Raw genomic sequence first — 57,080 nt, 5'->3', positions numbered from 1 at the left:
GTAGCGGCGGCGTACAGTTCTGGCATGGAAAAGATCAGCATTCGGCCCGCGAGGACCTCTGACGTCCAGGGAATCAAGGCTCTGGTGTCGCCCATGGCGCAGGAGAACATCCTGATCACCAAGGACACGGTGACCTATTACGAGAACATCCAGGAGTTCGTGGTTGCCCAGACCGAGAGCGGCGAGCTGGTGGGCTGCGGCGCGTTACACGTGATGTGGGAGGACCTCGCCGAGGTCCGCACGCTGGCCACCTCCGCCAAGGCGCGTGGGCAGGGTGTCGGACGGCGCATGCTCGAGGTCCTGATCGAGCGTGCCGCTGAACTCGGGGTGAGCCGGGTGTTCTGTCTGACGTTCGAGGTCGAGTTCTTCTCCGCCCACGGTTTCGAGGTCATGGAGAATCAGGAAAGCATCGACCCGGATGTCTTTGCCGAGCTCCTGCGATCCCACGACGAAGGCGTGGCCGAGTTCTTGGACCTGGCCCGCGTGAAACCCAACACACTGGGCAATACCCGGATGATTCGGCAACTGCACGCGGCACACTGACCCCGGCCGAAGCCGTCGGCTTGGCCCGGCACATTGACATGGCCGTCCCACTGCCTCGGGCACCCGGCCAGTTGAAGTTCGCCCGCCTCAGCCGGGCAGGCTCGCTTCGTCTCCCTGACGACTCGCAAGACCATCCCTCACCAGCCCCTGAAAGGCTCGCTCGCGCTGTTCCGGCGGGGCAGGGAGGGACCACAGCTTCTCGAGCATGTCGGTCGTCTCTTGCTCGGGACGCTCCATCCGGGCCGCCAGCTGCTCCGCACCCGCGCGATCCGTGAGCAACAGATCCACCGGAATCGGCGCGGGGCTGTGCCGCAGCACCGCCATCATGGCGCCGCGCACCTGCCGGTCGGTGCCGTGCCAGGACTGGCCTTTGGGAACGTAGTCCGGCTCCGGCCGCCCAGCGGCTATCCACGCACACTGGTCGAACACCGGGCAATCGTCGCATTTGGGAGCGCGCGCCGTGCACACCAGGGCACCGAGTTCCATGACGGACTGGTTCCACTTCACCGAGTCTTCACGGCCCTCGGGCATGAGCTGGTCCGCAAGCCGGGTCTCTGCGGCGGTGAGGGACTTGGACGGCAAGGCCTTACCGCTGAACAGTCGAGCGTGCACGCGGCGGATATTGGTGTCCACCACCGTGTAGTGCTGGCCGAACGCGAATACTGCCACGGCCGCCGCCGTGTAGGAACCAATGCCGGGCAGATCCAACAGTTCCGCGTGGTCCTCCGGGACCCGATTGCCGTGGTTCTCGGCGATCTCCGTGGCCGCCGCGTGCAGCCGGAGCGCCCGGCGTGGATACCCGAGCCTGCCCCAGGCTCGCACCACCTCCGCGGGGCTCGCAGCCGCGAGATCCGCCGGTGTGGGCCAGCGATCGAGCCATTCGCGCCAGATGGGCAGGACCCGTACCACGGGCGTCTGTTGGAGCATGATTTCGCTCACCAGTACGCCCCAGGGGGAACAATCGGGGTGCCGCCATGGGAGGTCCCTGCCGGCGCGTGAGAACCACTGGATCACGGCTTGGTGAATGCCGTGAAGTTGATCCGGTGCGCAGGGTGTGGGGCTCAAGTTCATAAGTCCCCACGGTAGCCTGGAGGTCATGGCAACCAACGGTTCTGAGCAGCGTGATTCCAGCGACCCCCGCGTGTCCCACGGGGATTCCGATGACCGGTTGCCGCCCTCGGTCTACCGCCGACGTCGCTTGATTGCGCTTGCCGTGCTTCTCGTGTTGGTTGTGGCGCTGATTTGGGGCATTTCCTCCGTGGTCTCGGCGCTGACCGGATCCTCGGAGGAGCCCGAGCAACCACAGCCGCAAACCGAAGTCACGGCCGAGGCCACTCCGGAAGCAACCGTGGATCCGAACAACAAGTTCGCGGACTTCACCCCCCGACCGACTCCCAGCGGTGAAGAGGACAGTGAGGACCCGTCGGCCAGTCCTGTGGCCGTTGAGGAATGCGGTGCAAATCTGAGCCTCACGGCGTCCACGGACAAACAGACGTACCCGGCCGATCAAGAACCCGTGCTGGTCATGACCATGGAGAACACCGGTGACACCCCGTGCCGGGTCAACGCTGGGACGAACGCCATGAACTACGTGGTCACGTCCGGTTCGGACGTCATTTTCGACTCGCGGCACTGCGCGGCGGACGGCGAGGATCGGAACGTCACACTGGAGCCGGGCAAGAAGGAAGACGCCCGTCTGACGTGGAACCGCACCCGTACCGCAGAAGGTTGCCCCGCAGATCAGCCGAAGGCCATGGCTGGCTACTACAACCTGACCGTTGGTCTGGGGGGGCAGAACAGCTCGAACGCAACGTTCGTGCTGGAATAAGCCGCTGACTACATGAAGCGTTCGAGCAGGCTCGTCTCTGCCATGCGGGACAGCGACTCGCGTACGTTGCGGGCACGCTGCTCGCCAATGCCCTCCACGGACATAAGGTCCTCCAGGTTCGCGGCCATGAGGGCCTGCAGCCCGTCGAACTGACCCACCAAGCGTTTGGCCACCACGCGGGGCATGGACTTGATGCCGTCGAGCAGTCGGTAACCGTGCGGGTGCAAGTCCGCTTCCAAGTTGCCCTGGGGCGTGATCAAGGCTGCGGCCACGGCGACTTTCTGAAGGTCGATCAGATCTGCGGGAGACAACTCGGCCAGTTGTTCCGTGGCGTCCTTCAACACCTCAGGCGGAGTGTCCTCGGGGAGGTAATCACGCAGGACCACATCCGGTCCGGGGCTGTTACCCGCGGTGAGTTCTTCCAACTGAAGCGAAATCAAGCGACCGTCCTCGCCGAGTTCCAGCACGTACCAGCTGATCTCCTCGGAGATCCTGCGCACCATTTCCATCCGCTGCAAGGTCAATGCAACATCCCGCGCCGTCACGGCGGCCTCGATCTCTAGTGCGGAGAGGCTGCCCAGCACCTGCTCGAGTCGGTTGCTGTAATGCTCCAGGGTCTGTAGTGCCTGATTGGCGCGGGCCATGATGGCCTGCGAGCCTTCAATGGCGTAGCGGTGATCGCCCACGTAAATGGTGATCACGCTCATCGATTGACTCACGGACACCACGGGAACGTTGGTCTGCTTGGCGGTGCGTTCGGCGGAGCGGTGGCGAGTACCGGATTCCTGGGTCTCGATGTGAGCTTCCGGCATGAGCTGCACTCCGGCTTTGAGGATGCGGGTGGCATCGCGGTCGCACACGATGGCGCCGTCCATCTTGGCCAACTCGCGCAGTTTGGTGGGGGTGAACTCGGTATCGATGTCGAAGCCACCGGAGCACACCGCTTCCACGGATTTGTCGAAGCCCAGCACAATCAACCCGCCGGTCCGGCCCCGCAGGATGCGTTCGAGTCCGGTGCGCAACTGGGTTCCGGGCGCCAAGCGGGCCAGGGTTTTACGTAGGGCCGACTCCTGAGCTTTCACCACATCATCATCCTACGTGCTATTTGCATACACTCTGCGCCCAGGTTCGCGTGCCCACCGGGCGCCAGCAGCACCCGGCCGCTACTCGCTCAGTGGCCGCGGGGCGGGAACAACAACTCGATGGCTTCGCTCACCGTGGTGACCTCTCGGACAGAAAATCCCTGGGGTATCTTTCCCGGCCCACTGGGGGAGGCGGGCACCACGGCGTGGGTGAAACCGAGGCGGGCGACTTCTTGGATGCGGCGATTGATGTCCGGTACGGGACGGACCTCACCCGCCAGACCGATCTCCCCGAAACAGACCAGGCGCTGTGGAAGCGGGCGATCCTGAGCTGCAGAGGCCAGCGCCATGCAGACTGCCAGGTCGGTGGCCGGTTCAGTGAGACGGACACCGCCCACCGTGGAGACATAGCAGTCCAAACTGGCCAATCCCACGCCCGCGCGGCGCTGCAGCACCGCCAGCAACATGGCCACGCGAGACCCATCCAGTCCGGAAGTGGCCCGGCGCGGCTGGGCCGTGCTCGATTTGTCCAGAAGAGCCTGTACTTCTGCGAGCAGGGGTCTACGTCCCTCGACAGTGACGCTCAAGCACGTGCCCGCCACCGGCAGGGGAGTCCGGGAGACGAACAGGCCGGACGGATCAGCCACGGATTCAATGCCGGCCTCGCCGAGGTCGAAACAACCGACCTCATCCGTGGGGCCGAAACGATTCTTGATGGCGCGCAACAACCGGATCCTGGAGTGCTTGTCGCCCTCGAACTGGCAGACCACGTCCACCAGGTGTTCCAGCAGTCGCGGGCCGGCAATGGAGCCTTCCTTGGTGACATGCCCGACCAGCAGTGTGGTGATGTTCTTGGTCTTGGCTGTGTGGATCAGGCTGGCCGCCACTTCACGTACCTGACTGACGCCACCCGCGGAGCCATCGACCTCGGAACTCGCCAGGGTTTGAACCGAATCCACGATGAGCAATTGGGGTTTTACGGACTCTACGTGAGCCAACGCGGTGGACAGATCTGTTTCCGCGGTGAGATAGAGCTGGTCCGCGACAGCTCCGATACGTTCCGCGCGGAGCTTGACTTGGGCTGCGGACTCCTCACCGGTCACGTACAGAACGTTGCGGGGAGTTGTGCCCCCGGCGACCTTGGCGGCCGCGTCCAGCAAGAGAGTGGACTTGCCGACACCGGGTTCGCCGGCGAGCAGGATCACGGCACCGGGCACCAACCCGCCGCCCAGTACACGATCCAATTCGGTGACGTGGGTGGGCGTGAACTGGGCGATGGACGAGTCCACCTGACCAATGGGTTTGGCCGGCTGCGCCACGGAACGAGCGGCCTGAGTGCGGCCGTGGTCCTGGGCGCCGCCGACTTCTTCCACGGTGCCCCAGGACTGGCATTCCCCGCACCGACCCACCCATTTGGCCGTGGTCCAACCGCATTCGGTGCAACGGTACGACACTGAGGATTTACGGGTCTTGGTGCTCATGCGTTCACAGTATCCAGCGCGTCAGACACGCATACGCTGCCCGGAATCAATCCGCTTGGAGCGGGGGCAAGTGATCGATGGCCACCTGATGACTGATGCCAGTGGCCTCGATCAGGTCCACCACCATGGGACGGATCATCAGCACGAGCGCCTCACCCTCCATGGTGCGCACCCCCATGCTGTGGGGCTCCAGGCGTTCCGCGACCGAGAATAATTCATTGCGGGCCTGGCGCAGATAGCTCTCACGCGATTGCGGGTGGCTCACGGCCAGTGCGTTACCCAAGCTCAACACGGCGTCGGAAAGATCGGCGAGCACCTCGGTCAGGGAAGTGACGGCGTCGTCGGCGAGCGAAACGTGGTCCAATACGGACGCGAGTCTGCGCGTGAGAACGCGTGAGTTCCTGACGGCCAGGTCCAAATAGTGGATGCAATGATCCAGGCTGTCGATTTCCTGCCGGTGTCTTCGGTGCAGGGGAGACGCGTACGAGATCTCTTTGGACGCTTTCAACCCCGTGCGGACCGAATCGACCAGGGGCTGAGTCTGGCGGCCACGGACCAGCGCATGCCACGCCAGCCTGGAGTCGTAGTCGGAGACGGCGCGGGAGGACTCGGCCAGTAACTCGGAGTATTCGGTGATGAGCTTGCGGACGTCGCCGCGGGGCTCACGGCGGGGGTCTTCCGGGATGAAGTAGGCCAGTGCGAGAGCGCACAGACAGCCGACCACGGCGTCGAGGGAGCGGGCGAACACGCCGTCCTGCGAAGGGGGCAACAGCACGACCAGCACGGACTGCAAACCCATCTGGGTGGTGAAGATCGCCCCGTTGTCCAAGAACCTGGCGAGCAGGAGCGAAATCAACAGGACCACGGCCGCTTGCCATTCCCCGTGGCCCAGAGCGTGAATCAGAACATCGCCCACCACAATGCCCAGGGTGCATCCGATGGACACTTCGAGTACGCGCCGGTAACGTAACCCACCCTTGGCATAACCCAGGGACACGAGGGCAGCGGTTGCGGCGAAAATCGGCCCGTGGTGGCCGAGCAGGCGTTCCGCGATCATGTACGCGCCCACCGCAGCCACGGTCATCTGAACGGCTTGAAACAGCCCTCTGAGCATGCGGTTCCAGCCGGTCTTGGAACGGCGGCTCACCGCAGAGGGAACATGAGCAAGCCGGGATCTGTGGTGGTTCGCCTCGCTCGATGCCATGCCACCATCTTAGGCAGTGCCCGCGGAAATCCGGTTCTGGCCGATGTACCCCGATCATGTCCGGTATCCGGTGTGTGCAATAAATCACAGTGAATGGCGAACGCGCACGTCGCGCCCCGGACGTCTGCACTGACGCGTCATCTGTTAACCCGTAGTTCACCCGCTCGGATAACTCTGTCCATATCCACTGCCTACCGTCACGGGTGTACAACCACGGATGTGAGTTATCCGTAAACGAGTACTCGGCCGATGACGGCCACTTTGCGATCCACCGGCACCGCCGGTTCATTCCATGAAGGGGTAACACAGTGAAGGCTTCCTACTTCGGCCGTTCAGCCGCAGTTCTCGCCATTGGCGCTCTCGCACTCACCGCGTGCAGTTCGGACAACCCGACCGGCAACGAAGGTGGAGACTCCAACGGCGGCGGCGAGTCCAGCGTTTCGGGCACCCTGACCGGTATCGGCGCATCGTCGCAGCAGGCCGCCATGACCGCCTGGCAGAACGGCTTCCAGTCCGCCAACAGCGGCGCGACCGTTCAGTACTCCCCGGACGGCTCGGGCGCAGGCCGCACCGCGTTCCTGGCCGGCGGCGCACAGTTCGCGGGTTCGGACGCCTACATGAGCGACGAAGAGAACGAGGAAGCCAAGGAGCAGTGCGGCCCCGACGGCGCCCTGAACCTCCCCGTCTACATCTCCCCGATCGCCGTGGCCTTCAACCTGCCCGGCGTGGACAGCCTCAAGCTGGACGCTCCCACCATTGCCCAGATCTTCAAGGGCGAGATCAAAACTTGGAACGCTCCCGAGATCGCTGAGCAGAACCCGGACGCCGATCTGCCGGACACCCGCATCACCGTGGTGCACCGCAACGACGACTCCGGCACCACCGAGAACTTCACCGAGTACCTCAACTCGGCCGCTCCCGAGGACTGGACCAACGAGCCGGATCAGGCATGGCCTTCCGAGTACTCCGCCGAGAACGACAAGGGCACCTCCGGTGTTGTGAACACCACCCAGGGCACCGAGGGAACCATTACCTACGCGGATGCTTCCGCAGTGGGCGACCTGGGCACCGTTGAGATCAAGGTCGGCGAAGAGTACGTCCCCCACTCCCCGGAAGCAGCAGCCAAGGCGGTTGAGGTCTCCAAGCAGGTTGAGGGCCGTGGCGAGCACGACATGGCCATCGAGCTCGAGCGTGACACCACCGAAGCTGGTGCCTACCCGCTCGTGCTGATCTCCTACCACGTGGTCTGCGCGCAGTACGACTCGCAGGAAACCGCTGATCTCGTCAAGGCTTTTGAGTCCTACGTGATCTCCGAGGACGGCCAGAAGACCGCCGCCGACTCCGCCGGTTCCGCTCCGTTGTCTGACACCCTGCGCGAGCAGGCTACGGCAGCAGTGGATTCCATCAAGGTTCAGGGCTGACCTGACAACCTAGCGCGCACAAGCGGCGTCGGCGCGGACATCGCGTCGACGCCGTCTGTGCGCCGACCGCCCGGGCTCGTCCATCCCGACCAGGATGGTAGGTTGCCCTGGCACGAGAAATGACCATGATCTGAAGGGACTTTGTACATGTCCACCACAGCGAGCGCACAGAAGCCGGGGACCAAGAACTCCTCGGCAGGTCGCGCCGGCGACTCAATTTTCTCCGGGTTGAGTCTCGCAGCGGGCATCTTGATCTTCGCGGTGCTCGCGGCCGTGGCACTGTTCCTGCTGTTGCAGGCACTGCCCACTTTCGCGGCCCCGGCTGACGAGATCACCGGCGGAGAAGGTTTCTTCTCGTACATCTGGCCCCTCGTGCTGGGCACGCTGATCGCGGCCATCATTGCGCTGTTGATCGCCACGCCCATCGGCATTCTGGTGGCCCTCTACATCTCGCACTACGCGCCGGCCCGGATTTCCAAGTCCGTCGGTTATGTGATCGACCTGTTGGCCGCCATCCCCTCCGTGATCTACGGTGCATGGGGCGCCACGGTGTTGGCCCCGGCGCTGGTGCCCTTCTACAACTGGTTGGCGAACAACCTGGGGTTCATCCCGATCTTCGAGGGACCCGCATCCCAGACCGGTAAGACCATGCTGACCGCGGGCGTGGTGCTGGCCATCATGATCCTGCCCATCATCACCTCCATGTCGCGCGAGATCTTCACCCAGACCCCCAAGCTGCATGAGGAAGCAGCCCTGGCGCTGGGCGCGACCCGCTGGGAGATGATCCGGATGTCCGTGCTGCCCTTCGCACGACCGGGCATCATCTCCTCCGTGATGCTGGCCCTGGGCCGTGCCCTGGGTGAAACCATGGCCGTGGCACTGGTGCTGTCCTCGGGCCCCATGATCGCTTCGCTGATCAAGTCCGGTAACCAGACGATCGCTGCAGAAATCGCCTTGAACTTCCCCGAGGCCTACGGCCTGCGGTTGTCCGAGCTGATCGCTGCCGGTCTGGTGCTGTTCCTGATCACCCTGGTGGTGAACATGATCGCTCGCGCCATCATTGCCCGCTACAAGGAATTCTCGGGAGCTAACTGATGTCAACGACTACGACTAAGCCCGGTACTTCTCCCGTGCGCGAGTCGCGATTGACTCGCGGCCAGCGCCCCAAGTGGCTCATCCCCGTGATCGGGGTGGGTGCGATCGTGGTCGGTGCTGCGATTTCCGCGCTCATCGGCTTCAACATCGCCACCTGGGCGATCTTCGCGGCACTCGTGTTCCTGATCGTGGGCCCGCTGTTGATCGGCGCGATCGAGGGATCACGCGCCGGTTCCGATTCGCTCATGACCTTCCTGGTCTACACCGCGTTCATCCTGGCCGTGATTCCGCTGATCTCGGTGATCTGGACCGTGCTGGCAAACGGTATTCCTGGCCTGACCTCCAACCTGCTGCTCACGTCCATGAATGGTGTCACGGGTGCACAGGACAACTTCGCCGAAGGACCCGGAGATGTCGTGGGCGGCGCCTACCACGCGATCGTGGGTACGGTCTCCATCACCTTCTGGGCCACGTTGATGTCCGTGCCCATCGGGCTGCTGACGGCGATCTACCTGGTCGAGTACTCCAACAACGGTTGGCTGGGTAAGGCCATCACGTTCTTCGTGGACGTCATGACCGGTATCCCCTCCATCGTGGCCGGTCTGTTCGCGGCGGCGCTGTTCGGCATGATCTTCGGCCCGTCCACCCGTACGGGCTTCGTGGCCGCGGTCGCCTTGACCGTGCTCATGATCCCCACGGTCGTGAAGAACACGGAGGAAATGCTGCGCATCGTGCCCAATGAGCTGCGCGAGGCTTCCTACGCCCTGGGGGTGCGCAAGTGGCGGACCATTCTGAAGGTGGTCATTCCCACCGCGATCTCCGGTATCGCCTCCGGCGTTACGCTGGCTATTGCCCGCGTGATCGGTGAGACCGCTCCGCTGCTGGTAACCGCGGGCTTCGCAACGGCCATCAACTGGAACTCGTTCTCCGGCTGGATGACCACGCTGCCCACGTACATCTACTACCAGATCATGACACCCACTTCGCCCACCAACCCCGACCCCTCGCTGCAGCGGGCCTGGGCCGCCGCACTGATCCTGATCGCGATCGTGATGCTGCTCAACCTCCTTGCCCGGCTGATCGCCAAGGCGTTCGCTCCCAAGACGTCCGGCCGCTAAGCATCCATCGAGTCTCGAGTTCTAAGGAATCCACACCATGTCGAAACGAATCGACGTTGAAGACCTGAACGTTTACTACGGCGACTTCCTGGCCGTCGAGGACGTCAACATCAACATTGAAGCGCGGTCCGTGACCGCTTTCATCGGCCCTTCCGGTTGCGGTAAGTCCACCTTCCTGCGCACGCTCAACCGCATGCACGAGGTCATCCCCGGTGCTTATGCCAAGGGCAAGGTGCTCCTGGACGGCGACGACCTCTACGGCAAGGGCGTTGACCCTGTCACGGTGCGCTCCATGATCGGTATGGTCTTCCAGCGACCCAACCCGTTCCCCACCATGTCCATCCGCGACAACGTGCTGGCGGGCGTGAAGCTCAACAACAAGCGCATTTCGTCGAAGGACGCGGATGAGCTGGTGGAGTCCTCACTGCGCGGCGCCAACCTCTGGAACGAGGTCAAGGATCGTCTGAACAAGCCCGGTTCGGGTCTGTCCGGTGGCCAGCAGCAGCGTCTGTGCATCGCGCGTGCCATCGCGGTGAAGCCTGACGTGATTCTCATGGATGAGCCCTGCTCCGCGCTGGACCCCATCTCCACGCTGGCGATCGAGGATCTGATCAACGAGCTCAAGACGGATTACACCGTGGTGATCGTGACCCACAACATGCAGCAGGCATCGCGTGTGTCCGACCGGACCGCGTTCTTCAATATCGAGGGCACCGGCAAGCCGGGCAAGCTTATCGAGTACGCGCCCACCACCGAGATCTTCAACAACCCGCAGATGAAGGAGACGGAGGATTACGTGTCCGGCCGCTTCGGCTGATCGGCCACGTCTCTGACGTTTCTCGGATTCCGACGACGCCGCGCGCCCACCAGGGCGTGCGGCGTCGTCGTTGTTTCAGGAGCCGATCTGCAGCAGGGGAGAGGACGCCAGGAAAAGCGTTCCGGCGATCAGAGCGCACACCGGAACCGTGACGGCCCACGTGACGAGCACTTGCACCAGGGTGCGGTGGTACACGGTGCGGAACCGTTGCAGCGTGCCCGCGCCCAGGATGGCCGCAGTGCTGGTTTGCGAGGTGGACATCGGGAAGGGAACCAGGAAACCACCGATGAAGAGCAAGGATCCGGCCACGGTCTGGGCCACGGCCCCGCGCAGTGGATCGAGGTTCACCACGCGGGCGGACAGAGTATAGGCGATCCGCCAGCCGCCCAGAAGCGTGCCAGCACCCAGGCAGAGTCCCACGAGCAAGGGGATCCACAAGGGGACGTGAGAAATCGGGATGACCATCCCGTAGCACATGAGAAGAACCACGAACACCCAGATGGCGCGCCGGCCGTGCTGGATTCCGTGCCCGAAGTGGATGGCGGCGGCACCCGTGGCCTGAACCAGGGCGGAGCGGCGTTTCACTACCCCGGGAGCTTCATGCCTGAACAGGTATACAGCCAGGAAAACCAGCAGTCGGGCCAGGATGAACGCAATGGCGGGCGCCACGATGATGGGTAGCGCCAGCCGCCAGACCGTATCCCCGTGCACAACCAGATCCGGGGCGAGCCCCACCGCGTAGGCACCCACGAGAGAACCGATGATGCCGCCGCTCATGGCCGCGGTGGACGAGGATGGCATGGCCCACCACCACGTGAGCAGATCCCACGCGATGGCCGTGATCAGCGTGCAAATGATGACCACGGTGCCCACGGTGCTGATGGGTACGGGGATGTCGAACGGAATCAATTGCGTCAGGACCAACCCCACGGTGAGCGCACCGAGAAGGTTGAACACCGCACCCATTCCCACGGCCACGCGCGGGGTGAGGGCATTGAACCTCACGGGCAGGGCGTTTGCATTGGACGCGTCATGGAAACCGTTGACCACGGTGAATGCCACGGCCAGCACAAATCCGGCGACCAGAAGGAGCTCAGCCATGGGGTCAGGATTCCGAGACGAGTACTCGGCCGACTTCTGCGGAGACGTGCGCCAGTGCACGGGAAGCGTCCAGTAGCCTGCCCGCAGCATCCATGCGCCGCAAGGCCTGCAGGGCCTTGTGCTTGTCCAACAGTGACGCTCGATAGGTGCGGTGGGTTCGTTCCGATTGCCGCGAGAGCCGGATCATCTCGAACCAGTAATCGTCCAACTCGTCCAGCGTGGCCAGCCGGCCCATGGCCTTGGTGGTCATCTCGGACATCAGTCGAATGATGTTCAGTTGCTCGGTCGCATGAGAGGTGGGGCGGTCGATCTTGTATAACTGTTGGGTCTCAGCGCAGGCGACGAGAGCTTCGAGAGCTTTTTGGATCCACTGCCCCAGGATGTAAAGGTCCTGGCGGGGAATGGGAACCACGTAGGAAGAACGAGTGGTGGTCATGAGGGAGAAGTACAAGCTGCTGCACTCGTCCTCGGTGTCCAGTAGGGACTGCATGGTTTCGGCCACGCGTTCGTCGGTGGCGCTGAGGTGCTCGGCCAACAGGTCCACGGAGGTTGTGACGCACTGAGACATCTGAACCAGAAGTTCGATGACCCGTTCGTCCTCCGGGAAGATCCGAAAGGCCATACCCCGCCCATCCTTAGGTGTAATACACGTGAATTTTCGACCTCACTGTACCTGCAGAAAGTTAACAGCACGGTCGCCGGGGAAATTTGGTCAGACCACTCCGGAAGCAAGTGGGACTCGGGCGGAGAACGCCGGAAAAGTAGGGGGTGCCGGACCGGGAGCGCCTCTCGGCGGAAGGCCGCTCGTAGCGGCTAAATGATGGAGCCCGGGGCTGCCGCGGCCCGACACCTGATGTCCATGCTAAACCCTGCCCGGGGGGCTAATCCAATGTCCCGTTGCGCCAGGCCTTTGCCGCAGCATCGAGTTCATTGGCGGTACGCGACAACCGGGGGATCCGTCGATCCGCGTGCTGCACGGCCAGGCTGGGGATGTCCTGCGTGCGTTCCTGGCCCAGGGCGATCACGCGACAGAAGGCAGCGAAACGCTCCAGAGCGACGTCGAACTCGCCGTTGAACGCGCCGGACAGGATCGTGTCCGCGACCTGGCAGATCTCCTCAGCGCCGGGGAGACCAGCCACCCCGGCCACCACGTCCGAAACCTGTGCCGTGCCCTTGCCTGCGGCGAACCAACGGCCCATTCGGTGCGGGTCCGTGCGAGCGGCCGCACGCAGGGCATACAGCCGCCACAACGCGCCGGGCAGCGATACCGCGGGGGCCTGGGCCCAGAGTTCGGCAATGCCCTCCAGGCCTTGTTCGTCCGTGAGTTGTACCAGGCGTTGGTGCACCTCGGGATCATCCGCCTCGCGGCCTCGTGAAACGAGCGCGTGGGCGGCCAGGTGCGCGGCCTCCGAGACTCGTGCGGGATCCGTTCCGCCCTCGTGCGCGTCGAACTTCTCGGGCGAGAACTTCACGGGTGAATGGTGCTGGCGCGGTTCATTCATGCGCCCAGCCTACGCCCGCGATCAGTCCGTCGTGTGGGTTTCCCCGGCCTGTTGGCGCCAGCGTTCCTCGATGCGCCGCATGGCGTGTGTGGAGACGGCGCGCCACCAGCGCAGCGCGAGTTCGGGGTGGGTCTTTTCGATCTCGTCCACGGCTTCCGGGGGGAGTTTCCGGGCGACAACGTCCGTGATGGTCGTGAAGCTGACCATGTGACGGGAGTCCGTGCCCAGGGCCACCTCACCGAAGCTCTTACCCGGCCCGAGGACCTCCAGCTCGACGCGTTCGCCGGTGGGGGAGCGGCGGGTGATCTCCACGTTTCCGGAAACCACCATGTACACGCCCTCGAAACGCTGGCCGGCTCGAAGCACAGTGGTGCCGGCGGGCCATTCCACACGGGTGGTCTTGGATCGGATTTCCTCGACGTCCTCGTCGGACAGGGAACTGAGCAGGTCGGAATCCGTGGAACGCACCTTGTCCGGCATGCACTCTGGGCCGCCGAACTTCTCCAGGATCTCGTCCTCTGCCCAGGTCAGGGCCTCGGCGCGGGTGGGGAACACCGTGACCGGATGGTCCAGGTCCTGGGTGTGCTCCGACCCCTTCTCCGCAATGATCGCCAGGTGGCGTTGCGCGTTCTCGAGCTGTTCGGAGGTTCGTCCCAATAGGGGCATGACGTAACGAGCCAGGTCATCCACCTGTCTGATGTCCACCAGGACGTATGCGCATTCGCGTGCGGCCTCGCGGATGGTCCGAATCGCCGTCTCGGCGCCCGCGAAACGCAGGTCGCCCTGCAGCTCGACGATCCGCACGTCCTCCCCGTGTTCCTCGAGGACTTCATTGGCGGCGTCGTTGCGGCGCATCAACGACGGCGCTTCGGACAAGTAGTACTGCGAGCGCACCGTGGAGTGCCCGTTGCGTTCGGTTCGTGCGAAGTGCAGGTCCAGGTCCTGGCTGAGGCGCTCGCACGCGGCCACTCCGCGCACGGAGTTGCCGTGCTGATCCAGCGGCGGTGAGAACACGGCCACGGCCAGCTGTCCGGGCAACACGGCGATGATGCCGCCGGCCACACCGGACTTGGCGGGCAGCCCGACCTTCAAGGCCCAGCGCCCGGCGTCGTCGTACATACCGCACGTGTACATCACTGACAGCACGTCCGAGACCACCTGCGTGCTCAACACGCGCTCCCCGGAGAGCGGATTGACGCCACCGGCGGCGAGAGTGGCCCCCATGCGGGCCAGATCCACGCAGTTGAGCATGACGGAGCATTGCGCGAAGTAGTCCTCGAGCGCGTTGGTGGGGTCGCCCTCGATGATGTCTCGGGAGGACAGTAGCCAACCCAGGGCTCGGTTACGGTCCCCCGAGCGGTTCTCCTGGGCATGAATGGTTTTGTTGATGCGCAGCTGACGCCCCGCCAGCCGGGAGTACAAGCGCAGGATGCGCTCGCGACGGGTGCCGTGGGCGGTGTTCTTGACCAGGGACGTGGCCGCGATCGCGCCGGCATTGATCATGGGGTTCGCGGGGCGCCCGGTTTCGGGCTGCAGCGAGATCTCATTGAACGCGTCACCACTGGGCTCCACATCGATCTTCTCGAACACGCCGTCCATACCGCGGTCCGTGAGGGCCTGAGCGTAGGTGAAGGCCTTGGAGATCGACTGGATGCAGAACTCCTGCTTGGAATCACCGGCCTGGTAAATGGCGCCGTCCACGGTGGCCACCGCAATGCCGATCGGGTTGGGATCGGCGTTGGCCAGCGCGGGGATGGAATCCTTCACGGCTCCGCCCTCAACCTCTCGAAGGTCCTCCACTACCCGTTGCAAGTATTCGGTGATGACGGAGGGACCCAACTTGGTTTTGGGAACGGTGTTCATGAAGTACGTACCTCTTGCGGGACCACGGGTGAGCCGGACAGCACACGAATCACCACGGATGAACAGATGGATTGGGTCAGCAGAATCCCCACGAGCACCAATTGCAGCATGGCCGCCTCGGTGGGGGATGCGCCTCCTAACAAGGCTCCCACAAATGCGCCGGGCAGCGTGACCAAACCGGTTGCGCGGGTCTGATCGATGTTGGGGATCAGGGATTCCTTCATCGATTCCTGAGCCACGGCTTGGTACGCGACCCGCGAAGTGGCGCCCAGGGACAGCCAAGCCTCGATTTCACCTCGCCGCGCCACCGTGGAACGTTCGAAGTTCCGTCCGGTCAGGGTCGCCGCGCTCATCGTATTGCCGATCACGATTCCGGCCACCGCAACCACGTTGGCGACCTCCCACTCGACCAGACGCATCCCGAAGATCAGGACGATCGTGATGAGCGCTCCCACGAAGATGCCGATGACCACGGCCCTTCTTGCGTCCGGGATCCCCTTCAATCTGCTGAATGACGTCCAGGAAGCAGTGGAGAGCATCAGCACCACGAAGGCCAGAACCAACCACGGCAGTGCCAGGACTCCACGCAGAATCACGGCGATCACGGCCAACTGCACCGCCGCCCGGATAACGGCCACCAGCGGCTGAGCTCCGAGCCGGACTCCCGCTTGCCGTTGCACCAGGATCGCCAAAAGGGTCATGGCCAGCAGACCTGCCGCGAACCACCAGATGTTCTCCACGGATCCAGATTAGGTGCGCCGCGGGCCTCCCCTGTACGCATGACGGTTGGCAGAACGGCAGTGCCGATCCATGGACCTTATGTGGTGGGGGCGAAAGTGGAAATGTGCTGAGCCTGCGGTAGAGTAGCGGTGCTCCGTTTCCGGTTCGCCGCTGCGGGGCACGCGCCTTTAGCTCAGTTGGTAGAGCAGTGGACTTTTAATCCATGGGTCGTGGGTTCGAGCCCCACAGGGCGCACCTCATACACAAGGCCCGAACCTCGCGCCGTTGACGTCCAGCGGCCGCGGTTCGGGCCTTTGTCGTGCGTGCCTCCGCGACGGGCACGACGACGGCGCTCTCAGAGATTCGAGGGCCTCGCGGCTACCGCCCGGATCACCTCTGAACCAGGGTGACGTTCAGCCCAGGGTGGCCGCCAGCGCGGGCAAAGCCTGGCCGGCCGTGGCGCGCCAGACATGGTCCGCGCTGGCTGAAACTTCGGATGGTTGCGGGTTGATCTCGATCACGGGGACACCGCGGGCTGCCGCAAGATCAGGGATGCCCGCCGCGGGGTACACCAATCCCGAAGTGCCCACGACCACCACGAGATCGGCCTCCTGCGCAGCTTCGACCGAGTCTTGGAATGCACCCTCCGGCAAGGCCTCTCCGAACCACACCACACCGGGGCGGATCAGCCCGCCGCACTGTTGGCACACGGGCGGATCGAGGCGGGCCACGGGCTCGCGCACTGGTGGGTAGCCCACGCCGGCGGGGGCGCCGCAGTCCGCGCAGCGCAGGGCGAACAAATCGCCGTGGACGTGGGCGAGAACCGTGGCTCCCGCTCGTTCATGCAGGTCGTCCACGTTCTGGGTGGAGATCCTGAGATCGATCTCCGGGAGAGCCTGCCACCGTGCGATCGCTCTGTGGCCAGGGTGGGGCTCGGCCCCGCGCACCAGGGACGCGCGCCAGGCGTACCAGGCCCAACACTGGGCGGGATCGTTCTCCCAAGCCTCCGGGGTAGCCAGCTCCGTGGGATCGAACCGTTCCCACAGCCCGGTTTGGGCATCACGAAAGGTGGGGACGCCGGATTCGGCTGACATCCCCGCGCCGGTCAGGACCGTGACGTGCCGGGCCGAACGGGCCAACTCGAGGACCTCGGTGGGGATCTGCTCTGGAGTGGACATGGTCCCCACATTAGTTGCGCGCACTCCGGCCCGTAGCCGGTTGCGCTCGGTCGTGCCCCATGATGGAGGCATGCCAACGTCCACAGCCTCGCCGCCTCGCAGCATGTCGCAGCGCGTGAAGCAGAACGTGGCTCGGCTGGAATCCCCGGGTCGGATTCCCGGTGTCGATCTGGCCCGGGGCCTGGCGGTACTGGGCATGTATGTTGCCCACCTGACCGTGGTCACGCCCCTCGAGTGGTCCCGGCCAGAGACCTGGCTCGGGGTGGTCGAGGGCAGGTCCGCCATCCTCTTCGCGACCCTCGCCGGTGTGTCCCTGGGGCTCATAGGGTCCAGTATTCGCTCGGTAGCTAACGGCCAGGACGCGACGCGCGCCCGGCGCAGCCCCATCATGATCCGCGCTGTCCTGATCTGGGCCCTCGGGTTGCTTCTGCTCAGCCTCGAGGTGCCTGTATTCGTGGTGCTGCCGGCCTACGGGCTCCTCCTGCTGATCGGAGCGTTCATGGTCTCGTGGTCAACCAGGGCGCTCGTGATCACGGCGGCACTCACGGCCGCGGTCGCCCCGTACATCGTCACGATGATCGACGGCGCGGGCCCACCCGAGAGGGGAGGCGCGGGGGAGTTCTTCGCCGACGTGTTCGGGTGGAATTACCCGTTCGTGCTGTGGCTGGCCTTCGTGGCCGCGGGGATCATTGCGGGTCGATTGATCCGTGGTGGAGCCGGTCCCACGGCACTACTGCTCGGATCGGGATTGACACTGGCCGTTCTGGGTTACGCAGTATTCGGCCCGGTGGGCAACCAGGTGGTTGATCGCTACGGAGCGGATCTCCCGACCGGCTCGACTCCCTGGTTGCTGTCCGTTTTCCGCGACGACCCTCACTCGCACGGCGTGGGTGAGGTGCTCGGCTCCGGAGGTTTCGCGCTCGCGGTCCTCGCGTTGTCCGTTTTCGCGGGAACCACGGCGCTGCGCTGGGTTTTCTGGCCGGTGCGGGTCATCGGCTCCATGCCTTTGACGGCATACACTGCGCATCTTGTGGTGTGGGGGATCTGGATCATGGTCACCCCGGGGGTGGGCTCAGACATTCACCGATTGCACGGGTTCTTGGCCCTCGACCCGTTCTGGCCGATCACCCTGGGTGTGACTGCGGGCTGCATCGTGTGGGCGCTGGTGTGGGGCAAAGGTCCCTTGGAACGGATCGTGCATGCGCTGTCGAGCGGAGCCGCGGAATGGAACGAGCCGGACATCCAGAATCAACGGGGCCACGGTCTGGAACGCGGGCTATAGCGAGGCGATCGCCCGGGCCAGCTTCTCATCCGTTGCGTACATCGCGGATTCATCGAACGTCGAGGCGGTGCTCATGATTTCATCCGCACCGGTTCGGGCCAACATCTCGCTGACCTCACTCAGAACACGATCCTCGGTGCCCGCAATCGTGGAGGACAAGGCCTGGCCGACATAGCTTTCTTGCCGTTGCGTCAGCTCGGTGGGCAGCGACGTCGTCGGAGCGAGCGGTGGGAAGGCACCGGTGAGGCGGGACTGGGACATGGCCCAAGCTTCCGGCAAGGCAAGGTCGTGGGCTTCGGAGGCGGAGTCGGCCACGTACATTTCGACGGATGCAACCAGATACGGTTCTGCCTGCTGGGCGCTCGGGCGAAATTCGGCGCGGTACTCGTCGAAGGGCTCGGGCCCCGCCGCGAGAAGCGGGCCGCCCACCACCGCGGGCAAACCCAGCTGGGCCGCGATCTTGAGCCCGGAGCCCGTACCCAGCACGAACAAAGGAATCTCACCGGTATCGGCCGGGCGAATCGTGATGTCAGCGGCCCCGTCCAAGTAATCGCGAACGGACTGGATGTCCGCCGCGAAATCCCGTGGCAACGACTTCAACGCTCCCAGAGCTTCACGGACCGGTTTGGTGAAGCCCAACGAGCGTCCGAGACCCAAGTCGAACCGCCCACCGTGCAGGGCTGTGAGTACCGCGAACTCCTCGGCGACCACGATCGGACGGTGATTGGGCAGCATCACTCCGCCGGAGCCCACGCGGATCGTGCTGGTCGCCGCGGCAACCGCTTGGGCGAGCAGGGCTGGAGTGCCAGAGGCAACCCCGGGGACCCCGTGGTGCTCGGACACCCAGAACCGTTCGTACCCGGTTGCCTCCGCGCGCCGGGCGCGTTCCACGGTCTGGTGCAAGGCGGCGGCGTCGGGCTGTCCCTGGCGGGTGCGGGACCGGTCGAGGAGTGAAAGTGGAATACCCATCACTGTCAGAACGCGGGTGAGGTGATGCTCATTCCGACCAGTGGGCAGAATCAGTCACGCGCCGTGGGCGATCATCACCGCAGTGTGATCGAATCCAGGGACTCCTGAGCTTCCCTGGTCAGGTTTTCCGGCAGAGGCGCGCTCTTGACGGAATCTGAGGCCAGCTTCTGGCCCTCGGGGCTGACCACGTAGTGACCAAAGGTTTTGATGAGTTCCAGCGTCTCCGGATCGCTGTAACTCGTGCAGAACACATGGTAGGAGGCCAGGACAACGGGGTAAGCACCCTGCGCGTCCGGGGTGCGGTCAATGTCCAGGGCAATGTCGTGTTCGCCGGACCCCTCGACACGGGATGAAACGCCTACCGCGGTGGCGGCGGTTTCGGCGGTCACGGGTACGTATTCCTCGCCCACCTTCACCTTGGCCTTGCCCAGCGAATCTCCCACCAGGGAATCATCCGCGTAGGTGATCGCGCCCTCGGTCTGATTGGTCACGGTCACTACACCGTTGTTGCCCTGGGCGCGCTCGCTGGGGAGCGAGTTGGGCCAACCGCCGCTGTGCTCATCGGTCCAGACCTCGGGTGCGGTGGCCTCAAGGTAGTCGGTGAAATTCTCCGTGGTGCCGGAGTCGTCCGCGCGGGCTACAGGGGTGATCACACTGTCCGGCAGGTCCACGTCCGGGTTCTGATCGGCGATGGCCGGATCGTTCCACTGCGTGATCTCGTGTCGGAAGATCTTCGCGATCGTGGGCGCGTCCAGATTCAGCGCGTCAATACCTGGAAGGTTGAAGGCCACGCTGATGGGGGAGATGTACACCGGTATATTGATGGCCCCGCCCGGGCCGCAGGCTTCCTGGGCGTCCGCCTGTTCTTCCTCGTCGAGGTAGGCATCCGAACCCGCGAAGTCCGTGCCGCCGCCCACGAGTGCGGAGCGACCAGCACCGGAGCCAGCAGATAGGTACTGCACTTTGGCGTTGGGGTACTTGGATTCGAATCCGGTACGCCAGGTCTGCATGGCTGCATTCTGAGCTGACGAACCGATTCCCGTCAGGATGCCTGAAAGCGAGGCATCGCCCTGCTCCGCGGCCCTGCGTTGTTCTTCGCCCAACGGGTAGTCGGAACCACAACCTGTCAGGAGAATGCCCGCAGCGAGCGCCAGAGCACCGTATTTTATGCAGCTCATAGGTTGACGAGGGGCAGTAGTTCCACGCATGTTCATCTCCAGGACATGTTGAGGGCAGGTGTCCATGGTAAACGGGCATTGTCTGTGGCGGGTGCCGCGAGATGCAGTGCACATCACCGTTCACACTAGTGAACGCCTGGGATAGGATTCCCCTGCACGATCAATGCGGATTTCCCGCGACTTCCTCTCTCACCTTAAGGTTTCCTCATGCCTACTGCTTCCATGCCATCTCGTTTGGCTGCCGAGTTCCTCGGTACTTTTGTCCTCGTTCTGGGCGGTTGCGGTGCTGCCGTTCTGGCGGCGTACGTCCCGCACGCAGAGAACTCCAACATCAACATGGGCATCGGCTTTGTCGGTGTCGCTCTGGCCTTCGGCCTGACCGTCCTGTGCATGGCCTACGCGGTGGGTCACATCTCCGGCGGTCACTTCAACCCCGCAGTGACGGTTGGCGCGTGGCTGGCCGGTCGCGTCGAGGCCGCCGCTGTGCTGCCCTACATTCTGATCCAGATCGTCGGCGCCTCCGCAGCCGGCGGCGTGCTGTACCTGATTGCCTCGGGCAAGTCCGGGTTCGACGCCGCCGCGTCCGGTTTCGCAACCAACGGTTACGGTGAGCTCTCCCCGGGTGGCTACTCCCTGCTGGCCGTTCTGGTCACCGAAGTTGTGCTGACCGCCATCTTCCTGTTCATCATCCTGGGCTCGACCGACCGTCGCGCACCGGTGGGCATGGCTCCGATCGCCATCGGCCTGGGCCTGACCCTGATCCACCTGGTGAGCATCCCCGTGTCCAACACCTCCGTGAACCCGGCACGCTCGCTCGGCGTTGCATGGTTCGCCGGCTCCGACGCTCTCGGCCAGGTGTGGCTGTTCATCGTGGCTCCCGTGGTGGGCGCTGCCATCGCAGGTCTGGCTTATAAGTTGCTGTTCCCGAACCACGAGGACGAGCTGCTCGAGGACATGGCCGACAGCCAGGACGTGCGTAACGCGCGCGAAGCTCGCTGACGTCAGCCCAGCGCCGTCGTTCGTCCGGTGCTGTGACAGCTGACAAAGACTGTGGCCCCACCGATCGGTGGGGCCACAGTCTTTTTTGGGTGCTCAGGTACTGAAATGCCTTGACTGATCAGGCGATACGGGGACTGCCGGGTCGATCCTGGGGGTCGTCATCCTCCGCAGTTGCCGGGCCCCGGCGCGATGAGGGGTTGGTGCGCCTGCTGTGCGGACCGCGCAGGACTGAGTACACGATCAAGGCCAGTCCAACCAAGCCCACCAGGGCATGGATCCCGTAGTGCTGGTCCGAGAACCACAAGATGTTGTCGTTGACCGTCACGGCCGGTAAGAAACCCGCGACTCCAACCAGAAGGCACAGGAGACCGACAATCAGCACCACCAGCTGCAGGGGAGATCGCCCTCGAGGGCTCCGCTTATGTGACCCGTGGTGTTCGAGCTCTGCTTCCATCGGATTGCTCCACCCGGCCGATTCGGCACGGCTGGGAGTGGCGGGACGGTCGGTGTGGTCAGGGTGTCCGGGGGCGGGAGTTGGGCTGCTCATGATCAGTCCTCGGAATCTGGTCGGGTGCCACGACTCGGTGCGAGTCGACACACCGCGCTGTGTCTGGTTCCCCAGCGCGGTGGGGACATCAAGGCTAGTTGGTCGCCTGATCACTCACCAGGGCGGTGCCCCTTTATGACGCGGTCCACTACCAGCCCGGCAATCAGTGCCCAGAACGCCGCACCGACCCCGGCCACCACTACTCCCGAGGCGGCCACCAGAAAGGTCACGGCCGCGGGGACGCGTGTGGTTTCGGAGGACAAGGCGGTCCCGGCGGAAGATGCGAACGTTGCGATCAAGGCCAGTCCGGCGACCGCCGCGAGTAACCCCGCGGGAGCGGCGTCGGACGCTGCGGCTACGGCGGGCGAGAGAGGTCCGAGCAGCAGATAGACCAACCCGCAGGTAACTCCGGCGAGCCACCGCCGGGCGGGGTCCGGACCAGCCTCGGGGCCGGCAGCCAGGGCAGCGGAAATGGCCGCGAGATTGATGGCGTGACCACCGACGGGGGCGCCCAGCGAGGTGGCCGCGCCCGTGTAGACCAGGGCCGAACGCATGGGCGCGGGATAACCGAACGAGGCCAGGACCGTGACACCTGGGATGTTCTGACTGGTCATGGTGACCACGTACAGCGGCAGTGCGATCGCCACGGCCACGTCCCACGAGAATTCGGGGGCCGTCCAGGTCAATCGGGGTTGCAACGAGGCGACATCGAGGGTGCCGAAGGTGCCGCTGAATCCCATGACAACGACCGCGGCAGCCAGGGCGCCGGGAACGGCCCAGCGAGGCGCCAGCCGAAGCAGTACGAGCCACGTGAGCACCAAGGGTCCGATCACCAGGGGCGTCTGCGCCAATGACAGAAAGGGCGCCACACACAGCGGAAGCAGAACGCCGGCGAGCATGGCGGACGCGATCGCCGGGGGAATCCTGCTGACCAGGACGGCCAGCGGGCGGAACAGACCGGTGAGAAGAATGAGCACGCCGGTGAGGACAAACGCACCCACGGCCGTTGCGAAGCCCCCTTCGGGTGCGGCCGTGGTGGCCAGAAGCGCGGCGCCCGGTGTGGACCAGGCCATGGTCACGGGCATCCGGAACCGCCAGGAGAACAGCACGCACCCCAATCCCATGGTGAGACACAGGATGGCCACCCCGGAGCCGGCTTCCGCGGGAGAAGCCCCCACTGCCGTGAGGCCGGCCAGCACCACCGCAAATGAGGATGAGAAACCCACAACGGCGGAAATCACCCCCGCAAGAACGGCCTCGGAACTCTGGCCTCGGTGGGGCGGTCGTGCGGACATGCAATGGGCCCTTCGGTTTACGAATTGTTCATACAACAGTGGCACGCTACCGCGAGAGCTCGGGCCGTGGTGGCCGATCCAAGCCGGGGTGTCAGACGTTCCGGGGGATCATGGGGAGCCCGTATCTTGATCTCTGAAAGAAGCACCGTTCGCATCGCAGCTCGATCATGTCCGCACGACACCGTCGCCCGAAAGGGGACCCGCCATCACTGTCAAGACAGGTGAAGGCCACGCCCCCTGGCAGCCCGGCGAAATGGTTGGTCCCACCCCGCCGCGCAGTTTCCCCACGTTCCGTCCTGAGATCGAGGGTCTTCGCGCGATAGCGGTCCTTCTGGTCATGGTCTTCCACATCTGGGAAGGCCGGGTATCGGGCGGGGTGGACGTGTTCTTCGTGATTTCGGTGTTTCTCCTGACCGGATCGTTCACGCGCGCTTTCGAGCGCGACAAGCCCATCCGACTGGCCGCGTATTGGTTGCGCACATTCGCTCGATTGTTGCCCCCGCTCGCCGTTGGCCTGGTCGTGATGGCCGCGGCGATCATGCTGCTGTATCCCGCCTCTCGGCAAGAGCTGCTCACCGGTCATTTATGGGCCTCCGCCGGGTACATCCTCAACTGGGTGCTGTCCGAGCAAGCCGTGGACTATTACCAGGGCTCCGGCGTGCTGTCATCACCCGTGCAGCACGTATGGTCCCTGTCCATCCAGGGGTAGGTCTTTATCCTGTGGCCCCTGCTCATGGCGGCCTGCGCCGGCGTGGCCCGTGCCGCAGGGGTTACGTTCCGTTGTGTGGCCACCTATGCATTCGCGGCAATCTTCGGGTTGTCGCTATTGCACTCGGTCGTCTCCGCAGCGGTCGACCCGGAGTATGCCTATTTCGAGCCCAGCGCACGCTGGTGGGAATTCGCCGCGGGCAGTTTGGCGGCACTCCTCGTGACACGACCGGGGCGGGGGAAGATTGCCGACACCGCCGGCTGGTTAGGTGTTGCGCTGATCGTGGTCTGTGCTTTCGGTGCTGGTCCAGAGGCCCGCTTCCCCGGCTGGATTTCGCTGCTACCCGTTCTGGGGGCGTGTCTGGTCCTGGGTGGAACGGGAACCGGCAACAGGCTCAACGTGGACGATGCCCTCTCCTGGCGCTCTCTGGTCTGGGTCGGCCGTCACTCCTACGGCCTGTATCTGCGGCACTGGCCGTTACTCATCACCTACATGCTGCGCAGCGCCAACGACTCCGTTCCCGTATCCGCGGGCCTGGCCATCATGGTGGCGTCGCTCCTGCTGACCCTGGCCACGGAATGGCTGGTGCGCAAGGCCATGCCCGTAGGGGGGGCCTGCGGACCACGGGGCGTCGCTTCCTCGCGGTGGGCCTCGTCACGGTCCTCGGTCTGGGGTCGGTCACGGCCTGGATCCAGGTTCGGGAGAACCGTCAAGGGGCCGTGGAGGCCACGGCAGAAAACTTTCCCGGAGCGGCGTCGTTATTCGGCGCCCCGGTACCGGGTGGTCTTCGTCCGATCCCGGCAGCCGGTGAGAAGGACGCCGAGTGGACTTTCCCTGGGCGGGGCTGCACCGCCGATGAATGGAGCGGTCCCATCACCGACCGAGCTGAATGCTTCATCCACGAATCCGACAACGCAACCGGGGACGAACCCACCATCGTGGTGCTGGGCGACTCCCACGCCCGGCAATTCGCGGGGCAAGTGACTGCCTTGGCGGATGACCGTGGCTGGCGAGTGATCACGTACATCATGATGGGCTGCCGTTACAGCGGGCCCACCGAGAAGCGGGAAGCTGAGTGCAACGAATTCAATGCCAATGCGCTGCAGGCAACTCTGGACGAAAACCCGCAGGGCGTCATTGTTGTGGGCACGGAGTCCGACCCCAATGCCGTGGTCGGAACGGGTCCCACCGAGCAGGTGACCACCGCGCTGGACACAGGAATCGATCCGCTGGCGGAGCAGGGGACCCCTGTTGTGGCGCTGCGGGACAATCCGCGTTTCAACTACGACATGTTCGAATGCGTCGAAGTATTCGGGGAGGACCACCCTCGCTGCAACCCGCCGCGCTCCGTGCTGCTGGAGGAGGAGAATCCGCTGCGCGAGTTCGCGGCGAATCGACCCAACGTGGCGTCCATGGACTTGAGTGACTTGTACTGCCCCGAAGGCGAATGTCGGTCCGTGATCGGCAACGTCATGGTCTATCTGGATCGCAATCACATCACCCAGACGTACAGCAATACGATGAGGCCTCAGATCGAGAATCGGTTGGTGAATGCATGGGAATCAGCGGGTGGCCTGAGTGGGTGACTTTTGCTGTAGGCCTTTGGGGGGACAAGGCTAATTCGGCGTGTCCCCTCTTTACTCTACGGTGGCCCCGAACCCATTAGATGACGTGTCCCCAAGACGGTGAATACCGCGCTCTGAAAAGGGAAAATGATCATCACAAGGTGGTGGACGGCGGGCTCGCTGCGCGTCTTGTGGCAGTGGAATCCCGGCGGGACTCGTGGTTACATAATGGTGTTACTTCAAGTACCGAAGAGCACATAATGATTCCCGCCAGGGGGGCAGGAATCACGCACTTCGGTCGTGGTGATTGCGTCGGAACGCTGGGGGGCGTGAAGGCGCACTCAGTCACCAAGGAGTAATAGGTACGAGGCCATTGCGGGGGCATTGGCCTCACCAGCGGACTAGTCCGCGCCGGCTCTGCCGGTAGTTGCGTCCGCCGCGCGAAGATTGTTTCTTCGGGGAAAGAAACAAGAGCGCGGCGGGCGCACCCGAATTTAACGGGATGGATTGCTTTTCCGTGTTCGTCTGAACGAGCATCATGAGCCCCTTATGCGTGTCTGATCGCGCTGACACACTGGCGGCATGAACCAGTCACCGGTCACCACCTCCCCGCAGCTGCACGAGCAGGCCGTCGAGCATTTGCGAGCCCTCACGGGGAATTTGAACGCAGACTTCCATCCCGGCCAGTTCGAGGCCATCTCCGCACTGGTTCAGGACCACCGCCGCGCTTTGGTGGTGCAACGCACGGGCTGGGGCAAATCTGCCGTCTACTTCGTGTCGGCACTACTCCTACGCTCGCAGGGTTACGGGCCAACTCTCATCATTTCGCCGTTGCTCGCACTCATGCGGGATCAAGTGGCGGCGGCAGCTCGCGCCGGGGTACGAGCCGCAGCCATTTCCTCTGCCAACCCCACGGAATGGGGTGAAATCACAGCGGCCCTGGAGCGCGAAGAACTAGATGTCCTGTTGGTCTCACCGGAGCGCTTGAACAACCCCAGGTTCCGTGATGAACAGCTACCCCAGTTGATGGACAAGCTCGGTTTGCTGGTTGTGGACGAGGCCCACTGCATTTCCGACTGGGGACATGATTTCCGCCCGGATTATCGGCGTATCAAGGACTTGCTGGGGCACCTTCCGGATTCCGTGGCTGTCCTGGCGACTACTGCGACAGCCAACGAACGGGTCATTGAGGACGTCCGGGAACAGTTGGGAGTGGGCGCAGGCGGCCAGCAGGATGTCTTCACGCTCCGGGGCCCTCTCTCACGCTCGTCATTGCGGCTGGGAGTTCTGAGACTGCCCTCCACCGCCACACGACTGGCGTGGTTGATCGAGCACCTCAATGAGCTGCCGGGCAGCGGCATCATCTATGCACTGACCATCGGTGCCGCCGAGGACACGGCGCGGGCGCTGACCGAGGCCGGGCATTCGGCTGTGGCCTATACCGGTCGCACGGATGCCGCCGAACGGGAAGAGTTGGAAAGTGCCCTCAAGGACAATCAGGTCAAGGCACTGGTAGCCACCTCCGCGCTGGGCATGGGTTTCGACAAACCAGACCTGGGGTTCGTGGTGCACCTGGGAGCGCCATCCTCACCGGTGGCCTATTACCAGCAGGTGGGGCGCGCTGGTCGCGCCACCGACAGTGCGGACGTTCTGCTGCTGCCCGGCAGTGAGGATCGCGAGATCTGGGAGTACTTTGCGACTGCGTCCATGCCCACGGAAGAGAAATCCGGGGCAGTTCTCACCGCATTGGCCGAGCACGGAGGGCCGCTCTCCGTGGCCGCATTGGAAACCCGGGTCAACATCAAACGCACTCCGCTGGAGCTGTTACTCAAGGTTCTTGCGGTGGACGGCGCCCTGGAGCGTGTTTCCGGTGGTTGGCAGTCCACGGGGCGGCCGTGGGAGTACGACGCCCCACGCTACGACCGCGTGCGCCGCGCTCGCATCGCTGAGCAGCAGGCCATGATGGATTACCAATTCACCACCGAGTGCCGCATGCAGTTCCTGGCGGAGCAACTCGACGACCGAACGGCCCAGCCGTGCGAGCGGTGCGATGTGTGCGCCGGCGCCTGGTACGACACCACGGTTCACAAGGAGGCCTCCGCAGCAGCGGACAGCGCTCTGCACCGAGCGGGAGCGCCCTTGGAACCGCGCGCGCAATGGCCCACCGGCATGGACCGACTCGGGATCCAGGTCAAGGGCAAGATCCCGGAAAAAGAACGGGCGGATCGCGGCAGGTCCCTGGCCCGACTCACCGACCTGGGCTGGGGCCAACGACTGCGGGAGATCTTCCGCAACGACGACAACGGTCAGCCAGTGGATTCCGCCGTCGACTCGGCCCTCGGGCGAGCATGCATCGGTGTCCTGGCGCAGTGGGACTGGTCCGTCCGCCCCACCGCGGTGGTTGCCATGCCTTCGTTGTCGCGACCGGAACTGGTGTCCTCCCTGGCGCAGGGATTGGCCGCGGCGGGGCATCTGCCGTTCCTGGGCGCGCTGCGACTCAATCAGGATGTTCCACGCGGTAATCACGGTGGTAACAGTGCCTACCGTTTGGCGGAAGTGTGGGACCGATTCTCCGTTCCGCCGGAGATCGCCCAGGCATTACGGGAGCAACCACAGCCCTCAATCCTGCTGGTGGACGACCTGGTGGACAGCCGCTGGACCCTCACCGTTGCCGCGCGTGAACTCCGCTTGGCGGGCGCCACCAATGTTCTGCCGTTCGCTCTGGCATCGCAGGGCTGATCGGAAACGTGACGGCACCAACATGACCCCGAGGGACCAGCCGCCAAGCGCTGTCTCGGAGGATTCCATTAGTCTCGTGGCATGAGCGAATCATCTGGCCCGCCCGTGGTCGACATCGTCATTCCGGTTCACTCCCAAGACCGCCCGCTGGGACGGGCCGTGGACTCGGCCATCGCGGCAACGCGAGGAATGGGCCCGGCGGACTGCGGGATCATGGTGGTCGCTCATCACATATCCGCACGGCAGGTTGAGTCCATGCTCTCGGAAGAGCAGCTGATGCGAGTAACCATTGTCGAGTGCTCGGACCCGGGAACTACACCGGCGGGTCCGCGCAACACCGCTCTGGAACGGACCGCCGCACCGTTCATCAGTTTCCTCGACAGCGATGACACCCTGGATCCCGGGGCCGTGGATCGGTGGCTGTCGATTGCTCAGACCCGCGGCAGCGACTGGGTGCTGCCGTTCCAGCACCACTCCGATGGCCGAGCGGACATGACTCCCATCACCCGCCCGTGGCGCAGCTCGGATCTCTCCGCGGTGGCGGACCGGTTGTTCTACCGAAGCTCGGCCTTCGGACTCATCCGTGTGGCCACGGCCAGAGCGGCGGGTGCCCGGTTCGATACCGACGTGATCACGGCCGAGGAGCAAGCGTTCATTCTTCGACTCCACACGCACGCCCGGCGCATAGATTACGCCCGGGGCATCCCCGGACTGCTCGTTCACGCGGACGCGACGGACCGGGTGTCCCGGGTTCCCATTCCCGTGGGCGACCAAGCCTTGCCCGCTCTCCGCCTCAGCGAAACGGAGTGGTTTGCTCAGGCACCGCCCGCCCTGCAGGCTGGCTTCTTCCTGAAATTCATCCGAGTCAACATTTTTCCCTTCATCGAGTTGCATGTGAAAAATGAGTCATGGGACCGCGCACAAGCGCAATCGGCCTACGACTCGATTCAGTCCTTGCTGCGCGCCGCTCCGCTGAGCAAAAATCAGCTGTCACGGGCCGACTCGCGCGTGATTGAGTTGTTGAGCAATCCCGATACGGAACCGGCGCGGTTGGCGCAGGCCCTGGCCGCACGACGTCGTTTTGCCTCACCTGCGGCATTGGCGACGCCGCGACTGTCGTGGTTGCTCGCGAGGAATGCGCCGCTGCGGATCAGCGCGGCGGGGGTCGTTCAGATTCTGCGTCACAAGTGGGGCGGGCGGCGCGGTTCGGCGGCGGGTTAAGGGCCGCACCTGAGCAACCGGGCGGCTAGTTCTTGCGCAAGCGTCCCGTTACCATTCGGACGCGGGGTGCCAGATCGCCCCAAGAAATCAAGGCCCACACGGCGCAGAACGTCACGGTGAGAACAACGGTCACCCACAATTCAGAGTGACGCAGGCCGAAGAACAGGCAGCCCAGAATCAGGACGTACCCGACCACGATTCGGGTGAGTAAGCCGCCCCAGCGCATCCGGTCATGAACCCAGACCACGATCATGGGTGCCAGAGCGCTGATGAAACAGGCCACCATGTAGCCAATGGCAGACGCCATGACTCCCATGGTGGGGCCCAGCCACAGGATCGCGCCCACGCCGAGCAACATGCCCACTGCGTTGCACAACGCCAGGACCCTGACACCCCACGACTCGCCGCCGTTGAGACGGGAGTTGGCGGCGTTGAAACTTGTGGCCGAGACAGCGAAGAACAGGACGATCAACAGCGGCACCGATCCCTCGAATTCATGGATCCGAGCGCCGTACAACACGTGAATGAGGGGCTCGGCCCAGATGATGCCCACACCGAAAACGGGGAGGAACACCAGGACCATCACTCGCATGATTGAATCCAGCTGCCGCTTCATGTTCGCGTGGTCGCCCGCCGTGAACATGCGCGCCACGGAAGGGGCGAGCGCGACCAGCATGGATGAGGAGAGCATGCTCGCCGGGGTTGCAATGGCCACGGCCGCGGAATACTGACCCACAGCCGCCAGGGTGTCGAAACGGTACCCGAGCAGCAAGGACAACTGCAGCAGTCCCGCGGCCGTGATGATGTTGATGGACGCCCAGAGGGTGAACATCAGAATCTCTTTCTTGAGGACAGACGGCAGCTTGCTTCCGCCCTTGAGAGGCCACGACGGGATGGCGTACATCAAATACCCGACACTCAGGGGGAGCAGTAACAGGGGCGTGAGTTCACCCAGGAGAACAATGACCAACAGCGTGAGGGTCACGAAGGAACTGATACAGTCCCAGGCCGTGGTCGTGACGAACTGGTTGTTCCCGGTTCTGACACCGCGCACAAAGTTGTAGGCGGACAACGAGATGACCAGTAGGCCCGTGGACAACGCGTAGCTCAGGGGAAGGCCCAGCGCGAGGACAGAGAGCACGACCGCGGTGACGGACAACACGGCCATGCCGATCGCTGCGCTCCGTGAGGCGTACAAGCTCACGGATAATTGTTCGTCGGCGTTTCCCCGCCCGCGTGCCATGGCAATGAACTTGGACGCCGCATTGCCCGAGGCCTGGGGCCACAGCAACACCAGGAACAGCGCCAGGGAAATTGCGGTATTGACCTGGCCCAGGATCTCGGTGCCCAGGAGGTTGCCGATCAGCAAGGTGTAGCCGAAACGCGACAAACCTTGGACGAACACGGCAATGACGGTCAGGGCGAACGAGGACCCAATGGGGTTGTCCTTGTTCTCGTGGTTGGGGGGCGGGAAAAGGATTCCACGCCAGCGCCCTGGAGCGCCCGGAGTAGCGGCCGGAGTGGTCATTGGGTGAATACTAGCCAGAGATCTTGGGTGTTCGGTCCGGGCGGCCGGTGATCAAACGGTAGATCTTGTCGAACGTCGCTCCCACGGTCTTCCGGGAGAATCGCTCGCGGACCGTGTCGGCAATGCGGCTCGGTGAAACCGCGTGGAATCTCTCCCAGGCCAGAAGCACGGTATCGGCCAGATCTTCAGGGTCCCAGCTGTCTGTCAGGACGGAATTCTGGTCGGTGCAGTAGTCGTCGAAACCGCCACTGAGCGGCACTGCGGCGGGACGACCGGCGGCCTGGGCCTCGGCCACCGCCGTGAAGAAGTTCTCCTGCTTGCTGGGCAGGAAGAACAAATGTGCCCGCGACAGATGCTCTGTCACCTCCGAGGGACCAATGGGGCCGGTGAAGACCACACGATCGGCAATACCGAGTTCTTCAGCGCGCTTCTGCGCGGCGGCCATCAGCGGACCTTTACCCACGAGCGTGTACTGCACATCCGTTCCGCGCTGCACCAGGCGGGCCACGGTCTCCAGCGCGAGCAACGGCTGTTTCCGGTCAACGAGTGCTCCCACGCCCACGAGCCGCAGGGGAGGCGCGGACGGAAATGGCTGAATCGGGTGCGGGTTCTGCACCACGCAGGGAACCACATGCGTGGCCCCCGGACGCGAAAACTTGGCCATCTCGTCCGCGAGCTCCCTCGTCACACCGGTGACTGCGTGGGGCAAGCGCAAGACATAGCGCAGCCAGGACACACTCCGCCACAGGGTTCCAACACTCGCGGGGTTGACCACGCCGTTCCAGTGTTCGGTGTGGACCCAGGGCGCCCTACGGAACAACCACGCAGGTGCGGCGAAGAGAGCCGCCGAAAAAGCCATGGTGTGGAGTACATCAGCACCCCGTAGTCCGCGGGAGATCAATCGGGACACACGGGTAAAACTCAGCGGATTCGCCACATCCAGCCACACCCGAGTGACCGGGACACCCTCGTAGGATTCTTGGACAGAGGGGCGGGATTCTCGACCGATGTTGATGTGCACCACGGAAACGAGGTGACCTGCCTCCTGAAGCGCCCAACAGTGCTCCAGGACAAATGGCGTCCGGCTCGGGATATCCGTATCCGGAAACCAAGCTGTGACCACGAGTGAACGCATGGGGTGGCACCTTCCAGCGGTATCGGCGGCATGGGGTCAGCGGCGCATAGGCGGACCCGGTGTAACTGGTCAATGAAGCAACCGGGATCGGGATGGATCGGATCCGGCGAGAACCGGCCTCAAATTACCATAGCCACGGTCCACAACGCGTTGCGTTTTGACCCCGGCTCCGCCTGACGGATAAGCTGACCATCGTTGTTTTCATGGTCGGTGTACTCATCGGCGGCAAAGCAACGTGGAGACGTGCCAGAGCGGCCGAATGGACTTCACTGCTAATGAAGGGTCCGGATTAAACCGGACCGGGGGTTCAAATCCCCCCGTCTCCGCCAAAAAATCTAAGGGCCTCACATGTGAAATGTGAGGCCTTTAGTCGTGCCGTGACCTATATAACACTGATTTGCAGGCGTAAACTCCGAGCTACTAGCAGTTCGGAATTCCTGCCTACGGAAGTCAGCAGGTGAGGGTCAGTGCTGATCACGGTGACAGGGGGCTGTTTCCTAGGGGGAAACCATGAAAAAACGCTCCACAAGGTCCTTTCTCACACTCTCGCTTTCGGCGCTCTTGATGGCCACGGCCGCACCCGCAGTCGCTGCGCCGCCAGAGGGGCCGTCACCGGAACAGCAAGCACAAGTCCAGCCGCCCACGGTGGGCGGCATTGGTTCTCTTGGTAGGGGCACAGGTGCCCAGGGCACTGTGTTGCCCGAGACCGACCGCATTGTCGTGAAATTCAAGGATGAGGTTCCGGAGGTCCAGAAGGACAGCGTCCTGACTGAGGTCGAGACCACCACCGAGATCGAAGCTCCCGAGATCGTCAAGGTCACCGGTAACGACGAGGACGTCGTGGAGTCGGAGACGATGCTCTCCACCGAGGAACAACAGGACGTGGTCGAAACCATTGAGGAGGACCCGGCAGTAGAGTCCGCCGAGCCGGATCAAATCGTGGTCAATGCTTTGGCCTCCCACGTGGGAAGCACTCCGAACGACCGTTACTGGGGCTATCAGTGGGGCCCCCGCAACATCGGTGTTCCCGGCGCCTGGTGGCAAGGAACCGGGCACGGCGTGGTCATTGGGATCGCGGATACCGGGCAGATCAATCACCCGGACCTCAATCAGCGGACGGTGGCCGGGTACGACTTCCTCTCCGACCTGTATCACTCGCGTGACGGGAACGGGAGGGACAGCAACCCTCAGGACATGGGGGACTGGAGCCCGGGGCGCCCCAACCGGTGGCACGGTTCTCACGTGGCGGGTATCGCAGCGGCTCACACCAACAATCGCACGGGTATCGCGGGCGTGGCCCCGGACGCCAGGATCCAGCACGCTCGGGTCCTGGGCGCTGATGGACGCGGATATGTGTCGGACATCGCCGACGGCGTGATGTGGTCCGCCGGTATTTCCATCCCGGGGGTTCCGCGCAACGCCAACCCCGCCAAGGTGGTGAACCTGTCCGAGGCCTGGGACGCCAACACCTGTTCGCCGATCATGCAGAACGCGGTCAACCGCATGCATCAGATCAATGTGCCCCTAGTGGTGGCCGCGGGTAATGCAGCAAAGAGCGCAAATCTCGCTTCGCCCGCGAACTGTGGTGGGGCGATCGTGGTGGGTGCTACCTCGTCCCACAACAGGCTCACCGGTTACTCCAACTGGGGACCGATGGTGGACGTGGTGGCTCCCGGCGGTGATACCAGCGCACCCATCTGGTCCACGGTCAACACAGGACAGTTCTCACTGGGCTCGCCCTCCTACGGGGACCTGAGCGGTACGTCCATGGCGGCACCGCATGTGGCAGGGGTGATCGCCCTGATGAAGGAACGCAACCCGAATCTGGGCGTGGAATCGATTCGCACCACGCTGCGCAACACCGGGGTGAATGTGACTGGCTATCGCAAGGTGGACGCCACCCGCGCGGCCCGTGCGGTGGCGCCGACGGCGCGCGGTGCGATCGCCGGCTACTACAACTCCAGGGGCGGTGCTGCCGTGTACGGTGCCCCGACCACGGGTGAGCAAAGCACCGGCGTGGGTGGAGTAGTGCAGACGTTCGTCAAGAACGGCCGGGCCACCAAGATCTACTGGTCCTCCCGTACGGGCGCTCGTGAGGTGAAGACCTGGACGGGCATCGGATCCAGGCACGAGTCCCTGGGCGGTGCTCGTGGAGTGGGTATCCCGTTCAACAATGAACAACCCACCTCCACAGGCGGGGCGTACCAGACGTTCGTCAACCCGCAGACGAACAAGACCACCAAGATCTTGTGGAGCTCGCGCAGCCGCGCCAACCCGATCGTGGAACGTTCCGGTATCGGACAGACCTGGGCACGTAACGGGCACGAGGCCAAGGCCGGGTACCCGACCACCGGGGAGGTCCGAACATCGACCGGTGCATACCAGCGCTTCATCAGTATCAGGACCGGGGTGCGGACCCAGTACACCTGGACCCCGCGCGGGGGCGTCAAGGTGACGCGCCTGTAAGGATCACTCCATCGATCGGTTCACTGTGACCGGGTCTCGATGGCCAGGCGTCACGAGCGCAACGACGCAGGGCCCCGCTAGAGGAAGCGGGGCCCTGCGACTGTTCGGAAAGAACGGGGTGAAGTTGGCCTAGTGCGCTGTCGGCTCGGACCCCTCCACCGTCACGCGGGTGTTCTCCGGGGTGGACTTACGCATGAAGAGCGTCAGAACGAACGCCACGGCACCCAGTGCAGTGGCCGTGAGGAAGGCCGCGTGAACGCCCGGAATCGCATCGGTGGTGGTAGATCCGTCCGGGTTCTGAATCACCGTGGTGCCCGCCTGCATGATGCCCACCAACAGTGCGGTACCGGCAGCGCCGGCCACTTGCTGCAGGGTGGACAGCGTTGCCGAACCGTGCGAATACAGCTTGGGCGGCAAGGGGTTGAGACCGGAGGTAAACGCCGGGGTGAAGATCATGGCCAGGCCCACGGACATGGCAATCTGGAGTACGACGATCCACCACACTGCGGTGTCAGCCTGCAGCTGCGAAAAGTTGAACATGACGAACGTCAGCAGAGCCGCACCGGGCACGGCCAGGGGGCGGGGACCGAAGGCATCGAACAAGCGACCGATCACCGGCCCCAACAGCCCCATGATCAGGCCACCCGGCAGCAGAATCAGACCGGTCTGGAGCGTGTCCAGACCGCGAATGGTCTGCAGGTAGAGCGGGAGCACGATCACTCCGCCGAACAGGGTCATCATCGCGATGGCCATCAGCGCTACGGACACCGTGAAATCGCGGTGCTTGAACGTGCGCAGGTCCAGGAAGGGATTGTCCTTGCGCTGCAACTGGAGCTGGCGCAGCGCGAACGCGGCCACGAGCAGCACGCCCACCGCCAGGATGACTGCGCCACCGCCGGCGGAGGTGGCCCAACCCATGAAGGAATCGGAGTCACCACCCTGCGTGCCACCGGCACCCACGGTGGACAGTCCGTGCACCAACAGGCCGAACCCGAACACGGAGAGGGCCACCGAAAGGAGGTCCAACCGCAGGTCACCCCGCGAGCCGACGTCCTTCAAACGGGTCAGCCCGATGACCAAGGCCAAAACGGCAATGGGGAGAACAAACCAAAAAATGCTGCGCCACGGGAAATGCGCCAGGATGAAGCCGGAAATCGTGGGGCCCAGAGCCGGGGCTACGGAGATCACGATGGATACGTTGCCCATGACCAGGCCGCGGCGTTCCTTGGGAATCAGCGTGAGGATGGTGGTCATGAGCAACGGCAGCATGATGGCCGACCCGAAGGCCTGAATCACGCGAGCCACCAGCAGGATGGTGAAACTTGGAGTCAACGCCGCCAGCAAGGTGCCCAACGCGAAGGACCCCATGGCCAGGGCAAAGACGGCCCGAGTGGAAAATTTCTGCAGCAGGAAGCCCGTGGTCGGAATGACTACGGCCATGGTCAGCATGAACGCGGTGGCAACCCACTGCACGGTCGCTGCGTCAACGTGGAGGTCCTCCATGAGATGGGGGAGCGCCACGTTCAGAATGGTTTCGTTCAGGATGACTACGAAGGCCGCGATCAGTAAAACGGCAATGGTTCCCATTGCGCCCGGAGCGGTCTGCGGTGGGTGTCCCGCAGTGCCGCCCGATGCGGATTGAGAGGGCGAAGAAGGCAAAGAAGATCTCCAACGATTGAAAGTCTGAAGGGTGTGCCCGTTGGCAGATCTGTACCAGGGCCGTCAGCCAGAATAACCATGCGGCCTGGCCAGTGGTTAACGACCCTTCAGATTTTCGAGCATCCGCCACATGAATTCGTGGGAGCGAGCGTGGAGCGCGGCAGCCTGCCGGTTATCCGACGCGCCCGCGTGGCCACCGTCAGTGGCCTCGTGGAACCACACGTTGTCGTGGCCCTGGTCGAGCATTCTTGCCGCCATCTTGCGGGCCTGCACCGGCCCCACCCGATCATCCGACGTGGCTGTCCAGATCAGTGTGGGTGGGTAGCACGTGGCCGCCGACAACAAGTGGTAGGGCGAGAACGTGCGAATGTAATTCCATTGCTCAGGCACATCCGGGTCGCCGTACTCCGCGATCCACGACGCCCCGGCCGAGAGCTTGGTGTAGCGGCGCATGTCCAGCAACGGCACACCGCATGAAATTGCTCCGAACAGATCGGGATAGGTGGTCATCATGTTGCCGACCAGCAAGCCGCCGTTGGAGCCGCCGGCACACGCCAGCTTCCGGGCTGTGCACACTCCGCGTCGATGCAGGTCCTTCGCGACCGCTGCGAAATCCTCGTAGGCACGGTGCCGATTCTGCTTGAGGGCGGCGGTGTGCCAGGACGGCCCGTATTCACCGCCACCGCGAATATTCGCGATCACGTACACACCCGTGCGGCCGCGTTGATCTTCGCGGGTCAACCACGTGATCCCGGTTGCTCCGGAATATCCCGGCGTGCGGGACACCTCGAAGCCTCCGTAGCCGCTGAGCAGTGTGGGGTTCAGACCGTCCAGTTCCAGCTCGCGCGGGCCCACCTGAAAATACGGAACGCGCGTGCCATCCGCGGACACGGCAAAATGCTGAGTCACCTCCAGCCCCTGGGCCTCGAAGAACGACGGCGCCCGCTTCAGGACGGCGGGCTCGCTCGCTTTGCGCGCGGTACTGTCCGCAGCGCCGTCGGCGTCCGGGCCTGAAAGGTCAGGGAGGGAACCGCGCCCCAGGGAGGATGGCGTCAGGAAACCCGTGACCGAGAAGAAGTAGTCATTACCTACCTTGGCGTCCTCGTCGTCCACGGCCCACGCGGAGGCGCTGTGCAGCGGAGGAATGCCGGGCAGGGCAGTGAGTTCCCACTCTCCGGGCACCGTGGAGTAGAGGGCGGATGAGACATCGTGCAGGGTGTTGAGGATCAGGTGGTCGCGGGTCCAGGACCAGCCCTCCAAACTCGAGTGCTCATCCGGGGTGAAGACCGATTGCACGGAGCGGTCGCCGTTCAAGAATGCCTGGACATCCGCAGCCAGCAGACAACCAGCGGGATACTCGATCCCGTTCAGTTCCAGAGTGTGGCGCGGGCGTATCAGGAGCCACTGGTTGTGGAGATCCACGCTCACCGTGGGGTCCAGGTCGAGTTCAACCCACTGTTCCTCGCTCCACAGGTACGTGCGCACCGTGAAGAATTCCACGAGATCCATTGCGACCACTCGTTCGAAGCCCGGTGTGTGGTCCTTGTAGACCGCTGCCTGGGCGTGGTCGACGGGCACCTCGAAAATCACGGGAGCGTCCGTGATGCTCTGTCCGCGGGACACCCGGCGCACCTGCCGGGGGTATGAAGATTCGGTCATGGAACCGGGTCCGGTATCGGTGGCCACGAACAGAGTGTCCGCGTCCACCCAGGAGACCGACGACTTGGCTGTTGGCACATCGAAACCCCCGGCCACGAACTCTTGGGTTCCCAAGTCGAACTCGCGCGTGCGCACGGCGTCACCGCCGTCCGGGGAAAGCCTGACCAGAGCGCGTTGCCACTGCCCGTCCGTGTACCGGGGACGCAACAACCGGGCGCCGGAGAACACCCAGTCCACGTTCTCGGTGCGCGCCAGCTCATCCACATCCAGAAGGACATCCCAATCCGGGCTGTCACTGAGCCACGATTCCCACGTGGTGCGCCGCCACAGCCCTCGCGGGTGCTGGGCATCCCGCCAGAAGTTGTAGTAGTGGGGTCCGTGCTTGGTCACGGCCGCGATGCGGGAAGGGTTGTCCATCACGCCCAGGACGCGTTCGGTCATGGACGCCAGTTCCGGGCCATCCAGCAACGTCTCGGTGCGCTGGTTCTGCTCCTGCACCCACTCCTTGGGGCGCTCGCCGTGAATGTCCTCGAGCCACAAGAACTCATCGACGAGCTCGTCCTCGAGATGGGTGGGAGAAGGAGTAGTGGGGACCATAGGCCCCATGCTACGGACGGGGTGAGACACGCACAGATGGCTCGTTATCCTGGTCGTCATGGTGAGTCAGCGACGAGTGGTAGTGGTAGGCGTGGGTCCCCGAGGGCTTTCCGCGGTGGAACGACTGACCGCGCAGGCGGCACAGACGCGCGCTCGAGTGCACATTGATCTGGTGGATCCCTTCCCTCCCGGAGCCGGCCATGTGTGGCGCACCGATCAGTCGCTGCTTTTCCTGATGAACACCCCGTCACTGTTCCCCACGGTGATCGCGCCGGACGGTGCGCTGGCGGTGGACCCGCTGAGCGAGGTTCGGAACATGAGTTTCGACGGGTGGCGCCGCGGCGTCGTCGACGGCAGCATCACTCCGGTGAGCACCCTGGGCCAGGCCGAACGCGACGCTCTGGCGGGGCTGACCTCGCAGGACTTCCCGCCCCGCGCCATCTACGGGCGTTACCTGGAATGGATTTTCGCGACTCTCCATAGCCATTTGCCGACCAACGTGACGCTCACCGTCCACCGTGCTGAGGCCGTGGACGCGTGGGTTCAGGAAGAGGCGCGGCACCGCTACGCCGTGGAGCTCGCCGGGGGTCAGTCGATCCCCGCGGATGCTGTGGTCCTCGCCCTCGGCCACCTGGACGCCCACTTGCGTCCCGGCCAGAAGGAACTGGTGGATGGCGCGGCGGAACACGGACTGACCTACTGGCCGCCCACCGTGCCCGCTGACGCACCGTGGGCGGAAATTCCCGAGCGGGAAACCGTGCTTGTGCGCGGCATGGGCCTGAACTTCTGCGATGCCCTCGCGCAGCTCACCGAAGGCCGCGGCGGCACGTTCGAACCGGATCCGAACAACCCGGAACGTTTGATGTATCGGCCGTCCGGCAAAGAACCTCACATTGTTGCGGGTTCGCGCCGTGGCACCCCCTATCGCGCGAAGCCCCAGCTCGAGGGCTACTACGCAGAAACATTGGAGACACGGTTCTTCACGCTCCAAGCCGTCCAGGAGCTGCTGGACGTCAGCGCCGAACAACTCTCGTTCGAGCGTGACTTGTGGCCTTTGATCCGCAAGGACGCTAACTGGAACTACTACCGAGTCCTGGCGCGCACCTCCCCGGACGCGTTCACCCAACCCGCGGGTGAGTTCCTGCGCAAACTTGACGCGATCCTTCTTGACGACGACGGCGCTCGCTGGTCCCAGCGCGTCGAAGCCTTGGTCTCCGCCTCCGTCGTGCCGGGCCGACAGCTGCAGCAGGAGCGACTGGCGCGCCCCTTCGAGGACATCAACTTCGATAGTCATGACGAGTACGCCGCCGCGGTGGTGCACTACCTGGACCGTGACGTCCATGGATCGCTGCAGGGCGAGGACGACCCCGTGAAGATGGCCATCTCCTCCCTCAACGCAGCTCGCACCGTGCTCAAGTGCGTGCTGGCTGAGGCCGGAATTTCGGATTCCTCGTGGGTCAACGAGCTGCGCCGGCAGTTCGAGCCGTTCGTGGAAGGTCTTGCCTCCGGCCCGCCCGTGCTGCGTATCCAGCAGTTGGCGGCGCTCACGCGTGCGGGCGTGGTCCGGTTTCTCGGTCCCGAACCGCGCTTCGTGGTGGACCGTAACGCGGGCTGCTTCGTGGCGGCGTCCCCGTGGGTCAGCGATACGCCCGTGCGAGCTCACTGGCTCATCGAGGCGATGTCACCCACCAACGACGTGCATCGCAATATTTCCCCGCTGCTGTCGAACATGCACGAGCGGGGCCTGGTGCGCGGCAAACTCATGGAAACGCGCGACGGTGCCAGCCCGGTCACGAGTACCGGCCTGGACGTGAGCGCAAGCGCTCGCCGCGAGGACACCGCGCTCGGCGGGCTCAAACTCGGTGCCGGTGCCTTTGCCTACCGGGTGGTGGGTCAGAAGGACGCCGTGGAACCCGGGATCTTCGTGCTGGGTCTGCAGTTGTCGTCGGTCCAGTGGGGCGTCTCAATTGCCGCGGAGGCGGAATCGCCGGCGCACCTGGGCGCCCGCACCCTCGCGGATGCGGACCAAGTGGCGCAGGCGATCCTAGCGGAATAACCGGCTTCAGCCACCCTCGCCGGGCTGTACCTCCCCTAGCTATCGGGAGCCTTAGCGGCCCAGACCTCAGCCGGGCCGTTGCGCCCGGGGCCTATTCGGCATCCACCAGCGCGTACACGCGTGACGGGCTGCCGGTGCCACCTTCGATGGGCAGCGGCGCGACCACTAGCAGTGCACCGGTGGGCGGTAGCTCACCCAAGTTCTGCAGTGACGTGATGCCGTACTTGTCGTTGCCCAGCAAGTAGTAGTGCATGGGGAAAGCCGGGTCCAGACCGCCGGCGGCACCGGCGTCGATGCCCACGGTCTCGACACCCACACCCGAGATCGCTCGTTCCTCGCCGAGCCAGCGTGCACACTCCACCGTGAAGCCGGGGCTGTGGGGTCCGTTCTCGTCCTTGTTCAAGAACGCCTCCCGATCCTGAGCGAATCGATCCCAACCGGTGCGGAATAGCACCCAGGCGTTGTCCGGGATGGCACCGTGCTCGGCCTCCCACTCCTGAATGTGGGAAACGTCCACCAAGAAGTCCGCGTCCTTCTCGGCCTGCGCCGTGAAGTCCAACACCACGGCCGGCCCGATCAACCGGGCGGGTTCGATCTGCGAGACATCCTTGCCCTCTCGACCCGTGGCCCAGTGCACGGGCGCGTCAATGTGGGTGCCGATGTGCTCACCGGTGTGGATGTTGTGGTGCTTCCAGAAGGGACCGGGATCGTTGTACGCCGACACTTCCTCCAGGGAGAAGTCGATCAGGTTGGAAAACGGTTCCGGCAGCTCCAGTGTGGGGGTCGCTGCGCTGAGCTTATTGGTGAGGTCGACCAATCGAACCTGTTGGTCGGTCATGGCCCGAGTGAGTTGCGAGATGACGCCCATGGCGCGCTCCTTTGATTTGTGATGAAGGTGTAGGCGAGAAGATGGATCGGATGAGATGAGTTGGCTCAGTGGCCCTTGAACGCTTCGGCGAGCCACCACGCTCCGCCGTCCGAGGCGATGCGTGCGTCCACGACTAATGGAACTTCGCGCGGCCCGTCGAGCCAATCCGTGACACCGGACAGGTCCTCGACCGTCCGCACGGTCACTCCGTGGGCACCGTAGCCACGGGCGATCGCGGCGATGTCCGTGTCCGGGAAGGTCACGGTCTCAAGGTCGTCGTCCGAAGCCTGATCGAAGTGATGGATCTCGGCACCGTACGCGGAGTCGTTGTAGACCAGGACCACCAGGGGTAGTCCCAGGCGCACTGCCGTTTCCAGTTCGGAAATGGCCATCAGAAAGCCACCGTCACCGGTCGTGAGCACGGGCAACCGCTCAGGTTGCGCGAGGGCCGCTCCGATGGCGGTTCCCAGCCCCAGGCCGATGGACTGGAACGCCTGGGTGAAGCAGAAGCCGAATTCATCCGGCACGTCCAGATACGCGCTGGGGTAGCCCATGAAGTTGCCCGAATCCACGGAAACCACCCGTTCAACCGGCAGGAGCTTGTTGACCTCACGCGAGAACACGCGCGGGTCGATGTGGGTCTCCGTGGAAAGGTCCTCGATCGCCTCGCTGGCCCACCGCGCATGCGACTCGATCCGCTGTGCCATTTCAGGGGTTCGCCACGTATCGCCGCCGACGCCGCTCAGAACCTCTGTCACGTCGGTGGCGGTTTCCGCGCAGTCACCGAGCACACCGAGGTCGATGGGGCGGTTGGCCCCCAAGGCATCCAGGTCCGTATCCACTTGGACGACCGTCGTGTCCGGGCCGATCAGGGACCCGTGCCGCATGGTCCACATGTTCAAGGTGCAACCCCACCCGACGATCAAATCCGCGTCCGCCACGGTGGCCGCGGTGAAAGGGGATGAGAAACCACCCGAAATGCCCAGGTTGAACGGGTCGTCGTGGAACAACCCGTGAGCCACAGCAGAGGTGGCCAAAAGCGCCCCGGACGCTTCGGCCAGTTCCCTCAGCTGGCGAGCCGCATGACGTGCGCCGCGACCGGCCACGAACACGGGCTTCTTGGCCTTGGTGATGAGTTGCGCGAGTTCGGCCACGGCCTGCTGTGAGGGGCGAACCGGCTGCGCGGTGGACACCGTGGGAAGTAGAGCGGGGTCGAAGTCGACCTTGGCCTGTTGAATGTCCGTGGGCACGGACAGCACCACGGTCCGTCGTTCTGTCAGGGCCGTTCGGTAGGCCCGCACCACATCGGCAACGGCGCTCGCGGGGGCGTGCACGCGTTCCGGTACGGCACCCACGCTGCGGGCGAGCGCGTCCTGATCCACGTTGAAGTTCGAACGCACCGCCGCGCCCGCAGTGTCCGCGGTGAGCACGATCAGAGGAGTCCGGCTCTTGGCGGCCTCTGCAATGCCCGTGAGCGCGTTGGTCAGCCCGCACCCCTGATGGGTGGATAAGACAGCAACCCGATCGGACATGCGGGCGTACCCGTCCGCCATCATGGCCGCGCCTCCCTCGTGGCGCGCGGCGGTGAACGGTACCCCGGCTCGGCGCAGGGCCGCGGTCATCTCGAAATTTCCGCTTCCGACCACACCAAAGCAGTGTCCTGCCCCGAGATCTGCCAAGACGGTGCCCACAACGTGAGCCACTGTGCGGGTTTCAGACGGGGCCACGAAACTCTCCTTGTGCGTCATGACCCGCGCTCCATTGCGGGGTCTTGACCCCAATATGACACACGCCACCGACGCGCTGAAGCAGCCGCAGAACGGAGTCGGATCAGGCGAGAACGGCCCGGGCGGTGTCCTCGTCGGTGACCAGGTGAGATACGTAGCCGGCGCCAAGGGCAGCCTTCAAGGGGCGGACCTTCTGCTGCCCGCCGGCCACACAGATCCGGGTCTGCTTGGCACGCAGATTCTGCAGGGACACCGCCACCGTGCGTTCCTCGAGCTCCGGCAGGCATGGCTCTCCCTGCTCATCGATGAAGCGTGAGCAGATGTCGCCCACGGCGTTGTCCAACAGGGCAGTTTGTTCGGCCTCGGAGAGGTAACCGAGTTTCAACAACGTGGATTCCGGGCTCATGGTGCCCACCGTGAAGATGGCGGTCTGGGCGTCCCTGCCCAGGTCCAGGATGTGTTTGATGTGCCGATCTTCCTCGACCACCCGTTTGACCTCTGCGTTGTCGAAGATGACCGGGAGGGGCAGGGTCTGCGGGTAGGCGTTGAACGCCTCGCAGAATAACCGGATGGTCTCGTAGTGACTCGTGGAACGTGAGGTCAGTGTGGCACCGCCCTTGAGCTGGACCACCTGCACCCCGTGGCAGTTCTGGTGCTTGAGGGACCGGGCCACCGCGTGCAAGGTGCGGCCCCACGTGATGCCGACCAGATCGCCGTCGGCAACGTTTTCCTCGAGCATGAGGGCACCCACGGCACCCAACTCGCGAACCAGCTCCTCGTCGGTGGGCTGACTGGTGATCACCCGCGCCTCGGCCAGTCCGAAACGCTCGCGCAACTGATCTGCGACCGCGGTGGAAACTTGGCGAGGATCGTGAATCTCCACGGTGACGAACCCGCGATCCTTGGCGTGCTGGATCAGCTTGGAAACCGTAGGGCGAGAGACCCCTAATTCACGGGCCACATCTCCCTGGGATAAGCCGCGCTCGTAGTAGAGGCGAGCGGCGCTCAGTCCCTGGACATCTCTGGGGCTCAATGACATGGGGGTCTCTCGTTCGTGAAAGGTGGTGATCAGGCGGGGATCAAAGCCCCAGGATGACACCCACCAGCGCTGCGTTGAGCATGTTGGTCAGGAAGCCCGCGAACAGGGCAAACAGGCCCATCTGAGCGACGTCCCCGCGGCGATCCGGTGCCAGGCCGCCGATCGAACCGATCTGAATGGCGATCGAGGACAGGTTGGCGAAACCGGCCAGGGCGAACGTGGTGATCAGCACGGACTGGGGATCCATGTTGGGGATCTCCGGGCCGAACGAGGTGTAGCCCACGAATTCGTTGAGGATGGTCTTCTGACCGATGAAGTTGCCGACCATGGCGGCGTCATTCCAGGGCACGCCCAGGGCCCACGCGAGCGGGGCGAAGATGATGCCGAACAGGCCTTCCAGGGACCAACCCTCGAAACCGAAGAGGCCGCCGAACCAACCGAGGACCGCAGAGACCATGCCGATCAAGGCAATGAACGCGATGAGTAGGCAGCCCACAATCACGGCGATCTTGCCGCCGCTCATGGCGCCGGTGCCGATGGCATCGATCAAGTTCTTGGACTCGGTGTCGCGCACCTTGAGCACATTGACGGAGGCCACGGACTTCTCGGTCTCGGGCATCAGGGCCTTGGCCACGAGCAGCGAGCCGGGGGCGTTCATCACTGCGGCCGCGAGCAGGTAGGGCAGCGGTGCACCCAGCAGGGAGTAGCCCACCAGCGTGGAACCGGCCACGGCCGCGAAGCCACCGGTCATGCACGCGAAGAGCTCGGAGCGGGTGAGCTTGCTGATGTACGGCTTGATCATCAGCGGGGCTTCACTCTGCCCCAGGAAGATCACGGTGGAGGCGAACACGGACTCGATCTTGGACGTGCCCATGATCTTGTTGAGCGCGGTACCCAAGAGGTGCACGAAGAGCTGCACCACGCGCAGGTAGTACAGCGCGCCGATGAGCGCGCCCAGGAAGATGATCACGGGGAGCACGTTCAACGCGAACACGAACCCGCTGTTCTCACCGAATAGACCGCCGAATACGAAGGACGTGCCCTGATCGGTGAACGAGATGAGTCCCTGAACCAGACCGGAGAACCACTTGAGAGCCTCGAAGCCCGGGCCCCATTTCAGGATCAACAGGGCCACACCGATTTGCAGGGCCAGGCCCACAGCCAGGGTGCGCCACTTGATGGCGCTGCGGTGTCTGGAGAGAAGAACGATGATGCCCAGGATGAGCACAATGCCAATCAGGCCTTGGAAGCGATCCACGATGATCCTGCCTTCACATGGGGCGCCGTACCGGCGCGAACATTTGTCAAAAGAGTGATTGACAAAATTTCTCATGAGCAGCTTAGGATGTGAACACCGGTTCCACAAGCCAGGAACTCGTGTTTTCGAACCCCAATTCCGAGGGAGTGATCGCGGTGGTCGAGGCCTACGACGCTGTAGATGTCATCCGTATCAAGCGAGACCGTCAGAAGTTGCCCATGGACGCCATCGACTGGGTGGTGGACGCCTACACCCGCGGTGTTGTCGCGGACGAGCAGATGTCGGCTCTGGCCATGGCGATCTTCCTCAACGGCATGGATCGCGAGGAGATCGCCCGCTGGACGCAGGCCATGATCAACTCCGGCGAAACCATGAATTTCAAGGCCCTGTCCAAGGCCACCACCGACAAGCACTCGACCGGTGGCGTGGGGGACAAGATCACCCTGCCGCTGGCGCCCCTGGTCGCTTCCTACGGCGTGGCCGTCCCGCAGTTGTCCGGCCGCGGACTGGGCCACACCGGCGGCACGCTGGACAAGCTCGAAGCCATCTCCGGCTGGCAGGCGGACCTGACCAATGACCGCATGATGGAGATCCTGGAGGACGTGGGTGCTGTGATCTGCGCCGCCGGTTCCGGTCTGGCTCCCGCGGACAAGAAGCTCTACGCCCTGCGTGACATCACCTCCACCGTGGACTGCATCCCGCTGATCGCCTCCTCGATCATGTCCAAGAAGATCGCCGAGGGCACCGGAGCCCTGGTCCTGGACGTCAAGGTGGGCCCGGGCGCGTTCATGAAGAAGGAAGCCGATGCCCGCGAACTCGCGCGCACCATGGTCGACCTCGGCACCGACGCCGGCGTGAACACCGTGGCGCTGCTGACCGATATGTCCCGCCCGCTGGGCCTCACTGTGGGCAACGCCCTGGAAGTCCGCGAGTCCGTGGAGGTCTTGGCAGGTGGCGGCCCGAGCGACGTCGTCCGCCTGGCCGTGGCCCTGGCCAAGGAAATGCTGGAGGCCGCCGGCGTCAAAGACCCCGATGTTGAGGAAGCCCTCAAGGACGGCCGCGCCATGGATTCCTGGAAGCGCATGATCTCCGCTCAGGGCGGCGATCCGGACGCCCCGCTGCCCGTGGCTACCGATACCCACGAGGTCACGGCCGACGAGGACGGCGTCATGACCGAAATGGACGCGCTCGCCGTGGGTGTCGCGTCGTGGCGCTTGGGTGCGGGCCGTGCACGCCAGCAGGATCCCGTGCAGGCCGGTGCCGGCGTCGAGATCCACGCGGTGCCCGGCGACAAGATCACCAAGGGCCAAAAGCTGTTCACCCTGCACACGGACACCCCGGACCGTTTCGACCGCGCACTGGATTCCCTGCGCGGCGGCTACACCATCGATCCCCAGGCGGCCGAGGGCACCGGCGCGCGCGACGACGTCGTGCTCGACCGGATTTCCTGACCTCACCCACCGCCCGGCTCACCACACCAAGGAGTTAATTCATGACCACCCGCGCCGAACTGGCCCACATGATCGATCACACGCTGCTCAAGCCGGAGGCCACGGCCGACCAGGTGGCTGAGCTGGCCCGCGAGGCCGGCGAACTGGGCACGTTCTCGATCTGCGTCTCACCGTCCCAGCTGGACGTGAACCTGCCCGAGGGCGTCAAGCTGGCCACCGTGTGCGGTTTCCCGTCCGGGGCGCACGCGGCGGCAGTGAAGGCCGCGGAGGCTGCGGATTCTGTGGCCGCCGGCGTGGATGAAGTGGACATGGTCATCAACCTGGGCCTGGCCAAGGTCGGCGACTGGGACGGAGTGCAGGCTGAGATCGCCGCGGTGCGCGAGGCCTGCCCTTCGAAGGTGGTGCTCAAGGTCATCATCGAGTCCGCAGCACTCACTGATGAGGAGATCGTGGCCGCGTGCAAGGCCTCCGAGGCCGCGGGTGCGGACTTCGTGAAGACCTCCACGGGCTTCCACCCGGCAGGTGGCGCGTCGGTCGAGGCCGTGCGCCTCATGGCGGACACCGTGGGCGGTCGCTTGGGCGTGAAGGCCTCCGGTGGAATCCGTGACACCGCAACGGCGCTGGCCATGGTCGAGGCCGGGGCTACCCGCCTGGGCCTGTCCGGTTCCCGCGCCGTGCTCGACGGCCTGTCCGACTGATTCGCTCGCCCACCCCGCGGAGGTATGCATGACCGCTGAACTCTTATCGTCTGTCCGCAGCTGGATCGAGCAGGATCCGGACCAGGCCACTCGCGTCGAACTCGAGGCGCTCGTGGAGTGTGCCGAGTCGAATGACCAGGCTGCTCTGGAAGACCTGACGTCTCGTTTCTCGGGTCCGCTCATGTTCGGTACCGCCGGTCTGCGTGCCGCCGTGGGTGCGGGAGAGTCCCGCATGAACCGCGCGGTGGTCATCCGCGCTACCGCCGGCCTAGCGGCTTTCCTCACCGAGCGCGCGGGGGAGCGGCCGGTGGTGGTCGTCGGTTGCGATGCTCGGCACGGTTCGGAGGATTTCGCCGCCGACGCCGCCGCAGTCCTCGCCGCCGCAGGTTGCCGAGCCATTCGGTTGCCGGCGCAGTTGCCCACCCCCGTAGTGGCCTATGCCGTGCGGGAGCTGGACGCGGACGCAGGTGTGATGGTTACGGCCTCCCACAACCCACCCGCCGACAATGGGTACAAGGTGTACCTGGGCGGCCGGACCGTGAACTCGGACGATGAGCGCGGCGTGCAGATCGTGCCCCCGGACGACGCCCACATTGCCGCACGCATTGCGGCAGCCCCGCCCGCCAACGAGGTGCCGCGGGATGGGCCCGTTGTGGAGTGGACGGATGACTCACTGGTGGACGGGTACGTTGCCCGCGCGGCATCCTTACGCGGCAGCGATGAGCCCTCCGACGTGCGCATCGTCCTGACCCCCATGCACGGAGTGGGTGGGGAGACCGCGGTCCGCGTGTTGGAACGCGCGGGATTCCCTAATGTCACGGTGGTTCCGGAGCAGGCTCAGCCCGACCCCGAATTCCCCACCGTGGTGTTCCCGAATCCGGAGGAGCCTGGGGCCATGGACCTGGCCATGGAGTTGGGGTCGGCCGAGAATGCCGATGTGGTCATCGCTCTGGACCCAGATGCCGACCGCTGCGCCATCGCGATTCCGAGCACCTCGGACGCGGGGGAGACCACGTGGCGACGACTTACCGGTGACGAGCTGGGCGCCCTGTTGGGCGAGCACGCGGCGTCGGACCCCGAACGCAGCGGCGACACCTTGGCCTGCTCGATCGTCTCCGGGCGCTTGCTCGGACGGATCGCGGAGCATCACGGGCTGAAGTTCCGCCAGACCCTGACCGGCTTCAAGTGGATCGCCCGTGCACCCGGGCTACGTTTCGGTTACGAAGAGGCCATCGGCTACTGCACGGATCCGCTCGCGGTGCGCGATAAGGACGGCATCACCACCGCGGTGCGGGTGGCGTCCTACGTAGACCGGCTCAAGCACTCCAGCGCCACGGTGCAGGGGGAACTGGACCGCATCGCGCGACTGCACGGGCTCTACGCGACCGCCCCGCTGACGTTCCGCGTGGCCGATCTGGAACTGATCCCGCAGGGCATGCAGCGACTGCGCGAGAATCCTCCTGCGCAACTGGCCGGCTCCCCGGTGGTCGAGTACACGGACCTCTCCAAGGGCGGCCCTGAACTGCTGCCCACCGAGGGCGTGCTCTTGCGCACCGAGGCCGATGACCGAGTGATCGTTCGCCCGTCGGGCACCGAACCTAAGCTCAAGTGTTACCTGGAGGTGGTCCTCCCGGTCGAGGAGGGCGCGGAGATCCCGCGGGCGGAAGCTACATCCCGCCTCGAGCAGATCAGCGATGAAATCCGCGAGGCCGTGGGCTTCTAGCCCCACCAATCGAGGTTTAAGGTTCCCTATTACCGAAAATGAGCGGCAAATAAGGGATAAGGAACCTTGATCCAACACCGCGAACCACGAAGGCCCCGGCGCTCCTGAATGGGAGCGCCGGGGCCTTCGTCATGGGCGGAAGGTAAGGGATTTGAACCCTTGGTACGGGGTTACCGCACACTGGTTTTCAAGACCAGCTCCTTAGGCCGCTCGGACAACCTTCCTGACCGTTCGCGGCCGCCCGCGGGGGCGGTCGCGAACGACACGTCATTATTCCACGTGACCACTGTGCAGTGCCAATACGACGCCGCTCGGCCCGGTAACGCGCGTAGCGAATCGGCTGAGCGGCGTCGGAATCTAGCCGAGACCGCGAATCCGCGCCAGGATGGAAGAAGCAGACCGACACCGAGCGAGTAGGAGATTCCATGCGTGCAGTGCGAGATATTGAGTCGGGTGGACCGGAGGTCCTGAAGGTCACGGAGATCGACGACCCCTCGGTCACGGGGGATGGCGTGCTGATCGAAGTGGCTGCCGCGGGCATCAACCGCGCGGACGTGCTGCAGCGGCAGGGCAATTACCCCGTGCCTCCGGATGCCTCTGATGTGTTCGGCCTCGAGGTCTCCGGCACCGTCAACGCGCTGGGCCCAGATGTCCCGGAGGAAGCCGGGCTGTCCGTGGGGGACAAGGTCGTGGCCCTCTTGGACTCCGGTGGCTACGCAGAAAAGGTCATTGCACCGTGGCCGCAGGTACTCCCCGCCCCGGAAGGACTGGACCTGGTCGAGGCCGCCGCGCTGCCGGAAGTGGCGGCCACCGTGTTCTCCAACGTATTCATGGCGGCCGCGGCCCGGGAGGGCGAGACCCTGCTCGTCCACGGCGGTGCGGGGGGTATCGGAACCCATGCGATTCAGGTAGCCAAGGCTCTGGGCCTGACGGTGCTGGCCACGGTCGGCAGCCAAGAAAAGGCTGACTTCGTCACCGAACTCGGTGCCACGGCCATCAAGTACAAGGACGAAGACTTCGTGGAGCGGGTCAAGGAACTCACCGACGGCCACGGCGCGGACGTGATCCTCGATGTCATGGGAGCCAAGTACCTGGACCCCAACGTCAAGGCGTTGGCGAACAACGGCCGTATCACCATCATCGGCATGCAGGGCGGGGTCAAGGGAGAACTGAACATCGGCCGCCTGATGAACAAGCGAGGCGCGGTTATCGGCACCACACTGCGTTCGCGTCCCCTGAGCGAGAAGGCCCAGATCATGGGCGCGGTGCGCCAAATCGTGTGGCCCCATGTCACCTCCGGGGCCGTGCGCCCCATCATGGACAAGACCTTCCCGCTGGACCAGGTTCGTGAGGCACACGAGTACTTCGACTCCGGATCTCACATCGGCAAGGTACTTCTGACCATCTGACCAGGTCACTGCAACGAGTCCCAGAACGTCTGCGGACTCGGTGAACCGGCCGTTGACGGGGTCGGAGTCGCTGAAAGCGATACCATGAACCGCTGCGTCTTGGGCGCGGCGGTTCATGTTTGAAAGGGGCACGGCGTGGGTTTCTTGCGCGATTACGTTGCGACGCGCCGCGATGACCAGGAACTGGGTCGCGGAGTGTGGCGGCGTGCTCATGACCGATTCCAGCGCGGACTGGACCGGTACCACCAGATGTTGGAAGGTGTGACCGACACGGGACTGCGGGTGGGTGCAGTTCCGATTGCCAACGACCTCGCGGATCTGTTGCCGCGGGTGCGTGAAGTCTGCATGGAGGCCCATCGCCGGGCGCCGTCGGAAACCCAAGACATTCCCGCGTCCAAGGGTGGATATCTTTCGGACGTTCACCGGCAACTGTCTCGCAGCGGTAATGCCATGGCCCAGACGGCGGAGGCGCTGACCATGGCGCGGTTCGCGGCGTCGTCGTTGAACGTTGCGGACGGGGAAAGCAAAAGCGACCCGCGCGTCCAAGGTATTGAACGACGGGCCGCCAGCGTGCACGAATGTGTGGAACAGGCAGAAGCCCTGCTGCGGGGCTAGAGCCTCAGTGCGGGATTAGGCCGCAATCTCCTGGGGCTGTGCCTCCTGCAGCCGGCGATTCCGGTAGTACTGAAGAGTGTCGAGCACTGCGGAATCCGTGGCTGCGGCGTGGCGGCCGCGGCGGCGCTTGCGCACCGTGAACCACACCGAACGCACGGTGGTGATCAGGGCGAGCGTGGCAAAGAACAAAACGCCCACGGACAGGATGTTCTGCGAAACGGTCAGGCTCACGCCTGCGAGTCCTGCTGCGGCAACGGGCATGGCCTGGGTGAGATCAACGCTATACATTGACGGGGGTACCTTCCTCTACTTCTACGTGGTGCCACGAACCGGTCTGGCCCGTGAGGTGTTGGTGCACAGCCGCGACGAACGCGGACTGCAGGATCAGGGCATAAATCAGTTCGGGGAATACGAGCACCGCCGTGAAGCGGGCCTTCCAACCGAGTTTCCAGACAGTCACGGTGCGCTCCACCGCGAACACCGCGCCCACTGCAAGCCAGAACGGGTTCAGCGCGAACCAGCCGAACACCAGTGACAGGGCGGTGAGCGTCAGATACAAGGACATGAGCCCCACGGACAGGCACAGCATCAGCTGCTGACGCCAGTAGGGGGCCGAGACCCGGGTGAAGCCGTAGGCCGTGACGTTTTGCAGAGCACCCAAGTACCAGCGGCGGCGCTGTAAAAACAGCAACTTGACCGACGGCATCATCTCGGTAGTTGACTCGCACTCGACGGGCGAGCACAGGCGGTATCCCACGGTCTTCAGGTCCAGGGTCAGGCGCATGTCCTCGGTGATGGATCCCAGGTCGTAGTAGCGACCGAAGTGGTCCTTCACCGCTTCCATGGCGTCCCAGCGGATCAACGCCGCGGTGCCGGAGAGCACGAAGGTCTGATCTGTGCGTTCGATTTGTTCTGCGTAGCGGGCCCATTCCAGGCGCTGCATGTACTGCAGGTAGCCTTCCGGGTCTACACCGCCGAAGACGGCGCCCACGGCACCCATCTTGGGATCGCGCAGCCGCTCGAGGGCGATCTCGATGAAGCGCGGTGCCAGCTGGGTGTCCGCGTCCATGACCATCACGTGCCGCGGATTCATGGCGGCTACGACCTCAAGGGCCTGATTGAGCGCACCGGCCTTGCGATGCGTGTTGTCGACACTCTCCATCACGTCCGCCCCCGCGGCCCGTGCGATCTCCACTGTGTTGTCGGTGGAGTTGTCGGAAACCACCAGAATGCGGTCCGGTGAATGTGTTTGATGTAACAAGGACGCAATGGTGCCTTGAATACTTTGACCTTCGTTATGGGCAGGAATGATCGCAACGATCATGTTGGTGATCGGTCCTTCTACGAGTGAAAAAGAGCGTAGAGAACTCTCAATCTCTCCCCAAGGCTATTTATTGACAGTCCCCCGTGCTCGCGCGTCCCCTGTGCGCTTTAGCATCGCTGACCAAGAGCCCAATCCCAGTCAGGTGCGTTAATAAGAGTATAGGCATGAGTAGTGCACTAAAATCCACCCTGCTGGGGACAAGTCCCCATGTGACAGGCGCTTTTTGGGGGACAAGTATTAGATGATTCGTTGTTGTCTGGCTCTGTCGATGGCTGCCGTCCGATTGTCTACACCGAGTTTGTTGTAGACATGAACTAGATGCGTTTTCACAGTTGCTTCGGAAATGAACAATTGTTTTGCCATGCTGCGATTACTTGCCCCGGTAGCTGCTAATTCAAGTATTTCGATTTCACGGGGGGATAAAGCAGATGCGGGTTTAGTGGTGCGCATCACTAATTGTGCGGTTACTTGCGGGGAAAGTACCGGGCGATTAGCGGCGGCGTCGAGAACGGCCTGGCGCAGCGTTTCTTCCGGTGCGTCCTTCAGAAGGTACCCCGTGGCACCGGCCTCCAACGCTGAGAGGATGTCCGCCTGGGTGTCGTAGGTCGTGAGGATCAATACCGGGGGCCCGCCGGCGGCGCGGATGGCCCGTGTGGCGTCGATGCCGGTGGGGCCGGGGCCCATCTGAATGTCCATGACCACCACGTCGATGTCCTCGTGACGAGATCTTTGCTGGGCGGACAGGGCATCGCGCGCTTCGGCGACCACGGTGATGTCGGGCAGGCCCTCCAGCACGGCGCGCAATCCGGCGCGCACCACAGGGTGATCGTCTACCAGTAGGACTCGTGTGCTCAAGACGTTTCTCCGGGGGTGTCGTTGTCGGGGGAGCGGTGCGGGCCGGGGACGTCAGCAGACGGGGCGACCACATCGGGGGAAGTACTCACGCGCGGGGGTTTCAGGGGGATCCTCACATTGACTGCGGTGCCGTCTCCCGGGGCGGATTCAACCGTGGCGGTGCCGCCGGCGGCGGTGACGCGCTCGTGGAGCGCGGGCAGGCCGAAACCGTTGGAGGAGTCACGGGGTGGCAACTGTTCGGGGTTGAAGCCCACGCCGTTGTCGACCACGTCCACGCTCACGTCGTGATCCCACCAGGACAAGCTGACCACGGCCTGGCGGGCATGGGCATGTGCGGCCACATTAGCCAGCAGGGTCTGGGCGGCTCGCAGTAGAACGGTCTGCTGGGCGAAGTCCGCCTGACCCGTGCGGTCCTCAGAGAATGTCACCGTGAGTTCGTCACCGCGGGCTCGGGCCTGCTGCGTGGTCCGCTCGCACAATTGCCGCAAGGCATCGGAGAGCGGCACGGCGAGAGCGGGCGATGAGAGATTGTGAACGAACCGGCGGGCCTCAGCGAGGTTCTCCGACGCGGCGGTCTCAATGGTTCCCAAACGTTCGTCGGTGCGCTGGACGTCGTCCTCGGAGAGCGAGGATCGAGCGGCACGCGACATGAGAACGATGGATGAGAGCCCCTGAGCCAAGGTGTCGTGGATTTCACGCGCCAACCGTTCACGTTCAGTGGCTTGGCCGGCAGCGCGTTCGGTTCGTGCCAATTCCGAGCGGGTGTTCTCCAAGGCCGTCAACGTGCGCTGATATCGCAGCACGTCCTGGTACATGGCGCGGTAGGAGGAAGCCATGATGACCGCGAACACCGCGCCCAGGGCGGGGCCGTAAACCATCGCTGAGGTGAACTCGTCGCCACCGATATGCAGCCGCTGCGACAAGATCACCACGCCGGTCAGGAGTACCACGCAGGCCAGAGCCACGGCCCGGGGGAGCAGCAGCAGGAACAGGAAGAAAAGGGGGAAGACCACGGAAATGAAATCCGCGCTCATGAGCACCAGGGCTCCCCACAACACGGAGATGACCGCGAGCCAAGGAATGGCCAAGAATCGTGGATTACGATCGCTGCGCCCGTGCGCGTATCGGTTCTCCCACACGGTCCCCACCAGATAGACCGCCGCCAACAGGCATGCCAAGCACAGGGACCACGCAAATTTCATGGGCGGATCGGAGGCCATGCGCAGCACACCCAGGAACAGCAACCCGGCAAAGCTCAGGTGCAGGGCCAGGCGTAGTACTCGCAGCACCCTGGCGGTCGATGTGGTTTCCACCTGAGTCTGCCTTCCGTTCCGGATCGGGAGCCTTGCGTTGCGATGACCGTGCCGCCGGGGCGCCGTCGGTCTCGCTAGGGCAGCATACGCGGCGAACCCGAATCTCAGATCCATCAAAACGTGGATTGCGAGCTCAACTCAACGGCAACGGGAAGTCGCTCGGATGCGCGATGTGACCTCTTCGGATTTCGGGGAATCTGAAATGGAAGAAATCTGTCGTGAAGGGACCGGAGGTACCCATGTTCGTCTCCGTGAGAGACATTGTTTTCGCCAAGGGGCGCGTAGCCCTGGTGGCGTCGGTGGTCGCGCTGATCACCATTCTCCTGATCATGTTGAGCGGGCTGACCAACGGATTGGGTAAGCAGAACACCGCCGCGTTGGAAACACTGGACGCGCAGCGCATCGTGTTCGGCCCGGCCGAGGGCACGGACGAGATGCCCTCGTTCACCACCTCGCAGATCACCCAGGAACAGCTGGACGCCTGGACCGCCGAGCCCGCTGTGGAACACGCCGAGCCGCTCGTGGTCACGTTGACCCAGGTGGGATCGGATTCCAAGGTGGCCACCGGAGCTGTCATGGGCCTGCCCGAGGATTCGATGTTCGCGCAGAAGGTCGACATGCTCGACGGCCAGCATCGCCCCGAGGACGGCCAGATCGTGCTGTCCGAGTCCTACACGGAGGATCTGAGCATCGGCCTCGGCGACACCGTGGGGATCGGCGGTAAGGACCTGGAAGTTGTCGGTTTCGTGGTGGACGAGTTCTACAGCCACCTTCCCGTCGCGTGGCTGACCGAGGCGGACGCGCTCGCGGTCGCTCACCAACCCAGCGCCACCGTGGGTACCGAGATCATGGTCCAATTCGCGGACGGCACCGATTCCGCTCAGATGGACGAGATTGCCGCCAACCTGGATGAGCGGGTCGACACCATGACCCAGACGACCCGCGAGTCTTTCCAAGCCATCCCGTCCTATTCCTCGGAGAACGGGTCGCTCATGCTCATGCAGGCCTTCCTCTACGGAATCTCGGCGCTCGTGGTGATTTCCTTCATCACAGTGTGGACCGTTCAGCGCACCCGCGACGTGGCCGTGCTGCGCGCACTGGGAGCCTCGCGCGGTTACCTGGTGCGTGACTCCTTGGTTCAGGCCACGCTCGTGGTCGGCTTGGGCGTGATCATCGGTGCCCTGGTGGGAGGCCTGATGGGTTGGCTCGTGGCAACACAGGTCACTGCTGTTCCGTTCCTGTTCTCGCTCGCCGCCGTGGCCATCCCGGCGCTCGGTGTGCTGTTGTTGGGCATCGTCGGTTCGCTGCTCGCCGTCCGCCGCGTTGCCAAAGTCGACCCCATGATTGCCCTGGGAGGTAACTGACATGACCACCACTACTCACACCGCACCCTGGAGCGACCAGGATCGCGCAGTCGCAGCACCGGCATTCGAGCTGCGTGACGTCACGTTGTCCTACCCTGACGGCAAGGGGCCCGACGGCGCTCCCCGCACCATCACCGCGCTCGACAACGTGTCCCTGACGGCCGTTCCCGGCACCATGACTGCGCTGACCGGTCCGTCTGGTTCGGGTAAGTCCTCGCTGCTGGCCGTGGCATCCACCCTGTTGAAGCCGACCTCCGGCGAGGTTCTGATTGGGGAGACCTCCGTGGGGGCACTGTCCGAAAAGGAGCGCGCGCGATTGCGCCGCGAAGAAGTGGGCACCGTGTTCCAGCAGCCCAATCTGATTCCGTCCCTCAAGGCAGAGGACCAGTTGGTCGTCACCAGTCACATCCGCGGGGCTCGCGGGGCGGCCAAGCGACAGGCTCGTGAACGTGCGCGGCAACTGCTCGAGTTGGTGGGTTTGGAGGGTGCTGGGCGACGCCGCCCGCACGAACTGTCCGGCGGCCAGCGGCAGCGCGTGAACATTGCGCGGGCACTCATGGGTGAACCCAAGCTGCTCCTGGTGGATGAACCCACCTCCGCGCTGGACCAGCAGCGCTCGGCAGAGGTCATGCAGCTCATCAAGAACCTCACCCGCAAGTTCGAATTGGCCACCGTGGTGGTCACCCACGACCTGGAGTTCGTGGACATGGCCGACCGTGAGGTCACCATGCTGGACGGCAAGCTGACCGTCTGACCGCAACTCACCTCGTTGGTGCGCTCCGGCCCGCACGGGCATCCACCGGGCCGAGCGCGGGTTATAGGCCAAAATATGTGTATGGCGGGGGCTTGCTTGCCTGCGATAGCAACGTTCTAGGGGCT

The 57,080-nt window shown here is 64.2% G+C and carries 47 protein-coding genes and 3 tRNA genes; 23 read left to right on the top strand and 27 right to left on the bottom strand.

All coding sequences use genetic code 11. From position 1 onward, the window contains the following. The first annotated feature begins 24 nt into the window (after positions 1-24). Complete coding sequence (locus ABD283_RS04340; protein WP_344223800.1) at positions 25-543, top strand: amino-acid N-acetyltransferase; 519 nt, start codon at positions 25-27, stop codon at positions 541-543. Between the two features lie 87 nt (positions 544-630). Here ABD283_RS04340 and ABD283_RS04335 read toward each other — a convergent pair whose 3' ends face one another. Then, positions 631-1,641, bottom strand: coding sequence for an HhH-GPD family protein (locus ABD283_RS04335; protein ID WP_425552794.1), 1,011 nt, complete (start codon positions 1,639-1,641; stop codon positions 631-633). Here ABD283_RS04335 and ABD283_RS04330 point away from each other — a divergent pair. Further along, positions 1,640-2,371, top strand: coding sequence for a hypothetical protein (locus ABD283_RS04330; protein WP_344223774.1), 732 nt, complete (start codon positions 1,640-1,642; stop codon positions 2,369-2,371). The two genes, ABD283_RS04335 and ABD283_RS04330, sit on opposite strands and share 2 nt — an antisense overlap. Before the next feature lie 8 nt (positions 2,372-2,379). Here the strand turns inward: ABD283_RS04330 and disA are convergent, their stop codons facing one another. The 3 genes from disA to ABD283_RS04315 all read right to left on the bottom strand — a co-directional run bounded on the left by disA (position 2,380) and on the right by ABD283_RS04315 (position 6,138). Beyond that, positions 2,380-3,456 carry a DNA integrity scanning diadenylate cyclase DisA gene (gene disA / locus ABD283_RS04325; RefSeq protein WP_344223773.1) on the bottom strand — a complete coding sequence of 359 codons (1,077 nt, stop codon included), beginning with the start codon at positions 3,454-3,456 and terminating at the stop codon, positions 2,380-2,382. A gap of 86 nt (positions 3,457-3,542) precedes the next feature. Further along, positions 3,543-4,934, bottom strand: coding sequence for a DNA repair protein RadA (radA, locus tag ABD283_RS04320; protein ID WP_344223772.1), 1,392 nt, complete (start codon positions 4,932-4,934; stop codon positions 3,543-3,545). Between the two features lie 46 nt (positions 4,935-4,980). Continuing rightward, positions 4,981-6,138, bottom strand: coding sequence for an FUSC family protein (locus ABD283_RS04315; RefSeq protein ID WP_344223771.1), 1,158 nt, complete (start codon positions 6,136-6,138; stop codon positions 4,981-4,983). Positions 6,139-6,446: 308 nt separating this feature from the next. On the opposite strand from ABD283_RS04315, the gene pstS (ABD283_RS04310) reads away from it, so the two are divergent. The 4 genes from pstS (ABD283_RS04310) (at position 6,447) to pstB (ending at position 10,589) form a co-directional block, all read left to right on the top strand. Next, positions 6,447-7,559 carry a phosphate ABC transporter substrate-binding protein PstS gene (gene pstS / locus ABD283_RS04310; protein WP_344223770.1) on the top strand — a complete coding sequence of 371 codons (1,113 nt, stop codon included), beginning with the start codon at positions 6,447-6,449 and terminating at the stop codon, positions 7,557-7,559. Between the two features lie 147 nt (positions 7,560-7,706). Continuing rightward, positions 7,707-8,654, top strand: coding sequence for a phosphate ABC transporter permease subunit PstC (pstC, locus tag ABD283_RS04305; protein ID WP_344223769.1), 948 nt, complete (start codon positions 7,707-7,709; stop codon positions 8,652-8,654). Next, on the top strand, positions 8,654-9,772 hold the full coding sequence (gene pstA / locus ABD283_RS04300; protein ID WP_344223768.1) for a phosphate ABC transporter permease PstA: 1,119 nt from the start codon (positions 8,654-8,656) through the stop codon (positions 9,770-9,772). Before pstC ends, pstA begins: the two co-directional genes overlap by 1 nt. Before the next feature lie 37 nt (positions 9,773-9,809). Continuing rightward, positions 9,810-10,589, top strand: coding sequence for a phosphate ABC transporter ATP-binding protein PstB (pstB, locus tag ABD283_RS04295; RefSeq protein ID WP_344223767.1), 780 nt, complete (start codon positions 9,810-9,812; stop codon positions 10,587-10,589). A gap of 75 nt (positions 10,590-10,664) precedes the next feature. Here pstB and ABD283_RS04290 read toward each other — a convergent pair whose 3' ends face one another. From ABD283_RS04290 to ABD283_RS04270, 5 genes are all read right to left on the bottom strand, one after another. Beyond that, positions 10,665-11,690 (bottom strand): inorganic phosphate transporter, encoded by a 1,026-nt coding sequence (locus tag ABD283_RS04290; RefSeq protein WP_344223766.1) that lies wholly within the window; start codon positions 11,688-11,690, stop codon positions 10,665-10,667. A gap of 4 nt (positions 11,691-11,694) precedes the next feature. Then, a complete protein-coding gene (locus ABD283_RS04285) occupies positions 11,695-12,312 on the bottom strand; it encodes a DUF47 domain-containing protein (RefSeq protein ID WP_344223765.1) in 618 nt (205 codons plus the stop codon). Between the two features lie 259 nt (positions 12,313-12,571). Beyond that, positions 12,572-13,192 carry a hypothetical protein gene (locus tag ABD283_RS04280; RefSeq protein ID WP_344223764.1) on the bottom strand — a complete coding sequence of 207 codons (621 nt, stop codon included), beginning with the start codon at positions 13,190-13,192 and terminating at the stop codon, positions 12,572-12,574. Positions 13,193-13,213: 21 nt separating this feature from the next. Then, positions 13,214-15,055 carry a glutaminase A gene (gene glsA / locus ABD283_RS04275; RefSeq protein ID WP_344223763.1) on the bottom strand — a complete coding sequence of 614 codons (1,842 nt, stop codon included), beginning with the start codon at positions 15,053-15,055 and terminating at the stop codon, positions 13,214-13,216. Further along, entirely contained in the window at positions 15,052-15,795 is a 744-nt protein-coding gene (locus ABD283_RS04270) for an ABC transporter permease (RefSeq protein WP_344223762.1), read from the bottom strand. The genes glsA and ABD283_RS04270 overlap by 4 nt, the downstream gene beginning before the upstream one ends. Before the next feature lie 162 nt (positions 15,796-15,957). Between ABD283_RS04270 and ABD283_RS04265 the strand changes: the two genes are divergently transcribed. Beyond that, positions 15,958-16,030: transfer RNA gene (locus ABD283_RS04265), tRNA-Lys, on the top strand. Between the two features lie 158 nt (positions 16,031-16,188). Here the strand turns inward: ABD283_RS04265 and ABD283_RS04260 are convergent. Then, the gene (locus tag ABD283_RS04260; RefSeq protein ID WP_344223761.1) at positions 16,189-16,953 is read right to left on the bottom strand and encodes an SIR2 family NAD-dependent protein deacylase; all 765 of its coding nucleotides are present in this window, start codon (positions 16,951-16,953) and stop codon (positions 16,189-16,191) included. Between the two features lie 70 nt (positions 16,954-17,023). On the opposite strand from ABD283_RS04260, the gene ABD283_RS04255 reads away from it, so the two are divergent. Then, the gene (locus tag ABD283_RS04255) at positions 17,024-18,235 is read left to right on the top strand and encodes a heparan-alpha-glucosaminide N-acetyltransferase domain-containing protein (protein ID WP_344223760.1); all 1,212 of its coding nucleotides are present in this window, start codon (positions 17,024-17,026) and stop codon (positions 18,233-18,235) included. On the opposite strand, the gene ABD283_RS04250 is transcribed toward ABD283_RS04255, so the two are convergent. Next, entirely contained in the window at positions 18,230-19,204 is a 975-nt protein-coding gene (locus ABD283_RS04250) for an MsnO8 family LLM class oxidoreductase (RefSeq protein WP_344223759.1), read from the bottom strand. The two genes, ABD283_RS04255 and ABD283_RS04250, sit on opposite strands and share 6 nt — an antisense overlap. A 74-nt stretch (positions 19,205-19,278) precedes the next feature. After that, a complete protein-coding gene (pstS, locus tag ABD283_RS04245; RefSeq protein ID WP_344223758.1) occupies positions 19,279-20,382 on the bottom strand; it encodes a phosphate ABC transporter substrate-binding protein PstS in 1,104 nt (367 codons plus the stop codon). Positions 20,383-20,589: 207 nt separating this feature from the next. Between pstS (ABD283_RS04245) and aqpZ the strand changes: the two genes are divergently transcribed. Continuing rightward, positions 20,590-21,381 (top strand): aquaporin Z, encoded by a 792-nt coding sequence (gene aqpZ / locus ABD283_RS04240; RefSeq protein WP_344223757.1) that lies wholly within the window; start codon positions 20,590-20,592, stop codon positions 21,379-21,381. A gap of 118 nt (positions 21,382-21,499) precedes the next feature. Here aqpZ and ABD283_RS04235 read toward each other — a convergent pair whose 3' ends face one another. Together ABD283_RS04235 and ABD283_RS04230 are read right to left on the bottom strand one after the other, a co-directional pair. Then, positions 21,500-21,928 carry a DUF4383 domain-containing protein gene (locus tag ABD283_RS04235; protein WP_344223756.1) on the bottom strand — a complete coding sequence of 143 codons (429 nt, stop codon included), beginning with the start codon at positions 21,926-21,928 and terminating at the stop codon, positions 21,500-21,502. Positions 21,929-22,038: 110 nt separating this feature from the next. After that, positions 22,039-23,223, bottom strand: coding sequence for a benzoate/H(+) symporter BenE family transporter (locus ABD283_RS04230; RefSeq protein WP_344223755.1), 1,185 nt, complete (start codon positions 23,221-23,223; stop codon positions 22,039-22,041). A gap of 253 nt (positions 23,224-23,476) precedes the next feature. Here ABD283_RS04230 and ABD283_RS04225 point away from each other — a divergent pair, with 253 nt between their 5' ends. The 4 genes from ABD283_RS04225 to ABD283_RS04210 all read left to right on the top strand — a co-directional run bounded on the left by ABD283_RS04225 (position 23,477) and on the right by ABD283_RS04210 (position 29,457). Beyond that, positions 23,477-23,932 (top strand): acyltransferase family protein, encoded by a 456-nt coding sequence (locus ABD283_RS04225; RefSeq protein WP_344223754.1) that lies wholly within the window; start codon positions 23,477-23,479, stop codon positions 23,930-23,932. A 578-nt stretch (positions 23,933-24,510) separates the two neighbouring features. Further along, positions 24,511-25,518, top strand: a complete 1,008-nt coding sequence (locus ABD283_RS04220) for an SGNH hydrolase domain-containing protein (protein ID WP_344223753.1) — start codon at positions 24,511-24,513, stop codon at positions 25,516-25,518. 561 nt (positions 25,519-26,079) lie between these two features. Further along, a complete protein-coding gene (locus tag ABD283_RS04215) occupies positions 26,080-28,236 on the top strand; it encodes a RecQ family ATP-dependent DNA helicase (RefSeq protein WP_344223752.1) in 2,157 nt (718 codons plus the stop codon). An 81-nt stretch (positions 28,237-28,317) separates the two neighbouring features. After that, on the top strand, positions 28,318-29,457 hold the full coding sequence (locus tag ABD283_RS04210) for a glycosyltransferase family A protein (protein ID WP_344223751.1): 1,140 nt from the start codon (positions 28,318-28,320) through the stop codon (positions 29,455-29,457). Positions 29,458-29,482: 25 nt separating this feature from the next. On the opposite strand, the gene ABD283_RS04205 is transcribed toward ABD283_RS04210, so the two are convergent. Next, positions 29,483-30,985 carry a lipopolysaccharide biosynthesis protein gene (locus ABD283_RS04205; RefSeq protein WP_344223750.1) on the bottom strand — a complete coding sequence of 501 codons (1,503 nt, stop codon included), beginning with the start codon at positions 30,983-30,985 and terminating at the stop codon, positions 29,483-29,485. A gap of 10 nt (positions 30,986-30,995) precedes the next feature. Further along, positions 30,996-32,120, bottom strand: a complete 1,125-nt coding sequence (locus tag ABD283_RS04200) for a glycosyltransferase (protein ID WP_344223749.1) — start codon at positions 32,118-32,120, stop codon at positions 30,996-30,998. Between the two features lie 237 nt (positions 32,121-32,357). Between ABD283_RS04200 and ABD283_RS04195 the strand changes: the two genes are divergently transcribed. Further along, positions 32,358-32,449: transfer RNA gene (locus ABD283_RS04195), tRNA-Ser, on the top strand. Positions 32,450-32,684: 235 nt separating this feature from the next. Next, positions 32,685-34,586, top strand: a complete 1,902-nt coding sequence (locus ABD283_RS04190; RefSeq protein ID WP_344223748.1) for a S8 family serine peptidase — start codon at positions 32,685-32,687, stop codon at positions 34,584-34,586. 129 nt (positions 34,587-34,715) lie between these two features. On the opposite strand, the gene ABD283_RS04185 is transcribed toward ABD283_RS04190, so the two are convergent. Beyond that, the gene (locus ABD283_RS04185) at positions 34,716-36,173 is read right to left on the bottom strand and encodes an MDR family MFS transporter (protein ID WP_344223799.1); all 1,458 of its coding nucleotides are present in this window, start codon (positions 36,171-36,173) and stop codon (positions 34,716-34,718) included. A 168-nt stretch (positions 36,174-36,341) separates the two neighbouring features. Then, positions 36,342-38,501, bottom strand: a complete 2,160-nt coding sequence (locus tag ABD283_RS04180) for a prolyl oligopeptidase family serine peptidase (RefSeq protein ID WP_344223747.1) — start codon at positions 38,499-38,501, stop codon at positions 36,342-36,344. Between the two features lie 58 nt (positions 38,502-38,559). On the opposite strand from ABD283_RS04180, the gene ABD283_RS04175 reads away from it, so the two are divergent. Beyond that, the gene (locus ABD283_RS04175) at positions 38,560-40,557 is read left to right on the top strand and encodes an FAD/NAD(P)-binding protein (RefSeq protein ID WP_344223746.1); all 1,998 of its coding nucleotides are present in this window, start codon (positions 38,560-38,562) and stop codon (positions 40,555-40,557) included. A 91-nt stretch (positions 40,558-40,648) separates the two neighbouring features. Here ABD283_RS04175 and ABD283_RS04170 read toward each other — a convergent pair whose 3' ends face one another. From ABD283_RS04170 to ABD283_RS04155, 4 genes are all read right to left on the bottom strand, one after another. Further along, complete coding sequence (locus tag ABD283_RS04170) at positions 40,649-41,425, bottom strand: cyclase family protein (protein WP_259916175.1); 777 nt, start codon at positions 41,423-41,425, stop codon at positions 40,649-40,651. Positions 41,426-41,490: 65 nt separating this feature from the next. Further along, a complete protein-coding gene (locus ABD283_RS04165; RefSeq protein WP_344223745.1) occupies positions 41,491-43,152 on the bottom strand; it encodes a thiamine pyrophosphate-binding protein in 1,662 nt (553 codons plus the stop codon). Between the two features lie 103 nt (positions 43,153-43,255). Continuing rightward, entirely contained in the window at positions 43,256-44,191 is a 936-nt protein-coding gene (locus ABD283_RS04160; protein ID WP_344223744.1) for a sugar-binding transcriptional regulator, read from the bottom strand. Positions 44,192-44,231: 40 nt separating this feature from the next. Next, positions 44,232-45,449: a NupC/NupG family nucleoside CNT transporter gene (locus tag ABD283_RS04155; RefSeq protein ID WP_259916167.1), complete on the bottom strand. Its 1,218-nt coding sequence runs from the start codon at positions 45,447-45,449 to the stop codon at positions 44,232-44,234. 155 nt (positions 45,450-45,604) lie between these two features. Here ABD283_RS04155 and ABD283_RS04150 point away from each other — a divergent pair, with 155 nt between their 5' ends. Genes ABD283_RS04150 through ABD283_RS04140 form a run of 3 tightly spaced genes read left to right on the top strand, consistent with a single transcriptional unit; the run spans position 45,605 to position 49,321 of the window. After that, a complete protein-coding gene (locus tag ABD283_RS04150) occupies positions 45,605-46,900 on the top strand; it encodes a thymidine phosphorylase (RefSeq protein ID WP_344223798.1) in 1,296 nt (431 codons plus the stop codon). Between the two features lie 41 nt (positions 46,901-46,941). Further along, complete coding sequence (deoC, locus tag ABD283_RS04145) at positions 46,942-47,598, top strand: deoxyribose-phosphate aldolase (protein WP_344223743.1); 657 nt, start codon at positions 46,942-46,944, stop codon at positions 47,596-47,598. Positions 47,599-47,626: 28 nt separating this feature from the next. Continuing rightward, the gene (locus ABD283_RS04140; protein ID WP_344223742.1) at positions 47,627-49,321 is read left to right on the top strand and encodes a phospho-sugar mutase; all 1,695 of its coding nucleotides are present in this window, start codon (positions 47,627-47,629) and stop codon (positions 49,319-49,321) included. Positions 49,322-49,457: 136 nt separating this feature from the next. Here ABD283_RS04140 and ABD283_RS04135 read toward each other — a convergent pair. Continuing rightward, positions 49,458-49,545 (bottom strand) — tRNA-Ser (locus ABD283_RS04135). A gap of 201 nt (positions 49,546-49,746) precedes the next feature. Here ABD283_RS04135 and ABD283_RS04130 point away from each other — a divergent pair. Continuing rightward, the gene (locus ABD283_RS04130) at positions 49,747-50,730 is read left to right on the top strand and encodes an NAD(P)H-quinone oxidoreductase (RefSeq protein WP_344223741.1); all 984 of its coding nucleotides are present in this window, start codon (positions 49,747-49,749) and stop codon (positions 50,728-50,730) included. Between the two features lie 135 nt (positions 50,731-50,865). Further along, positions 50,866-51,345 carry a hypothetical protein gene (locus tag ABD283_RS04125; RefSeq protein ID WP_344223740.1) on the top strand — a complete coding sequence of 160 codons (480 nt, stop codon included), beginning with the start codon at positions 50,866-50,868 and terminating at the stop codon, positions 51,343-51,345. Positions 51,346-51,360: 15 nt separating this feature from the next. On the opposite strand, the gene ABD283_RS04120 is transcribed toward ABD283_RS04125, so the two are convergent. The 4 genes from ABD283_RS04120 to ABD283_RS04105 all read right to left on the bottom strand — a co-directional run bounded on the left by ABD283_RS04120 (position 51,361) and on the right by ABD283_RS04105 (position 54,837). Further along, positions 51,361-51,633, bottom strand: a complete 273-nt coding sequence (locus tag ABD283_RS04120) for a hypothetical protein (RefSeq protein ID WP_344223739.1) — start codon at positions 51,631-51,633, stop codon at positions 51,361-51,363. Next, entirely contained in the window at positions 51,626-52,669 is a 1,044-nt protein-coding gene (locus ABD283_RS04115) for a glycosyltransferase family 2 protein (protein WP_344223738.1), read from the bottom strand. The genes ABD283_RS04120 and ABD283_RS04115 overlap by 8 nt, the downstream gene beginning before the upstream one ends. A gap of 237 nt (positions 52,670-52,906) precedes the next feature. Next, positions 52,907-53,524 carry a response regulator gene (locus tag ABD283_RS04110; RefSeq protein ID WP_344223737.1) on the bottom strand — a complete coding sequence of 206 codons (618 nt, stop codon included), beginning with the start codon at positions 53,522-53,524 and terminating at the stop codon, positions 52,907-52,909. Further along, on the bottom strand, positions 53,521-54,837 hold the full coding sequence (locus tag ABD283_RS04105; RefSeq protein WP_344223736.1) for a sensor histidine kinase: 1,317 nt from the start codon (positions 54,835-54,837) through the stop codon (positions 53,521-53,523). Before ABD283_RS04105 ends, ABD283_RS04110 begins: the two co-directional genes overlap by 4 nt. A 218-nt stretch (positions 54,838-55,055) precedes the next feature. Here ABD283_RS04105 and ABD283_RS04100 point away from each other — a divergent pair, with 218 nt between their 5' ends. Both ABD283_RS04100 and ABD283_RS04095 read left to right on the top strand, forming a co-directional pair. Beyond that, positions 55,056-56,201 carry an ABC transporter permease gene (locus tag ABD283_RS04100; RefSeq protein ID WP_344223735.1) on the top strand — a complete coding sequence of 382 codons (1,146 nt, stop codon included), beginning with the start codon at positions 55,056-55,058 and terminating at the stop codon, positions 56,199-56,201. A 1-nt stretch (position 56,202) separates the two neighbouring features. Continuing rightward, positions 56,203-56,955, top strand: a complete 753-nt coding sequence (locus tag ABD283_RS04095; protein WP_344223734.1) for an ABC transporter ATP-binding protein — start codon at positions 56,203-56,205, stop codon at positions 56,953-56,955. Positions 56,956-57,080: the final 125 nt, after the last annotated feature.

This window comes from Kocuria atrinae (genome assembly GCF_039531425.1).
Classification (GTDB): Bacteria; Actinomycetota; Actinomycetes; order Actinomycetales; family Micrococcaceae; genus Kocuria; species Kocuria atrinae.
Note: the sequence above shows the minus strand (reverse complement) of the source record. Positions and strands in the feature narration are given on the sequence as shown.

Excerpts from the sequence above, each read along its gene's own strand:
- ABD283_RS04340 (WP_344223800.1), top strand. The coding sequence starts at position 25 with ATGGAAAAGATCAGCATTCGGCCCGCGAGGACCTCTGACGTCCAGGGA.
- ABD283_RS04330 (WP_344223774.1), top strand. The coding sequence starts at position 1,640 with ATGGCAACCAACGGTTCTGAGCAGCGTGATTCCAGCGACCCCCGCGTG.
- ABD283_RS04335 (WP_425552794.1), bottom strand. The coding sequence starts at position 1,641 with ATGACCTCCAGGCTACCGTGGGGACTTATGAACTTGAGCCCCACACCC.
- radA (WP_344223772.1), bottom strand. The coding sequence starts at position 4,934 with ATGAGCACCAAGACCCGTAAATCCTCAGTGTCGTACCGTTGCACCGAA.
- ABD283_RS04315 (WP_344223771.1), bottom strand. The coding sequence starts at position 6,138 with ATGGCATCGAGCGAGGCGAACCACCACAGATCCCGGCTTGCTCATGTT.
- pstC (WP_344223769.1), top strand. The coding sequence starts at position 7,707 with ATGTCCACCACAGCGAGCGCACAGAAGCCGGGGACCAAGAACTCCTCG.
- pstA (WP_344223768.1), top strand. The coding sequence starts at position 8,654 with ATGTCAACGACTACGACTAAGCCCGGTACTTCTCCCGTGCGCGAGTCG.
- pstB (WP_344223767.1), top strand. The coding sequence starts at position 9,810 with ATGTCGAAACGAATCGACGTTGAAGACCTGAACGTTTACTACGGCGAC.
- ABD283_RS04290 (WP_344223766.1), bottom strand. The coding sequence starts at position 11,690 with ATGGCTGAGCTCCTTCTGGTCGCCGGATTTGTGCTGGCCGTGGCATTC.
- ABD283_RS04285 (WP_344223765.1), bottom strand. The coding sequence starts at position 12,312 with ATGGCCTTTCGGATCTTCCCGGAGGACGAACGGGTCATCGAACTTCTG.
- ABD283_RS04280 (WP_344223764.1), bottom strand. The coding sequence starts at position 13,192 with ATGAATGAACCGCGCCAGCACCATTCACCCGTGAAGTTCTCGCCCGAG.
- glsA (WP_344223763.1), bottom strand. The coding sequence starts at position 15,055 with ATGAACACCGTTCCCAAAACCAAGTTGGGTCCCTCCGTCATCACCGAA.
- ABD283_RS04260 (WP_344223761.1), bottom strand. The coding sequence starts at position 16,953 with ATGTCCACTCCAGAGCAGATCCCCACCGAGGTCCTCGAGTTGGCCCGT.
- ABD283_RS04255 (WP_344223760.1), top strand. The coding sequence starts at position 17,024 with ATGCCAACGTCCACAGCCTCGCCGCCTCGCAGCATGTCGCAGCGCGTG.
- ABD283_RS04250 (WP_344223759.1), bottom strand. The coding sequence starts at position 19,204 with ATGGGTATTCCACTTTCACTCCTCGACCGGTCCCGCACCCGCCAGGGA.
- pstS (WP_344223758.1), bottom strand. The coding sequence starts at position 20,382 with ATGAGCTGCATAAAATACGGTGCTCTGGCGCTCGCTGCGGGCATTCTC.
- aqpZ (WP_344223757.1), top strand. The coding sequence starts at position 20,590 with ATGCCTACTGCTTCCATGCCATCTCGTTTGGCTGCCGAGTTCCTCGGT.
- ABD283_RS04235 (WP_344223756.1), bottom strand. The coding sequence starts at position 21,928 with ATGAGCAGCCCAACTCCCGCCCCCGGACACCCTGACCACACCGACCGT.
- ABD283_RS04230 (WP_344223755.1), bottom strand. The coding sequence starts at position 23,223 with ATGTCCGCACGACCGCCCCACCGAGGCCAGAGTTCCGAGGCCGTTCTT.
- ABD283_RS04225 (WP_344223754.1), top strand. The coding sequence starts at position 23,477 with ATGGTTGGTCCCACCCCGCCGCGCAGTTTCCCCACGTTCCGTCCTGAG.
- ABD283_RS04220 (WP_344223753.1), top strand. The coding sequence starts at position 24,511 with ATGGCTGGTGCGCAAGGCCATGCCCGTAGGGGGGGCCTGCGGACCACG.
- ABD283_RS04215 (WP_344223752.1), top strand. The coding sequence starts at position 26,080 with ATGAACCAGTCACCGGTCACCACCTCCCCGCAGCTGCACGAGCAGGCC.
- ABD283_RS04210 (WP_344223751.1), top strand. The coding sequence starts at position 28,318 with ATGAGCGAATCATCTGGCCCGCCCGTGGTCGACATCGTCATTCCGGTT.
- ABD283_RS04205 (WP_344223750.1), bottom strand. The coding sequence starts at position 30,985 with ATGACCACTCCGGCCGCTACTCCGGGCGCTCCAGGGCGCTGGCGTGGA.
- ABD283_RS04200 (WP_344223749.1), bottom strand. The coding sequence starts at position 32,120 with ATGCGTTCACTCGTGGTCACAGCTTGGTTTCCGGATACGGATATCCCG.
- ABD283_RS04190 (WP_344223748.1), top strand. The coding sequence starts at position 32,685 with ATGGCCACGGCCGCACCCGCAGTCGCTGCGCCGCCAGAGGGGCCGTCA.
- ABD283_RS04185 (WP_344223799.1), bottom strand. The coding sequence starts at position 36,173 with ATGGGAACCATTGCCGTTTTACTGATCGCGGCCTTCGTAGTCATCCTG.
- ABD283_RS04180 (WP_344223747.1), bottom strand. The coding sequence starts at position 38,501 with ATGGTCCCCACTACTCCTTCTCCCACCCATCTCGAGGACGAGCTCGTC.
- ABD283_RS04175 (WP_344223746.1), top strand. The coding sequence starts at position 38,560 with ATGGTGAGTCAGCGACGAGTGGTAGTGGTAGGCGTGGGTCCCCGAGGG.
- ABD283_RS04170 (WP_259916175.1), bottom strand. The coding sequence starts at position 41,425 with ATGGGCGTCATCTCGCAACTCACTCGGGCCATGACCGACCAACAGGTT.
- ABD283_RS04160 (WP_344223744.1), bottom strand. The coding sequence starts at position 44,191 with ATGTCATTGAGCCCCAGAGATGTCCAGGGACTGAGCGCCGCTCGCCTC.
- deoC (WP_344223743.1), top strand. The coding sequence starts at position 46,942 with ATGACCACCCGCGCCGAACTGGCCCACATGATCGATCACACGCTGCTC.
- ABD283_RS04140 (WP_344223742.1), top strand. The coding sequence starts at position 47,627 with ATGACCGCTGAACTCTTATCGTCTGTCCGCAGCTGGATCGAGCAGGAT.
- ABD283_RS04130 (WP_344223741.1), top strand. The coding sequence starts at position 49,747 with ATGCGTGCAGTGCGAGATATTGAGTCGGGTGGACCGGAGGTCCTGAAG.
- ABD283_RS04120 (WP_344223739.1), bottom strand. The coding sequence starts at position 51,633 with ATGTATAGCGTTGATCTCACCCAGGCCATGCCCGTTGCCGCAGCAGGA.
- ABD283_RS04115 (WP_344223738.1), bottom strand. The coding sequence starts at position 52,669 with ATGATCGTTGCGATCATTCCTGCCCATAACGAAGGTCAAAGTATTCAA.
- ABD283_RS04095 (WP_344223734.1), top strand. The coding sequence starts at position 56,203 with ATGACCACCACTACTCACACCGCACCCTGGAGCGACCAGGATCGCGCA.